Source organism: Eubacterium sp. AB3007, assembly GCF_000688015.1.
Lineage (GTDB): Bacteria > Bacillota > Clostridia > Peptostreptococcales > Anaerovoracaceae > Aminicella.
In genome coordinates this window covers 2072088-2129758 of sequence record NZ_JIAD01000001.1, presented here as the reverse complement: position 1 = coordinate 2129758, position 57671 = coordinate 2072088, and the positions used below count along the sequence as shown (strand labels likewise).

Here is a 57671-nt window from a genome sequence, read left to right as displayed (position 1 = left end):
CGCAAACACCCAGTTCCCAGATGGCAGCGCTTACCACCAGTATCAACCACTGACCAAGCGTGGCAACGAGGGCGTGGGCAGCGGTTTCAACGACGACCCTCTCTGGCTCATCGCCGGCACCGCCGCGTATCTGCGTGAGACAGGAGACTTCTCCATCCTGGAGGAACGCTGCACCTTTGACAATGACGAGAGCAACCAGGCCTCGTTGATGGAACATCTGCGTCGCAGTTTCCAATACACGCTGCACAATCGGGGGCCTCATGGTCTTCCATTGATCGGCCGGGCAGACTGGAACGATTGTCTGAATCTGAACTGTTTTTCCGAGGAACCAGGAGAGAGTTTTCAGATCACCGGCCCCAGTGAGGGTCCAGTGGCGGAGAGCGTTTTCATCGCAGGTATGTTCGTGAAATACGGACGGGAGTACGCGGAGATCTGTCAGTCTCAGGGACTGAAGGCAGAAGCAATTCAGGTATTGGAGTCAGTGGAGGCGATGGAGCGGGCAGTTTTGGAAGCCGGCTGGGATGGAGAATGGTTCCTGCGGGCCTATGACGCTTTCTCTTCACCGGTGGGAAGCCACTGCTGTGAAGAGGGGCAGATCTTCATCGAACCACAAGGGATGTGCGTTATGGCCGGCATAGGACTGGAATCCGGCGAAGCCGCCAAGGCCCTTGCCAGTGTGGAGAAACGGCTGGAGACGGAATACGGCATCGTGCTTCTTCAACCTGCCTACACCTCCTACCATCCGGAGTTGGGAGAGATCACCTCCTACCCGCCAGGCTACAAAGAAAACGCCGGGATCTTCTGCCACAATAACCCATGGATCGTATGTGCGGAGACAGCGCTGGGACACGGCAGCCGGGCCTTCTCTCTGTTTCGGAAGACCTGCCCGATCTATCTGGAGGATATCAGCGAGATCCATCGCACCGAGCCCTACGTGTACTGCCAGATGATCGCAGGCCGGGACGCCGTCCGCACCGGAGAGGGAAAGAACAGCTGGCTGACCGGCACGGCTGCCTGGACCTTCACCGCCATGAGTCAGCACATCCTGGGAATCCGGCCCACGCTAAACGGACTTCAGATAGATCCATGCATCCCGGCCGACTGGAAAGGGTTCTCCTGTGTCAGGAAGTACCGCGGCGCGGAATACCACATCACGGTCAGGAATCCTGAAGGCGTAGAGAAGGGGATCGCCACCCTGCTTGTAAACGGCAAAGAGGTTACAGAATCCTGCATCCCGGTCCCTCCAGAGGGAAGCGTACTGCAGGTCGAAGTCATAATGGGGTAAACACATGAAATTTCCAAAGGAATTTAAATGGGGCGCCGCCAGTGCGTCATACCAAACCGAAGGCGGGGCCTTCGAAGACGGCAAGGGGCTGTCCATCTGGGATACCTTCAGTCATGTGAAGGGACACATCGCCGGTGATTTCACCGGCGACACGGCCTGCGACACCTACCACCGACTGGAGGAAGATCTGGATCTTCTTCAGCAACTTGGGATCCCTTGCTACCGATTCAGTATCAGTTGGCCCCGGATCCTGCCCACTGGCCAGGGTTCGGTCAATCAGGCGGGTCTGGCATTCTATGACCGTATGGTGGACGGATGCCTCGCTCGGGGGATCGAACCATGGGTCACTCTGTTTCACTGGGATCTTCCGCAGGCTCTGCAGGAGGAAGGAGGCTGGGAGAACAGGGCCACTGCAGAAGCTTTCCGGGAGTACGCGACAGTCATCGCTACTCACTTCCAGGGCCGGATCTCACACTACATCACCATTAATGAACCGCAGATCGCCATCGGTCTGGGATACGATGCCGGTATCCATGCGCCTGGATTGACACTTCCACCGGAGCGGGTGTTCGCTTGCTGGCACAACATGCTTCTGGCCCACGGACTGGCCACAGACACCATCCGCCGGATCGATCCGGATTGTAGCATCGGCATCTCCTCCACCGGTGCCATCGGCTACATCCCGGAGCATCCTGTGGAAACTCCCCAGGCGTTGGCAGACTGGACCTTCCACTTGCCTGCAGATCCAGATGTCGATGCAACCCATTGGTTCAGTCATCAGTGGGTCCTGGATCCGGTCTGCATGGGCCGCTATCCCGACGATCCCGGGTCTCCCTGGACCGAGGCAGCAGCGACGGTGGATCCTGAGGATCTGCGCCTCATCTGCCAACCTCTGGATTTCATCGGATTGAATATTTACAACGGAACGGAACTGGATCCGGCAAGCGGCTATACACCTGTCCCCCGCTATCCCGGATTCCCTCGCACCTCGCTGAAGTGGCCGATCACACCGCCGGTTCTTTACTGGGGCTGTCGACTGATCAGCGAGCGCTACCACCTTCCTGTGGTGATCACCGAAAACGGCCAAAGCTGCCATGATCGGATCTTCCGAGACGGCCAGGTCCACGATCCCGACAGGATCGATTTCCTGGAAAACTATCTGGAGGAGCTGTCCCTGGCCTGCAAAGATGGAGTCCCTGTCCGGGGGTACTTCCACTGGTCACTGACAGACAATCTGGAGTGGCACTCCGGGTACGACGACCGGTTTGGGTTGATTTACGTGGACTACCGTGATCAGCGGCGCATCCCCAAGGATAGCGCCGCCTGGTACGCCAGACTGATCGCGGAGCAGAGGCAGACAAAATAACGAGCGAGCGTTGCAGGCGGTCCACTCCGGGAAATCGGCGGAGAGATTACAAACCTATGCCTTCCCACACTCCAGCATTTTCCTTAGGAGAATTCAATTCGAGATTCTGAAGGAAAGCAAAAAAAAATTCCTTCAGAACTGCGCAATGAGGAGTTCTGAAGGAATTTTTTTCTGCATTCCTTCAAAATGGGCCATCCCAACAAAACGAAGGAAATTCCGGGCATGGTAAAACTTCTGGCGCGCTTTCACGTCGCGGGCGAAACGAACGCCTGTACCGTCCGCTCGTTATATGGGTTTCTTTGTCTACGATCTGAGGCTATCTCATTTTGAGACAGCCTCTACAGGTACTTCTCAGCAAAGGCTTCCGCCTGCTTCAGCTGCTCTTCGCTTGGTTTGCTCTTCACATAGAACGTCTCTGCCTCCACAGGGATCCCTGCTTCCTCCAGCCCCTTCCGAAGCAGATCCAAGGAATGCTTGGAGATCCAGGATGTGGAGAAGATCACTGCCTTTCCGGCATCCTCTCTCTTCAGTGTTTTCAGGTATTCCTTCAGGTGACTGTCCAGCCCATAGGCATAGAGGGCACCGCCGATAAAGAGCACGTCCACAGGCTCGTCCAGTTTCGCCTCCGGCGCGTCCACAGAAATGGCCGGAACACCAGCCGCCCTGGCCATAGCATCTGCCAGGGCTTTGGTATTCCCTGACCTGGAATAATATCTGACTGCAACGTTCATATTCAATCCCCCCTTGTCTCTTAGATGGTTTTTGAATATTATACACTTTTATCAGAAATATTCAATAGGTTACCGTCAATCGCTCTCCAGGCGGAACACATTCACCACATCTGCGTCCGGACAGCAGAACCGGCAATCCCCAGCCTTGGACACAGGAAGCGTGCCCCCATACCGCAGAATATCGATCATAGGGAACAGCGTATGCATCGCCATGGGACAAAGCTCGCCACGCTGTGTATCATAGTCCCAGGAATCTCCGACTCTATGTCCCCGGTGACAGCCACATGGACCCAGCCGATCCACCAGAGTGATCGTCACTTTCTTTGCCATCTGTTTCCTCCTTTTATTTCAGGTAACCTCTCGCCTCCAGTACCTTCACCGTCTCCGGCCAGTGCTTGTCGATGCAGAAGATCCGTTCTGATGTGTTGAGTTCCTTCCTGTTCCGGAAAAGGCTCACGTTGAGCATGCAACGCTCCTCTTCCGACTCCAGCCGTAACAGATATTTCAGATCCATCCCGTTCATATCCTGGTTCATGGCCTGAAAAACTGCCGGAATATCGGTCTGCCGGACCGATATATACTCATCCGGATCTCCGTTCACTTCATCCAGAGTCATCTCTGCCCTTTTCCCATTCACCTTCAGGTCTTTGCCACTTCCTGTTATATGGAATTGCTGCGCTGTAAGGAAAGGCTTTGTACGCTGCAAAGGCGCCAGCATCGCCAGTTTTCCGGCATCGATCTGGTACGCTCTGGCGATCTTCTTGCCGGACTGCAGCCTATAGATAATGGTCATCGTGCCCATTACCACATCCTCGTCTTTGGTCCTCTTTTCGATCACAGACTGATGCAACTTCCGGATAGTTTCGATCTGCGATGGCTCCGTGAATACGGCCGGTTTCCCAAACAGTTCCCCCTGTGTCAGAGACACCTGGGTGATCTCCTCCGATGCAGGCACATACTTGCCGTAGCCCTGTACATCGAATACCGTGAAGGCAAAGACCACTGCAGTGAGCACAACGAACACACCGAACTTGCCGAGATTCTTCAGATGGAAGATCCTGGGAGTGTTGTCCGCCACCATACGGAACACGAGGAAGGCTACGATACCGCCGCAGAGGGCGTACAGCAGGAAGTCTCTCTGAAACTCATCGCTGTCCGAGAACACTCCCGCCAGAAAGGCGAATCCACTCATGCACACAAAACTTACAACTATGCACAGAAAGTCACTCATCAGCGGGAACACCGTGGCATCGCCTTCGCGTTCCAGCCTCACCCGCTTGTAGATCCACAGGGCGAGTGCCGCGATCACAATCCCCGCCAGCAGGAAGCACACATATCCCAGCACACTGCTCCCCCGCAGGGTGCCAGAGGTACCGCAGTAGAGGATCGGGTTCGTCCATCTGGCCAGGTCGAAAAGGATTGACTCGTTGTCCGGATACCCTTCCAGGAAGGCGTTCATATAGGCACTGCTCAGCAGGAGCACGATCCCGGTAAGCGCGTTGAAAAACAGCGCTGTCAGCACGTGGATCACCTTGGTTCCCGCCAGCACACCGGCCAGGCAGGCCACCACAAATGTGTAGCAGCTGACCACCAGATTCTTCACCAGCCACTTGCCGCAGGCTGCCAACGTGATGATATCGGCGGCCTTCTTGCCGGTTCCCACGCCATCCGCTAAGGCGGAAGCATCCACCACAGTGGTCGCCCCCCGGGAGGCCAGCAGCAGGATCGAAGTCATCAGCAGAGGCAGGAGAATCAACACCACACCGCTTCCCAATACACTCCCGAACAGGTGCTCCCGCTTGGCCGGCAGACTGTGAAACGCGATGTTGGCGTCCCCACGGTGCAAATAAGCCAGCAGACTGGCCGAAAGCACAACTGCGAGCACCATGTCGATGGTGAGCACCAGAGGATTCGCGCCTATCATGGTCTCCCCTACGTATCCTGCCACCAGGTCGAAATCTCTGTAGTTCAGCAGAATCGGAAGAACCGTCACCAGGAAATAGGAAAGCGCAGCCACAAAGGCGATGGTCCAGTACCTGCGTAGATTCTCCCAAATCAGGGCCATGCCGGTGCGCGTACCGATGCTTTGTTCAGAATATGAGCGCGTCGATGTCATGGTCCTCACCTCCTATCTCGTATATAAAAATCTCTTCCAACGTCAACGGTAGCACGTCCAGCAGAACAGGGTCCTGTTCCGTCAGCAGTGCCCGGATCTCATCCATATCCCCTCGCAGGATCAGCAGATCCACCGATCCCCGTCGTTCCCTGTGAAGGACCTCCGGCAAAGCCGGATCTCTGGTTGCCAACCCCGCTTTCGGGTGCTCCGATGTACGCAGTGCCACCACCGGTTCCTCGCCTCTGTCCTTCTGGGGCAACCCCAGCTTCTCCGAAAGTTCCTGTGGCCACTGCCCGTTCGGAAAGGCAACCTGAACCTTGTGCATGCGTCCCCGCAGATCGTCCAGATCCTTTTCCAGTACGCAGCGTCCATGACTCAAAATACCGATGGAATCGCAGATGCCTTCCATTTCCTTCAGGTTGTGGGAAGAGACCAGAACGGTGGTCTCCCTCTCCGCCACATCCTCCACGATCACTTTCCAGACCTGTTTCCTGACGATGGGATCCAACCCATCGATAGGCTCATCCAGAAGCAGGAAATCCGGCATACACGCCATGACCAGAGAGAACGCCGCCTGTTTTTTCATTCCCTTTGAAAACGTACGCACACGTCTTGTCGGGTCCAGTCCAAACGTTTCTGTCATGGCCTGGAACCGTCCCTCATCCCAGCATTGGAACGTCCTGCTGTACCAGCGGGCCATGTCCTTCATGCTGTATCCGTGGGGGAAATACAGTTCATCTGGAATCAGGCCGATCCTTTCCTTCAACGCCGGGTTCTCCCACACCGGCATCTGGTCCAACAGGATTTCCCCCTGATCCGGACGAAGCATTCCGATGAGATGCCGGATCGCGGTGGTTTTGCCGGCTCCGTTGCTGCCCACCAGACCATAGATAGAACCCTTTTTCACATGTATGCTCAGCCCATCCAGCGCCCGGACCTTGCCGAACTGCTTGCAGACATCGTTCATTATGATCATTTCCTGCCTCCCTTCTGATCTTGAGTGTGCTCTTCCCGAACGCGATCCTCCAGGATCCCTTGAACAAAGCTTTGTACCTCCTCTGGACTCATCCCGGCTAGCCGAAGCTCCCGGTACGCATTCTCCACATCCCCGCGGATCTGCGCCAGTCGCCTGGGATCCGGTACCGCATGCGGCCGCTCGCTGACAAAGCTTCCCCGACCGGCTACCGTATAAATATAGCCTTCCCGTTCCAGTTCTTTGAATGCTTTCTGGACGGTATTGGGGTTGATGGTCAGCTGGCGAGAGAGATCCCGCACCGAGGGCAGCTTGCTGTCTGCAGGAAGCAGGTCACACATGATCAGTTCCTTCACATTGTCCACCACCTGCTGGTAGATGGACTTGTGACTTTTCATGTCGATCTGTATCATACCACCTCCTCCTTTCCGACTTAAGTGTACTATATATCATAGTACACTGTCAACAGATTTTTTGATTGCGGGAGGCTTTTGAGGGGTTTGGACTACAAAAATCGATGATTGCCTGTTCTTTGTAGCAGGTCCGGAAGGGAACCTACTACAAAAAACATGATATGAGGTGTACCCCAAAAAGTAGAGTCTGCAAAGCATGGTATAATGCATGTAGATTGGAGGTACACCATGTCAAGAACAAATTACAGCAAACAGTTCAAATTGATGGTGGCAAAAGAAGCATTGCTGCCTGAAAACAAGAATCTGGAACATGTCATAGCCGACAAGTACGGAATCATGCCGTGGACTGTCATACGATGGCGTAATCATCTTGCTGAAGTTGTTGAAGATAAAGCCTTTCGAAAAGGGTTTACCAAATCAGATAAGAGGACCGATCGGGAAAAAGAGCTTGAAAAAGAGAACGCAGAGCTTCGTGAGGAGGTCGAAATACTAAAAAAAGCAGCGGCCTTCCTTGCAAATGTAAAGCGCGATTGAAATATCTTTTCATGCGTGAGCATAAACACGAGCACAGCATTGCGAGGATGGCCAGAGTACTAAAGGTGTCAGAGAGCGGATACTACAAATGGCGCAGACGAGTCGATGGGCCACTTACGGAGAAAGAGAAAGAAGACCTTAAGATCACAAAAGAGATATACGACATATACAGAGCTTCCAGAGGATCATACGGATCAAGAAAAGTAACCGTTATCCTGAATAAAGGTCGCAAAAAACGTGTCAACCATAAACGTGTCGAGAGGATCATGCAGGAGTGCGCTCTCTTTTCCAGGACATGCAGAAGGTTTGTCTGCACGACGGATTCAGACCATGACGAGCCAATCGCCGACAATCTTATCGACAGAGACTTCAGCGTTGATGCCCCGGATAAAAAGATGGTAAGTGATACAACAGTCATTGCTACGGAGCAGGGAGATCTGTATGTGGCCGGAATACTGGATCTGTATGGAAGGCTTCCCGTAGGGTTGGCAATGAGCGTGCATAACGATAGATTTCTGGTAATGGATGCATTAAAAGATATGCTTCTCAGAGGCTGTGGAAGTCCGGGATGCATCATACATTCGGACAGGGGTTCGACCTACTGTTCGAAGGAATACAGGAGAATGCTGAGCAGGCAGGGATTCATATGCAGCATGAGCCGTAAGGGAGATTGCTGGGACAATGCACCAATGGAAAGTTTCTGGGGTAAAATGAAGTCAGAATGGCTAAAGAAAAAATACAGAACAATCAACGAGGCAAAAGGTGATATATATGAATACGTGTGGCACTTTTATCCTCGTAAAAGGCCACACGAATCCATCAATTACTCAACCCCGTATGATTATTATCATAGGGGAGAAATCATATAGGAGTGACTCTACTTTTATGGGTACACTTCAATATCGGAAAATCTGTAGTCGTTCCATAGACAAAACGACTACAAAACAACTCGTTTCACATTTTTTTGTAGCACTCGGCGACAAATATTTATATTTTTGGAATATCATCCTCCTGCACAAAGAGGCATACGACTACAAAAACTACATGTTTCTCTGTTTTTGTAGCAGGTACGGCCTGGAACCTACTACAAAAAAAAGCATAATAGTCATCATTGTAGCAGGTCACCACTCGCACCTACTACAAAGTTCGATCAATCCCTATTTTTTGTAGTCCTGCGCTCCCACTCCAACCCACCATGTGAAAAATATCAGACTATTAGCATACATTTAATCCCATCACTGGAAATTATATCTTGACGGTCTAAGGTAAAAAATGTATGATGATTAGACAACAAAAAAAGAAGGAGGAGTGAGACAATGAATATGCTGGAAACCAGAGAACTACTGCTCGAATTGCAGGAGAAGCGGCTCCGATGCCAGGAGGCGCTGAACAAGTTGCCGCGAGGGACGTTGTCCATATACCGAAAACACAACACCATTTACTATCTATATTACTGCGATGGCGTACGCAAGTACCTGCACAGAGATGACCCTTTGATCCAGAAGCTGATCGACCGCCACATGTTGGAAGAAGAAGTCAAGCACCTGGACACAAACATTGCCCTCCTCAGCCCTCTTGTGGAGGGGTATCAGGTCATCGATCCAAACGTGCTCCTCCAGGGTTTTTCCCCGGCCTACGCAAACCCCAGCCCTGTTGTTTTTCAGACCATAGGCGCCATCGATAGCCGTGATTGGGAAACATCCTCCTACCGGAGAAGCCAGCGACATCCGGAAAACCTGACGATCACCACCAAAAAAGGCGACCGTGTCCGGTCGCGCATTGAGTCTTGGTTTATGGATCTGTACGAAGAATTGGGGGTACAGGTGCACTACGAAGAAGAGTTTCGGACTCCGTCCGGCCTCATCATCAACACAGACATGACACTCCTGATTCCCTTTGCCATCGACCTAAAGTATCATGAACACCTGGGCCGGATGGATGACCCCAACTACACACGAAAATTCCTTTGGAAACACGAACAATACCTGCGCGCCGGCCTGATCCCCTTCCGCGATATCCTATATACCTTCGAAGGGCCGGATGGGGAAGTGGATTTCCAGTTCCTGCGTCAACAGGTGATCTGGTTCGTCAGACAGTCTCAGGTATTCAAGCAATAGCTCTACTCGTGCACCACCAGTTCCAGCACGTCCGGGCGGGCATAGTGGCCGATGGGGTCGTGCTCCATCCGGCAAGCTGCCGCCAGATTCATATCCAGATCCGCGTAGATGATCCCCTCCTCGTCCCACAGAGGCTCCGTTACGTAGTGACCGAAAGGATCGACGATGCAGCTTCCACCGCAGCAGACCATCTCCGGCAGCCGCTCGATCTCCCCCTGACAGTGCAGGTCGTCCGGGTAGGAGGTTTTGCTCACGATCATGTCGCTGTTGATGAAAAAGCACTTCCCCTCGATGGCGATATGCTGGATCGTGGCCTGCCACTCCGGATTGTCGTTGGTGTTCGGCGAGATATAGATGGTGATCCCCTTCTGGTACAAAGCCACCCTGGCCAGAGGCATGTAACTCTCCCAACAGATCAGGCTGCCAATGGGCCCCCATGGTGTCTGTGTGATCGGAAAGTAGTCCCGGTCAGCATCCCCCCAGACCAGTCGCTCCGATCCGGTAGGCTTCAACTTCCGGTGTACCAACCACTCCCCCTCCGGGCTAAAGATCACATTGCTGTTATACAGAGTGCCACTCACCGCATCGCGTTCCGAGAACCCGATGCTCACATAGGCTTCCGCCTCCCGGGCCGCCCGAGCCAGCTCCGCAAACGCCGGGCCGCCCGCCACCAGCGATGCGTCATAATACCGTTTCCAGTCTGCCCTTCCGGCCTCCGTCCGTTTCCCCATGCTGAACCCAAAGTTCAGCCCGATGGGATAGCCCGGGATGAATAACTCCGGGAACACGATCAGCTCCGCATGCTCCCGGGCCGCCTCATGGATATAGTCCAGCGCCTTAGACAGACACGCTTCCTTATCAAACATCACAGGCTCCGCCTGCACCAATGCGATGCGGCAGGTGGATTTCAGATCCTTCATGGTTTCCCTCCTTTAATCAAAATTCATGTGGACACGCCCCGTGCCCTTACAGAGATCTATGTGCAAGATGGAATCCCCGGCTCCGGGACCATCGTATTTCACCGACGGATCCATCAGGTTGATCTCCGAAACTGTGGCTGTAGTCCCTCCAAAGTATGGCGATGCACCTTCCATCTTACATTTCAGGTAGATGGTCTGCCCGGCCTTCAGGGGCACTCCCTTGGCGGGCATCCCCTGCCAGACTTTGTTGTCCCAGCTGTAACCGACGATACGAGTCGGGTACAACTGCGACTCTTCCCCTCGGGTCACACAGTATCCATTGTCCGTTGACCCCTCCACATCCTTGTATTCCGCCAGGGTCATCACCCCGTTGTTCGCTTTGCTGGTGAGCTGCAGAAGGAACGTATCCGTTTTTCCGGCAGGTGTCAGGCACTTCACCTTGAACTCTCCGGCAAAGTTCACCGCAGGAATGATCACCTCATTGGTAAAGGCGGAATAGTAGCGTTTCTTGCCTTCCTTGACGGTACTCTTCAACTTGTAGGTATAGGTGTGGCCAGGTCGTACGGTTTTGTCGCTGAAGATGCTCCCGGGATCACCATGCTTTTCCTCCCACTTCACTGAGATCTTCCGATATGCTCCCCCATCTTCCTTGCGGTAAACCACCACGTCCTTTGGCTGAACGCCGGTATATACATCGTAGTAGAGATACAGACAATGCGGAGAATTAGTGTAGAACTCCCCATCCCCCGTATTCAGCAGCCATGGTCTCGACAGGCCGATATTGTCCTCCTGATAGTAGTCCTTCAGGTAGGTGGTGCAGACAAGTTTTGCCTTGCCACCGCTCTTCCGATACCCCTCGATCTGATACGCGTAACTGTGCCCCGGCTTGACCTTCCGATCCTTGTAGGACTTCCGTTTTCCGGAGAGTTTGGCGATGCGCTTGTATTGGTCCATCGTTGGACTGCCGTTCTTCCCCTCATTCCAGCCCGTCACATCCAGACGGTAGAGGCGATAGAAAGAGATTTTCTTTTGCTTTTTCCACTTGATTATAATTACCTTCATGGTGGGTGTCGTCTCGTATCCGATATGCTTTACATCAGGAGACTTGGCGTGGCACCCGCTGCTAAGCATCCCCATCATCACCGCGGCAAGCAGGGCTATCAGCACTCTTTGCCTGCGTTTCATAGACTCTCCCCTCCTTGCACAAAGCCCCCTGACCGATGGCCAGAGGGCATTCTTCTCCTTAATAGTATACGGCCACCGGCATTCCGACCTTCACATGGCTGAACAGCTTGGGCGCAAAGGATACCGGCAGGTTGATGCATCCATGGGATCCGTTGTACTGCCAGATCCCTCCGCCGAAAGCGCCGCGCCAGCTAGCGTCGTGCATGCCCACGCCCTCATAGGTCAGGGGCATCCAGTAGCTGACCGGTGATTCCCACTCGTATTCCTTCTTGGCCGGTGTGATCACCTTGCCGTCCTTGTCTTTCTTGGGCTTTGTCTTCACCTGGGGGCCGCGGAGGGTGACATTCCGTGCTTTGTCCAGGACAAAGTAAGCGCCGTCGGGAGTCGCATGAGCGCCAGCCGTTCCAGACACCACGTCGCTCTCCAGGACCACCTTCCCCTTCTTGTACATCCAGAGATGCTGTTTGCTGAGATTGATCTCCACATAGGAGTCTCCGTAGCCGTAGTTGTCACTATAGTTGGCTGCTTCTCGCTGAATATAGGCAGGCTTACGGCTCACCGGACTTGCAGCCGCCAGATCCTTCGCCAGCTGCTTCGCCTCTGCCTCCTGGTCGATCCGCCATCCGTAATACCCCTGCGACTTCAGCTTGATGATCTTGCCGGAGTGGGTCTTGAAGGTGTGTTTCTTGTCGACGGTGTCTACCTTCCCGGCCAGAGCGACTACATACTCCCGGATCTTCTTGTTCCAATGGTTTTTCTTCTTCTCCAGCTTGCCGTCCTTCCCTCTCTTAAGCCAATCCATGGTGGTGTTGGGATCCAGCACCTGCTGACCGGTGGGCAGCTTATAGGTGACGGTGTTCCAGGCCATATTTTTCATGGTCTCCAGGTCAGCGTTCAGCGTAGGATCGTCTTTCTTTACCTGAGCGTTCCGGTATACCCCGGCGATTCGCTCAGGCTCCCAGGTCTTGGCCCCGGTGGACACAGCCCGGTTGAGTTCCTGCAGCGCCTTCTGGATGCGGATGGTGTTCCCTGGTGTCTCGGGAATGATGGAAAAATCCCCATCCTTGTAGACGATGTGGGCGTCCACAGGCTTCACCATGGCACTCTCATCCATCTCCGGCCAGGCGAGGGCGATGCCTGCAAGTTTCTCCCGGTCATAGGCGGCACTCGTCGGTACGTTGTATCGAAACGATGTCACAAAACTCTTCAGATAGGCCAGAAATCCCTGCCGCTCCAGCAGTTCCTGCAGGGTGTCCTTCATGTTCAGCCGGAAATCGATATCTCCTCCCCGCACCTTCTCGGTCTTTCCCTCACGGAAATGAACGGTCAGCGAATATTCCCCCTCCAGATCCGCTATGGCAGAGTCCAGATCCATTCCGCTCACCGTATTGTTGTTGATCCTCGTACCCGGCAGAAACCGGTCATGAAAATGAAAGTAATAGTCCAAATACAGGATGCAACCTGTCAGACAGATCGCCGCAATCAGCGCGATCGCCACGTTACGTTTGTTCATCAATAATACAATTCCGTCCTTTTCTTTGTGCCATTATACACCCTAAACGGACGTTTTTCAACCCTGGGGAGGAAAACCCGCAGGCTTTCCTCCCTCAGATGCTCCATTCATCAATGATTCCCCCCAAACTTCATCCCGGTGATCTGGTCGCCTTCGTCCAGGCCGTAGATGTATCCATTGATGTAGACGGCACGCTGCATCCCCTGGTCGGACAAGGAGTGTTTCTTGCTTTTGGAGAGTTTGGATCCGGCAGAGAAGGTAAGCACGCCACCTTCGCAGCCGGTGGTATAATCGCTGTCAGTGTCAATGGCCACATCCGGGGCCGCTTCCTCCGGTTCGCCATCGACCACGTCCTCCTCGATCACATCCGGCAGTTCCTCCGCATCCTCGATGCCCGTCCAATCATCCTGCCAGATAGTGTAAGGGATCGCGTACCAGCTGCTCCCCGGTCCCACTAGCAGGGCTTTGTGCTCGAACTGGGCCGGGCTGTCCATGCCCGGGAACTCCTTGCTGTCCTTCACCTTTGGTTTGGAAGGATTGCTGACATCAAAGAGTGCCAGCTTGGTACCGTTCAAGGCTTCGCCGCCTTCGGTGGATCTGGTGCAATAACCGATCCCCAGCAACGTCTTCTCATCCACCGGTACCAGCAGGGTGGAGAATCCACTGATCTTCACGCTGCCGTCGATCTTCGGTTTCCTGGGATTGCTGAGATCCAGTACGAACAACGGGTCTGTCTGCCTGTAGGTGATCACGTAGCCCCGGTCCCCCAGGAAACGAACGGACTCGATGTGCTCGTCCCTGGCAAATCCCTTTACGCTACCCGCCTTCTTCAGTTTCGCGTCCAGCACGTACAGGTTGTTCTCGTCCTTCCCGTCCTTGTTGGAGGTGGTGGCCACCCGCAGGTAGCCGTCTTTCTCGTCCATGGAGAACTGGTCGTTGATGCTCCCACGCACCCGGACAGAGTGCAGGAACTTCACCTTGCCATCCTTCAGATCCGCTTTCAGGATCCTGGTGTATGCCGGACGGTATCCCGGGTACCAGTAAGCGCCCACCATACCGTCCGCTTCGGCTCCGGCGATGTACATGTGCTCCCCGTTGCAGTAGATCTCCTCCGATGCTCCCAGCACCGCCTTGGTCTTGGCCTCCTCCTTGGTGCCGCCATCGATGTCGATGGCACTAAGCACCGCGTAAGATCGGCCGCTGGGACTCGGCATGCAGTAGATATCCTGCGCCGCCAGTTTCTTCTCTTTCCCGTCCGAAGTGGTCCGGGGCACAAAGTCTTCCTTCTCTCCCGCATAACAATCGGTCACCAGGTAGACATACCCATCTGCCATCCGGCTAGACACCACGTTTCCACTCTGCTGGAACTTCTTCCGTTTCTCGGGATGGGCAGGATCGGTCATTTCGTATACTGTGACGGAGGCTCTGTCGTTCTCCGGAACGATCCCGCCCTTCGTCATGCTCCCATCATACATGCTCCCAATGGCGATCAACCTGTCCTCTCTCAGGTAAAGATCCGTGAAACCGGCATGCTTTCCGGGCTTGATGGTGGTGATGGCCTCTGCCTTTTTGCCATCCGGCTTGCTGACCTGGATCTCTCCATCCATGGTGATGTGGTAGATATACTTCCCATCGGTCTTGATGATGTCCGCCTCGTCCACCCCTTCCACCTGCTTGTAGGTTTCGGAGTAACTGTTCGCTTCGGTATTCCCGCTGCTACCCGCGGCGCCCTTGGCGGCCAGACCCGGCGCCGCGCCATTCCCTGCGGAAACCGCGTCATCTGAAGGCGCCTCTTCTGTCGCCGCCATGTCACCCTCCAGAACGTTCGCATAGAGCGTCTCCTTGCGAAAGGCTATCTGGTTCTGGTCGATCTTCTTCAGTTCCGCCCGGATGTCCTCGTAGTTTTGGAAAGCGACCAGACTATCCTGGCCCTCTCCTGTCATCACATCTGCGCCATACCAGAAGTTTTCTCCTGCCTCCTTCCAGAGGGGTACAGTGGCCATCGCCAACACCAGACAGGCGGCGATCGCTGCCAGCCCTCGGTGGCGGCGGAAGAAGGTCGGTCTGCGGACCGCACGATCCTCTCTCACGGCGGGCGCAGGTGTCTGTGTCGCGCCCGCCTCACTGGCCCGGCCCGAAGTTTCTGTGGCCGGGCCCTCCTCTGCTGCCTGCAGCCTGGCCAGCATTGCTTCCTCCGACAAACTCTCCGGCGTCTCCAGTCCATCCAGCCGGAACTTCTCTTCTATGTATTTCTTATCCATGATCCGGTTCCTTTCTACTCATGTGACCCGTATTCACTCACTCTCCAGATACCTCCGCATCCTGGCCAGACTCCTGGACAGCTTGGAACGGACGCTGCCGGGTCTCAGTCCGGTGATCTCCGCGATCTCGGTACTTTTCAGTCCTCCAACGACCGCCATCAGGACGATCTCCCTTTCCTGTGCAGTTAACTGTTCCAATGCCTCCGCCAGCACCAGGCGAAGGGCGGAGGGCTGGTCCGCCGCCGGCGCCATCAGACTGCCGGCGGCCGCTCCGGCTTTCGCCGGTCCGTGCGGCGCGCATGTTTGGATGTTGCGCGCCGCTTCACAGGCCGCTTCGCGGGCGGTGATGCTCCTGCGTATGGATGCGTTACAACAGCCGGACAGGATCCGAAAGAGCCAGGCCGAGAAGGCTTTGTGCTCCCGCAGTGAGCCGATCTGCCGCCAGGCGGAGAGTACGCACTCAGATACCGCGTCTTCGGCGTCTTCCCGGTTTCCCAGTTTGTAATAGGCGTAGCGGTAGAGACGATCCTTGTAGAGACCGTAGAGATGGCAGAATGCTGCCTGATCCCCCTGCTTTGCCGCCTGTATCCATTTCTGTTCGCTCATAGGTCTCTCCTTGGGTCCCTCTCGTTGAAAGCTTTCTATATGTTAAGTATACGAGATCCCCCAAAGTGTTGCAACCGATGTGAAAAAAAGTATAATGAAAGCAGGGAGGTAATGATATGGGATTATTTCGCAGAAAACCAAAAACGCCGGACCTGCCGGCGTTCTCAACAGAGGATTATGAACCGGTGCTGCGCTGCAGCATCTGCACCGGGGAGCAGACCGCCTGCCTTCGGGATCGCAAGACAGGCGAGTTGCACGAGGTCATGCCCATCCGCAGCGAGGAGGAACTGGAGGCCTTCTGCCAGCGGTACGGCGAGGTAAGGAAGATCTACTGAGCTTCCTCCCACCAGTGACTGTCATACCGGTCTATGTCGTCATAAGGCACCAGCTCGCCGATTCTGGGGGTAGCGATCTCGACTTCCTGCGCCTCGCCGGCTTTCACCGCCCGCAAGGCAGGATCGTACCAGGCGTGGGTAGAGAGGACAAAAGCTCCCCAGTGCACCGGAATATACCACTGGGCGTGGGCATCCTTTGCCGCCTGTACAGACTCCTCCGGCGTCATGTGTACCATAGGCCACCCCTTGCTGTACTGTCCATTTTCGGCCAGGATCAGGTCCACCTCTCCGTACTTCTGGTATTCCTTTCGGAAAGCGTCGCAGTACCCGCCGTCTCCTGTATAGTAAAGACTGTGGATACCATCATCGATCCGCAGCCCACCCCAGAGTGTTAAGCCGGATTTCAGAGGATTTCGCCCGGAGAAGTGCTGGGACTCCGTCAGCGAGTACCGGATACCGTCGATCTCGGTGGTCTCCCACCAGGCCAGTGCGCGGATCCGTCCGGACTCGATTCCCCATCCTTTCAGGATGGCGTCCACCCCTAGCGGCACCACATAGCAGGCAACACGGTCGTCGATCTGACGGATGGTCTGGTAATCCAGGTGATCGTAGTGATCATGGGAAATGAACAGAACATCGATCTCCGGCACTTCCTGCGGGGTGAGCCCCGGAGCAGAGAACCGTTTCACCCCCACAAAACCCACCGGTGAGGAATAGTCTGTCAATACGGGATCGATGAGGATGTTTTTCGCTCCCATCTGCACCAGAGCAGAAGAGTGCCCCAGCCAGCTGATCGTCATCTGCCCCGGTTCTCCCCTCTCCGGTGTACCCTGATCCACAACCGGGATATCCGATGGATCCGCTGGTCTTACCTCGCCGCTGCGCGGCTCTGATTCCCCAGCCATCAGTGTATAGTTCTTATCTGTGTTGTGGAACTCCCCATCGTAGAACACCCTCATCTTCTCTGCGTACGCAGCCTGTGCGGCTTTGTCCGGGGTCTTGCCCACGCCGGGATAAAACCACAGGAACAGCAGCGCTGCCACCGCCACTGCTACCACGAGCACCACGAGCACCAGCACGATCTTAAGCAAGAGTTTCAGCATTCCGATACCTCCGATCGTTATGTATGTTTTACCCATCATACTCCAGAATACATATTGATGCAAGAGGTGTACTGTATGACGCACTACCCTTTTCTATCAAAAGAGACTGCCCGGCATGAGCAGTCTCTTTTCTTTTCAGGATGCAGGATGCACCCGGAATCCCGTTTTCAGCAGGTGTGGCAGTTATGCCTCCACCTGTCCCTTCCCTTCGGCAGCTTTCTTGGCAGCCTTCAGGTCAGCGTATCTCTCATCTACGATCTCATCCCAGAGCTCGCAGTTGTCGAATCCGACATCTTCCGGAATAAACACCGGATCCAGCCCCATCTTCTTCTGGGTCTCGTAGTCCTTCAGGATCTTGATGGACTTGGGAGCCATGAGGGCCAGGATTGGCAGGTTCAGCCAGCACATGATGCCGACGCCAACGTCTGCGTAATCCCATGCGGTGGTCATATCCTTCATGGAGGCCAGGAACGCCAGCACAGCGATGATCAGGCAGCCGACCGTATAGGCACGTCTCTTCATTGTGTCAGACGTGTGAGACAGCAGGTACTGGATATTGGAGTCCGCGTAAACTGCGAAAGAAAGCAGTGTGGTGAACGCGAAGAAGAACATGGCGATGGTGATGAACGGTGCGCCGAATCCCGGGATGAAGCTGTTGATCGCTCCCTGCACAAAGCCCGGACCGGCCTCAACCCCTGCGATTCCCTCGTAGATGACGTTACCGTCCGCATCCAGCACGTTGAACATGTCTGTGGACAGGATCATCAGCGCGGTAGCGGTGCAGACCAACAGTGTATCGATGTACACGGAGAAAGCCTGTACCAGACCCTGCTTGGCGGGGTGAGAAACCTCAGCGGTAGCCGCTGCATGGGCACCGGATCCCCAACCAGCTTCGTTGGAGTAGATACCTCTCTTGACACCCATCATGACGCAGGAGCCGAACACGCCGCCGAATACAGCGTTCATGTTGAAGGCACAGCTGAAGATCAGCGCGAACATGCCTGGAATATGCTTGATGTTGATGATCAGAATGATCAGCGCCAGCAGCAGGTAGATACCTGCCATGATTGGAACGACGTAACTTGCAAAGGTACCGATCCTCTTCAGTCCGCCCAGTGTGACGGCGATGAACAGACCTGCCACGATGACGCCCACGATAACTGGGCTGATACTCAGGTTGATCCCGCGGAAGGCGGCGGCGATGGCACCGGCCTGTACGGTCGGGCCTGTGACGGTCATAGCCAGGATGGTGGCACAGGCGAAGATGATCGCCAGCGGCTTACACTTCAGTCCTTTCTCGATATAGTAGGCCGGGCCACCTCTGTACTCACCAATGGTCTTGGTCTTGTAAACCTGAGCCAGCGCGGACTCAGAGAAAGCGGAACCTGCACCGATAAGGGCGATGACCCACATCCAGAAGACGGCTCCCGGACCGCCTGCTCCGATGGCACTGGCGACACCGGCAATGTTACCGGTTCCCACACGGCCACCAAGAGCCATACAGAATCCCTGGAAGGAGGAAACTCCACTGTCCGAGCTGGAGCCCTTCCTCATCTGTCCCACCATGTCCTTGATCAGGCGGAACTGAGGGAATTTCAGACCGATGGACAGAATCAGGCCCACCGCAATGGCGAGGTACACCAGGGCTGGCGCCCATAGATACCCGTTGATCCAGTTAGCAAAATTATCTAACATAACAACACTCCTCTCACATTATAAAACTACTTGATGATTTCTGAATCAATTGTACCTGTCTTTTTCAAAAAAACTCACGAAACTTCAAAAATTCTGAAATTTTATTCAGGTAAAACACAACCCGCCTCGACAGAGACGGGTCCATTAGCCATGTATTACAACGACTTCCTATACAGTTCCAGACCCTCCATAAACCTGGAGATGCTCACTCGACCGCCGGAATGGGTTTTCCCTCTGGCATAGTTCATCTCGTCCTTCAGGGTCTTAAAATCAAAAACGTAGCCGGCGTACACAGTAAAGAGCTCACTCCCATAATCATCCAGCCCGGCTTCCGCCGCATTGGCCAGCCCCTTTCTTATGGCCCGACGGATCCGCTGCTCCACGTTTTTCACGGTATCCTCTTCCTCCTCAGCTACCCGGGTCAGAAGTTCCTTGTGGAAACTTCCTCCCTCCTGCTGCATCAGGCGGTACAGACAGCGAATGTCCTGCACTCCTTTCTCTCCAAGCATGCCCAGCATACCCAGGAGTGTTTCCACAGAGGTAGTGTCGGCCGGCTTTGTGCGTGGGGCAGGTGAGGGTTGCTCCTGAAAGATATCCTGCAAACTCCCCATGACCTCCCGCATCTTGATCCGGTCTGCAACATTCCGTAGTACGGTCTCCACCTCCACCAGATTCACTGGCTTGTGGATGAAGAACTCCACTCCGGCGGTATAGGCCTGCTGAACCATCTCCTTGTCGGTGACCTTGGAGACCATGACGAACGAGATTTCAGGGATCCTTTCTTTCACTCGATCCATCAGAGTGATGCCGTCCATACCTCCCATCAGAAGATCCACCAGCACGATGTCCGGCCGTTCCTCCAGGATCTCCTCCAGTGCCTCCTCCGGGTCTGTGCAACAGCCGCAAACATTTCCAAGTTCCCGCAGCTTGATGATCTTCTCCAGGGATTTCACTATCGCTATATTGTCGTCGATGATGTAATAGGTTATCTTTTTCATGTCTGACCTTCCTTACATTCCAACTTCTCGAGTCATCTCCTCAGGGATCCAGATCCGAAAGTCCGTATACTTGCCCACCTGCGTATCGATCTCGATCCGTCCATGGAAGTCGTTCTCCACAAAATCCTTCACCAGGCAGAGCCCCAGCCCCCGCAGGATATTCCCGGTCCTAAGGTCGAACTTGGTGGAATACCCTTCCAGGAACAGGTTGTCCAGATCCTCCTCCTCGATGCCCGGCCCGTTATCCCGCACGCTTATCCAGTAGCCTTCTGTGCGACCATCCCGCTGCTCCGCCCGGGTGCTCACCAGTATGCGACCACGCTGGGTGCCGATGGCTTCCGCCGCATTGGTCAGCAGGTTGCGCAGGATGGACATGAGCTTGAACGCTTGCGGCACCAAGAAATCCGTCCTCACCTTGCTGATGATCTCGATGTTCTGGTTGTCCCGGCGGATCATGGCCATCACGTTGGCGCGTTCCAGCGCGATGATCTCTCCCGCGGACAAAGCCTCGTCGACCACGCCGTTCTTGTAGGTCTCCTCCAGGACCTCGATAACGTTGTTGTAGTCCCCTTTCACCTCGTGGGTGTTCTTGGCGATGTCCAGGGCCTGGTCCACCACTTCTCGGGGCATTTCCATCCCTCTGATCCGATAGTAGTGTTCGTAGGCCTTTTTGGTGACGGTCTCTACCTCGGCTGCGTTTTTCTTCATCAGGCGCATCTCTGCCTCGATGGTGGCTGCCTGAGTCAGCAACCGCTTGTACTCATCGTCCCGCTCCTTGTCCACCAGAAATCTGGTATAGGACTCGATGGCGATGATCACCATCATGATCAGAGCGCTGCGGACCAGGGCGATGATGGCCAGATAAGACACCATCTGCGCGTCCAGAAGGTTGGTACCCGCCAGCATGCTCCGCACACTCATCTCCGCTACGTTGGACAACATGTCCGAGAAGAAGATGACATAGGGGAAGTTCTTCATACTCTTCGGTTCCCTTATGATGGTACGATAGATCCCTGTGTAAAGTGCCGCGTAGGTAAAGAAGAACACTGTATCCGGCAGTGCCATCTCCAGAGTATGCGGCAGGGAACCTTCCGACAGGTAGGTGGTGACCACTCTAAACAGAGGGGAGAAAACACCGGACAAGCAGGCGATGTAAGCTGCCGATAGATCCTCATAGCAATAGATAAAGATAGCCATCACCATCACAGACAGGGCCACGATGAATCCCTCCGTCAGGATGTTCAGATTGATCTGCGCCGCGATAGAGACGAAGAACGCCACATATATGGTTTTTCGAAATTTTGTTTTGTCCATGATCCACCTTTGAACACAAAATAGTCCGGCTAGCCGGACTATTTGCAGCACATTACGATTGGTCGTCGGTTCCTTATTGAGCCCGGTATACCTGTTCTCCATTCATCCAGGTCTCCTCCACCGTGACCTGGTCGATTCGGGAGGCGGGGATGCTGAAGATATCCTCGCTCAGTACGGCGAAGTCCGCCTCATACCCCGGCGCCAGCATGCCCAGGCCGCCAAACCCGCTGACTTCGGCAGCTTCCCTGGTGTAGAGGAGTATGGCGGTCTCGATGTCTACCCTCTCGCTCTGTCCGATGTCGGTACCGTCGTAAGCCACTCTCGTCACCGCTGACTTCAGGTTGGAGAAGGGCTCCGAGGGAATCGCCCAGGAAGTCGCTGGCGCATCGGTAGAAAACGCCAGTTTCACCCCCTTGTCCAGCATGGTGCGGCTGGGATAGATATGCTCCAGTCTGTCTTGTTCCATATTTGCCCTGTAGGTCTCGATCTCGCAATACTCAAAGATCGGCTGTGTGACGAAAGCAAAACCCTTCTCGGCGGCGCGTTCCATGGCGCGTTCGGTCGGTTCTGTCAGATGTTCTACCCGCAGATACGGAACACCTCCATCAGTCCAGTCCTCTTCCTCGTAGAGTCGATCCACTACCCGGTCGATGGCCCGACCGCCCATGGCGTGGACTGAGATCTGGCAGCCGTGTGCCTTGGCGTAGTCGATGGCCTTCTCCAGACTCTCGTCGGAATACACCGGAAGGCCCACGTTCTCGCTGTTCATATACGGCTCGTACAGCCATGCCGTCTGGCCGCTGATGCTGCCGTCGCCGATGAGCTTCAGCCCGGCGATGCGCAGAGGCCTGTGGTAGTCCATGAGCTCCGGGGTGATGTCAAAATCGGGATCATCCATGAAGTAATCCCACATATAGTAGAGGCTCGCCCGTTGGCGAAAACCCTTTGCCGCAGCTTTCTCAAAGATCTCGTAGTTGCCGCCCTCGTGAAGGTTTCCCATGTCCGCTACCGCCACGATCCCCTGGGAGGTAAGCAGATCTCCCAGATCAACCAGGGCATCCACCATCTCTTCTTCGGTCTCCTCTGGCATGAACGGCAGGACCAGATCCCTGGCGTTTTCCTTCAGGACGCCGGTCGGCTCACCGTTTGCGTCCCTCTCGATCTCGCCGCCCTGAGGATCCGGCGTATCTTTGGTGATGCCGGCGATTTCCAGCGCCTTACTGTTAACACAACGGATATGCTCACAGCTTCGCACCAGGAACACCGGCCTGTCTGGCGAGGCCTCGTCCAGATCCCAACGGTTGGGGGAACGCTTCTCGGCGTATTTCCCCTCGTCGTAGCCCCAGCCGCGGATCCATTGCTGCGCCTTGTCTTCCGGGCGGAGTGGATCGGTCTTGCTCTCCATCTCCTCGTAGACGCGGCGGATCTCGCCTTTCAGGTCCTCTATGGAGTTGACGGTGGGAGGCAGACAGGCGATCTGCCTGCTGTACTCCGCCAGCATCATCGGGTGCATATGGGCATCTACGAACCCCGGAATCACGGTCCGTCCTGCGAGGTCGATGCGTTCGTCCGCCTTCAACTCCGGCATTTCTTCTCCGGTGCCGGTCCACGTGATGCGGCCATCTTCCACAACCATCGACTCCACATACAGCTGCTCGCTATTGGAAGTAAAAATCTTCCCATTTTCAAAGATCCTGATCATGTCACACCTCTTGTTATGATTATCAGTATATCGTAACCGCACCCTTGTTCTCCAGCGACCGGAACAGGGGCTTGTAAGCCTCTCTGTGCACCGGGCAGCCAGTGGGAAGCCCGGCAAAGAACAGCTTGTAGCAGCTGTCGCACCCTACGCACAGGCTGTCTCTGTCCACAAAGCCCCGCTCAAGCAGGTTCGGGATGAAACGGTTATCCGCCATGATGTTGCGGCCAAACCCTGCGATGTCGAACCAACCTTCCTCGATGCAGCCTGCGGCCACGTTGGCCCCAAAGGGTCCGAACCAACCCAGTCCGGTCCCCACAAACAGCAGATCCCGCGGAAGAACCTGCCGCATCTGACCGGTAGCCTTCAGCAGATGATAAACCCCTTCCATGGGATCGATGACCGCCTCCGGATCAAAATTGGCCAAATAGCCCTGCCCCACTGGCGCATACCGCGGCACGGTGGTGCTGATGTTGAAAATGCGGATCCCCTGTCGGTAAAGCTTACGGATCAGCTCCAGTACTTCTGAGGTGTCGATCTCCATAGCGCCTTCCTGCTGTTTCATGCCCCAGCCATAGGGCCAGGGAACACTGTCATAGGCATTCAGCCGCACGGTGATATCGATGCGCGTCCCCACCAGCCGGCGGATCCGGTCGATGGCCTCCAGCGGAAACCGAAATCGGTTCTCCTGACAACCGCCGTATTTCCCAGGTCTGGTGTAAGCGCAGAGAAATTCTTTCATGAGGTACTGGTGGCAGAGCTTGAGGTCGATAGCATCGAACCCCGCATCGCATGCCAGCGCAGTAGCCTGCGCCAGCTCTTCTTTCATCTGGTCGATGTAGGCATCGCTCACCACCTCGGCCTTTCCCATAGCCGCATCCAGATACGGGTTCGCAAAAGCCGTCAACGGCCTTGGCTTCCCCGCCTTATCCACACTGCAACGCCCCGAATGGGTCAGCTGGATGATCTTATAAGGCGGCTTATATCCTGCCCCCACAGCCGCCGCATCGATGGTCTGCACCAGTTTTCGGAATCCCGGCAGGCTCCCCCTATGGATCCAGGGCTGCCGCAGGCTGTCTCTGCCGTCCTCACAAAAAGCCGTCGCCTCCACCCAGAGGATAGCGGCCCCCTCCTGTGCCATCTTCTCATATCTGGCCAACGTCAACTCGCTGGGCGACCCGTCCGCCTGCGCGTCGATCCCCTCCAACGGCTGGATGGCGGTGGAGTTCTCGAACTTTCGTCCGTTCACCGCAAAAGCCCGGCCCAACAGGCTCAGGTCCTCACTCACCGGCAATTCCATGCCCTGTTCGCACAAAGCCTTTCGGAACGCCTCTGCCGTATCGATCTGGAATGCGTTTATCCTGCAATTTGTCTTCGCCATTCTTGTCACCTATTCTATTTCGGCCCCTTTTGGATAATTATACTATATCTTTTCCACCAACTCAACCGCGACTTATCCGTCTCCGAACCCCTTCCGCATTAATCGCTAATATTTGCGATTAATACCATAAGGCTCTGGATACTATGTCCGTGCGGCAGATCATCGGGCTCTCGCTTTTTCGAGATCACGCTCTTATGGGATTGCGCTCTTACAGAAACGCACCGCAGATCAGCTTTGTGCCCAGCGCAAACACCCAGGCCACCGTGCACTGCCACAGGACCACACTTATGGCCCAGCGGGTGCCCATCTCCCGGCGGACAGAGGCTACTGCCGCCACACAGGGAGTATACAGCAGAGAGAACACCAGCATGGAAGCCGCCGCCAGCGCCGAGATGGACGTGGCGATGGACTTGCCGAAGAGCATCTGCATAGTCGCCACCACGCTCTCCTTGGCCATAAACCCACTGATCAGCGAAGTCACGATGCGCCAATCGCCCAGACCGATAGGATCGAATAGCGGCACCAGCCATCCTGCCAGAATGGCCATGATGCTGTCCGAAGAATCTTCCACAAGATTCAGGTGGGTGTCGAAACTCTGCAGGAACCAGACGATCACGGTTGCCACCAGTATCACACTGAAAGCCCTGGTGATGAAATCCCAAGCCTTCTCCCACATGAGACGGAGCACATTTCCCGCGCTAGGCAGCCGGTAGTTCGGCAGTTCCATCACAAAGGGCACCGCCTCCCCCCGAAACAGTGTGCGCTTGAAAAGTAGCGCCATCAATATGGCCACCAGAACCCCCAGCACATAGAGACCTGTCATGATCAGGCCCCCTTTCCCTGGAAAGAAGGCTGCCACGAAGAACCCGTAGATAGGGATCTTGGCAGAACAGCTCATGAAGGGGGTCAGCAGGATGGTCATCTCCCTGTCGCGCCGGCTGGGCAGTGTCCGAGTAGACATCACCGCCGGTACCGTGCATCCGAACCCGATGAGCATGGGCACAATGCTTCTGCCGGAGAGTCCGATTTTTCGCAGCAGTTTGTCCATGAAAAATGCCACCCTGGCAATGTAGCCGCTATCCTCCATGATGGAAAGAAAGAAGAACATCACCACCACGATGGGCAAGAAGCTCAGAACGCTCCCCACTCCCTCAAAGATTCCTTTGATGATGAGACTGTGCACTGCCTCGTTGATGTGTAGGGCGGTGAGCCAACCGTCCATGAGGCCTGTCAGGCCCTCTACCCCAGCGGCCAACAGATCCTGCAGCCACGCACCTACCACGTTGAAGGTAAGCCAGAACACCAGTCCCATGATCCCGATGAAACACGGGATGGCGGTCCATTTCCCGGTGAGCACCCGATCCAGTTTCTCTGACCGGATCCGTTCCCGGCTCTCTCTGGGCTTCTGCACGGTCGCCTCGCACACCCGCTCGATAAAATCAAAACGCATATCCGCAATGGCAGCGCTTCGGTCCATGCCTCCCTCCGCCTCCATCTGCAGAACGACGTGTTCGATCATCTCCCGTTCGTTCTCGTCCAGGTGAAGTTGTTCCAGGATCAGCGGGTCTCCCTCGATGACCTTGGTGGTGCTGAACCGCAGGGGCAGTCCCTGTCGCTCCGTATGGTCTTCGATGATATGTTCCACCGCGTGGATGGCCCTGTGGATCGCGCCACCGTGGTCGTCCTTGCTGCAGAAATCCTGCGGGATGGGCTTCTCCTGATAGCGGGCGATGTGGATCGCATGCTGCACCAACTCGTCCACACCCTGGTTCTTCGCCGCAGAGATTGGGACTACCGGCACGCCTAGCATAGCCTCCATGCCGTTCACATCGATCGCACCGCCGTTGCCTGCCACCTCGTCCATCATGTTCAGTGCCACCACCATGGGGATATCCATCTCTAGAAGTTGCATGGTGAGGTAGAGGTTCCGCTCGATGTTGGTCGCGTCCACGATGTTGATCAGCGCCACCGGGCTGTCCTCCAGCACAAAACTTCGGGACACGATCTCCTCACTGCTGTAGGGAGACATGGAGTAGATGCCCGGAAGGTCCGTCACCAGTGTCTTTGGATATCCCTTGATGGCACCATCCTTACGGTCGACAGTTACTCCGGGGAAATTGCCCACGTGCTGGTTGGATCCAGTCAACTGGTTGAATAAGGTCGTCTTGCCGCAGTTCTGGTTCCCCACCAGCGCATAAGTAAGGAGGGCCTCTTCAGGAAGAGGGTCCTCCGATGCTTTGTCATGGTAGAGGTGGCCGGTCTCCCCCAGTCCTGGGTGGGCCGCGGATTCAATGTGATTGATGCGCTCATGCTTGTTGGCGCGCTGTTCGATCTTCTGAATACCGATCTTCTCCGCATCCGCCAGTCGAAGCGTCAACTCGTAACCGTGGACCTGAAGTTCCATGGGATCTCCCAGCGGGGCAAACTTTACCACGGTTACCTCAGCGCCGGGGATCACTCCCATATCAAGAAAGTGCTGGCGAAGCGCTCCCTCACCACCTACCTGCGTGATGACTGCGCTCTCGCCGATCTTCAATTCTCGTAATGTCATGTCTGTTAGATTCCTTTTCCTGATTTCACGTCTTCATTATACCACAATTTCGTGTATAATAGTCGCATAGGAGGGAATGACAGATGAGAGTTTTTGATTTACATGCAGATACGATGATGGACATCGCCAACCGGTATGCGCTGGGAGAGCGGGAGGTACTCAGCCGGCGCCACCTGCCTCACTACCGGCAGGGCGAAGTAGGGGCGCTGATCTACGCCCTGTGGACCACCAACACTTTTGGGGAATTCGAGGAATATCTGGAGGATGCGGAAGGCTCAGCCCAGCAGGTCATGATCCGCTTGCTGGCCCGTTCCTTCCAGGAATTGAAAGCCACGGAGGGCATCGAGGTGGCCACCACCGCGGCGGATATCGAGCGGATCCAGGCCGCCGGCAAGGTTGCGGTACTGCTTGGCCTGGAGGGGGTCTACGGCTTCGAAGGCGAACTGGGTATGTTCGACGTCCTCTACGATCTTGGCTTCCGCCACGCCATGTTCACCTGGAACGACGACAACGAGTTCGCCGCGGGCAATGAGTTTTCCTCTGAAGATTATGGACTCACCGATCTGGGCGTGCAGGCGGTAAAACGCATGGAGGAGCTGGGAATGCTCATCGACGTCTCCCATGTCAGCGAGAAGACCTTCTGGGACATCATGGAGAACACCTCCTGTCCCATCATGGCCTCCCATTCCAACGCTTGGACCCTCTGTCCGTGCTCCCGGAACCTGAAGGATGACCAGCTCCGAGCCATCGCCGAGCGGGGTGGTGTCATCGGCATGAACACCTGGCGAGGGTTCATCAAACCGAAGGATGCTCCCGCCACCGTAGACGATCTGGCCGCCCATGCCCGCTACATCGCAGACCTCATCGGCCCGGAGCACGTAGGCTGCGGGTTCGATTTCGCCAACTACTTCGACGATGAGGATGCCATGCTCCCGGGCCTGGCCCATGCAGGCGAGGCCCAGGGCTTTGTGCATGCACTGGAACGAGCGGGATTCTCCGACACTGAGATCCAGGCCATCTGCTGGGACAACGCCATGCGCCTGATCAGCAAAGTGTGTCGATAGGTGTGTCAAAAGGGACGGTTCTTTTTGACACACTTTCGGAGAGGGACTCCACAACGAAAAACCGACTATCCGCGGACTTAGGACGTAATTCGCCCCGGGTCTGCAGCATAGTCGGTTATTCTCTTATCTGATTATCTACTGTCTCCGATCCTATCCATTAACAATAGATATGTTCACCGGAAATCAATGCTAATATTATATTCTGTTCTGCCAGATGTCAAGAAAAAGAATTGTTTATTTCCTGGCAGCGGCCTTCTTCTCGGCAGCCTCGTGCTTGGCAGCGGTGGCGACCAGAGGCTTCTTTACCTGCTCTCCGGCAGCCAGAACAGCAGCATCGGTGTGCGCCACGTGGCTCACCAGGTCGATGACCTTGTTGGCATAGCCCCACTCGTTGTCGTACCATGCGATGAGTTTCACAAAGCTGTCATCCAGCATGATGCCTGCCTTCTCGTCGAAGATGCAGGTGTTGAAGTTTCCGCGAAGATCGGCGGATACCAGCTCGTCGTTGTTGTACTCGATAATGCCTTTCATGGGGCCCTCAGCCGCTTCCTTGATGGCCTTGCAGATTTCCTCATAGCTTGTCTTGGTCTTCAGTTCAGCGGTCAGGTCGACGACAGAAACGTCGTTGCTGGGTACGCGGAAGCTCATGCCGGTCATCTTCCCGTTCAGTTCGGGGATAACTCTTCCAACCGCCTTGGCCGCACCTGTGGTGGAAGGAATGATATTGTTGAATACGGAGCGACCTGTTCTCCAGTCACGTCCTCCATTGGAGTCTACCGGCTTCTGCTTGGCGGTGGAGGCGTGGATGGTGGACATCAGAGCCTTCTCGATCCCAAAGGCGTCGTTGATGACCTTGGTCAGCGGTGCCAGGCAGTTGGTGGTGCAGCTGGCGTTGGAGACCACGGTCATGGTAGCAGGATCATACTCCTCATGGTTGACGCCCATGACAAAGGTCGGGATATCAGCAGACTTTCCGGGAGCGGTCAGGATGACCTTCTTGACACCACCCAGGAAATGTCTGGAGCAAGCCATCTTGGTCAGGAACTTGCCGGTGGACTCGATCACATACTCTGCACCGCAGGATGCCCAGTCGATGTCTGCCGGATCATCCTCAGAGAACACGTGAATGTCCTTGCCATTGATACGGATGCCATCATCGGTCGCTTCCACATCGCCCATGAAACGTCCAAATACTGAGTCGTACTCCACCTGATAGGCCATTCTCTTGAAGTCCGCATTGTGAAGGTTGACACCGCAGATCTCGATATCTGTGTCTCTCATCTCCAGACTGCGCAGAATGACACGTGCGATACGACCGAATCCGTTGATTCCTACCTTGATCTTGTTGCTCATTGTAATATACTCCTCTCCATAACTCTGTTGTATAATAGTAATAAGCGTGTTCATCACACGATTATCATTATATACCTTCAGAATATCTAATGGCAACACCTTGCAAGAGGATTCTTTTCTTATATCCGATGCAGATCAAAGGTGAACCGAAATCATTTCACCTTGCCGGTTTTCGCCTTGGACCATGGTCCCCAGCTGATCAGTTTCCCTGACTGGTTGCAGGCTCTGACCATGACGGTGTATTTTGTCTTATGCTTGAGCCCCTTGACGACCTTCTTGATCTTCTTACCCTTCGCCTGCTTTACCGAGACGAGTTTCACCTGCCCGGACTTCTTGTCTTTCAACTGGATCTGATAGCCGGTGGTGTTGGCAGCCACACGTTTCCACTGGACCGTCAGTTTACCCTTGCCCTTCTTGACCTTCGTCAGGGTCACCTTAGCCGGTTTTTTGGGCGCAGCAGCCTTCTTCGGCTGTAGTTTCTGTTGCTTCGCCTTCTCCAGGTTCGTGTCCGCGTTCGTCTTCGCCGTCTTCAGCCCCGACAAAGCTCCTTCGAACTCATCGATGGAGATCTCGCAGGCCGGCTTCGCCAGCATCTCCTTGGCAGCGCTGATCGCCTGCCGGATCTTCTTCTGGTCCTCGGCACTGTAGTCCTTCAGGTTGAGGGATTCCAGCTCAGTGATCTTCTCCTCAAGCTGCTTCTTGACTTCCAACTTGGCCGGATCGACGATCTGGAACTTCACTTCCCGGGTGCCGCCGTAGTTGCCCTGTCCAACGATCGTGACGGTGGCGGTTCCCTCTTCATTACTGTTCACGTAATCCAACTTATAGTCCTGATCACACTCCAATGTGACGCCGCCGTCTTTCACGGTTACCGTCGGCTCATAACTGCTTTTGCCCTCCTCCAGCTGCTGATCCGGAATGGGATCCACGGTGATGGACTTGACGTTGATGGCCTTGGGCGCAATGGTAAAGGTCTTTGTAGCGGTGCCAGTGTAGTTTCCTGTTCCGCTAATGGTGACGGTGGCCTCGCCGGCGTTGATGTTACTCTCGAACAAAGCATTATAATCCTTGCCAACCGTCAGTGCATCGTTATTAAAGGCGACAGTGACCTGCGGCTTGCTCGCCTTTCCGCTATAGGTCTGGATCGGAATATCGCTGACCATGTCCTCGGTGATCTCTTTCGGCTGAATCTGGAATTTCACCTGCTGATTGCCGGAGTAGTTGCCTTTTCCTTCGATGGTGATGGTGGCTTCACCGGCGTTGGTGTTGTTCTTGAAGGAAACGGTGTAGTCTGTACCGGCCTTCAGCGTAACTGTCTTTCCCTTGTCCTTTATGGTCAGCGCAGGCTCGATCGCCTCACCGGTGTAGGTCTGATTCGGGATGGCCATGACCACCGCATTCTCCAGTTTGAAGAACTCGTTATAGGCGTTCTGTGCAACCTGAAGAGCAGTGCCTGCCTCCAACAGCGCTTTCTCCTTATCATTCTTGTCATTTTCAGCTCTCGTCAGCGCCGATTGCTTATCTGTCAGTTCAGCGTTCTTCTTCGCGGCAGTTCCCTTCGCTGTCTCCCATTCGCTGACGAGTTCCTTTATGTGATCATAATCACTATAGGTAGACGCATTCGCCAGATCGATACCATTTGCTTTCTCGGACTCCGCCTTTGCCAGATCTCTTTCCCTGGTGGCAGCATCCTTTTCATCAAGCCTATCCTTCTCGCCTTGTTCTGCGTCGGCCAGGGGCTGCATCAGATCGGCAATGGTCTTATTGACTTCCTCCAGCTCAGCCTCTTCCTTTTTCAGTGTTTTCTGTTTGCTCTCGATGGCACTGTTATTCTCAGTGATGGTGTTCTCCAACTCCGAGATCCTCGCCTTCACATCCACCAACGCCTGTGGCTCATCATTCAGTGCCTGCTGCTCTGCTTTCGCATTCTCCAGCGCATCCTGATAAGACTTGAAATACGCTTTCACCTCATTCTCATACTGATCTACGGTGATTGCATTCTTCGTGTCATCATTGAAAGACTGCGTGGCGCGCATCGGCCAACCGTTCGGCGCATTCTCATTCTCAGCAAACGCGGCCCCCGTTGTGGTGTATTCTTCATTTCGGAGTGTCAGGTAATGCCCCACCTGGCCGTAACCAGCGGCATTGGTCTGACTCGAGAGATTTGGATAATTATTCCAAATTTCTCTGGTGCTAAGATCCATACTGAGGCCTGACCATTTCCCTGATTCCACTGCCTTTTGCAGGGCCTCTTTTTCTTCGTCGTACCAGCCTACGTACGGATCATACTGATCCATCGAGTAACCATACGCATACGCCAGGTTTTCGTTCCCCGTGGTTGCAGGCCCGATCGCCCAGAAACTATCCGTATTCGCATAGCCTTGGGGTGTTTTCCCATTTTTGTTATACAACGTGTGCCCTGTGGAATACGCGGTGAAGGTGTTGCTCATCATGGCAACACCCATCAGCTGATAGCTCACCTTGAAGATCGATTTACCTTCCTTTCCTCGTAGCTCATTGGATTTCCTGATCAGCTTTGCTGCATGCATCAGATTGTCATAGGTACAATGGCTTTTCAGGATATCCTTGAACGATGCATCGTTTACTGCATCTGCGATGGTGGCGACGGTTTTTCCGTTGGAAGTGCATGATTCTTTGAATTTTGCGTCCGTATAGCCCTTGCAGACGTCCATCATTTCTTCCAAAGTAAAGAACTCACTCCCTAGGCTGTCGATCTTGTTATTGATGAACTGATAGCCGGCATTATCGTAATCCGACTGCGCCTTCTTCACCTTCTCTGCAGCATTGGCTTTGTCCTTCATCCACTTGGCATTCAGACTTTCCATCTCGGCTTCTGCACTCTGCTTTTCCTCAGTCTTCCGGACATTGTCATCCTTCAGGGACTGAATATCCGTAGAAAGCGTCGCAATAGATGTCTCATGCTCCTCTTTGGAGGTACTCGCATTATCCATGTCCGCACGGAGTTTGTCCGCCTTTTCCTTTGCTTCATTATATGCTGCCTCGGCTGTCTTCAGGGTCTTCTCTGCAGTGTCATACGCCTGCTTCTTCTCTGTCACCAGCGCACTCACTGCATTGTTTGCGGCCTGTTCCTTCTCGCCTGCCACCTTCTCCGCTGCATCGGCCTCTGCCTTAGCTTGGTCATAGGCGTCCTTGGCATCGTTATAGGCGTTCTCGGCGGTAACCTTCTCCCGTTCCGCCTTTTCCTTCGCACCCTCTGCCGCATCCAGCGCCGCCTTCGCTTCCTCCACAGTCTCCGGAGTATCGCCGGCAAACGCGTAGCCGTTCATTCCGCTGCTCCACGGCAGAAAGCTGATGATCACGGCAACACAAAGCATGACCACCGAAAGAGCCCTACCTCGTCTGGCAATCTTACCTGACATAACTCCTCCTTTTTATAATCGCTTAATAACTTTCTATGTCTTCTTATTTTACCCTAAAGGCGCATCCATTTCAATACAATTTAATCACAACCACCGGCTCAGCCTATGGTTTGTTCTGCCCCAATAAGGGTCTGTTAGCTGCCGGCATCTAAAGATACATCGAATAGTTTGACAACCGCACCAACTTTTCTATAAGGAGTTGTCTCTTGAACGCTCGATTATTAAGGAATTCAAACGGTGGAATCCGACTCCAATCGGGTTATCACTAGTCGGGATATCATTTCCGGGTGAACACGGCTTTGTCCACAGACTAAAGTATCTACGAAAAAACCCGCGCCACCTGAAACAGTGGGCGCGGGCATACCATTCCTCTATTTTGCTTTGTGTACGATTACCGGATCGCGTTCTGAGAGCTGTCGCGCAGGATGACGTCGTGGGCACCGCCCTCTACGATCGAGGTGGCGGATACCAGGGTCAGTCTGGCGTTCTCCCGAAGATCTTCGAGGGAGAGGGCCCCTACATTGCACATGGTGGACTTGACCTTGGTGAGGGACAGGTTCACGTTATCGTGGAGGGAGCCTGCGTAAGGAACGTAGGAGTCGACGCCTTCTTCGAACTTCATGCGGGGGTCACCGCCCAGATCGTACCGCTGCCAGTTGCGGGCACGACTGGATCCTTCACCCCAGTATTCCTTGACGTAGTTGCCGTTGATGTTCAGCTTGTTGGTGGGGGACTCGTCGAAGCGGGCGAAGTATCTGCCCAGCATCAGGAAGTCCGCACCCATGGCCAGTGCCAGAGTCATGTGATAGTCATAGACGATGCCGCCATCAGAACAGATGGGAATGTAGATTCCGGTCTCTTTGAAATACTCGTCTCTGGCTTCAGCCACCTCGATGACTGCGGTGGCCTGTCCACGGCCGATGCCCTTCTGCTCACGGGTGATGCAGATGGAACCGCCGCCGATACCGATCTTGATAAAGTCCGCTCCTGCCTCTGCCAGATAGCGGAAGCCTTCCTTATCGACGACGTTGCCTGCGCCTATCTTGACGGAGTCGCCGTACTTCTCGTGAACCCATGCCAGGGTCTCCCCCTGCCACTCGGAGTAGCCTTCCGAAGAATCGATGCAGAGAACATCTGCCCCTGCCTCTACCACCGCCGGGATCCTTTCCTCGTAGTCGCGGGTGTTGACACCGGCTCCTACCACGTAACGCTTGTGGGGATCCAGTAACTCGTTGGCGTTTTTCTTATGGGCGTCGTAGTCCTTCCGGAAGACGAAATACGCCAGTCTCTGCTCCTCGTCCACCACCGGCAGAGCGTTCAACTTGTGCTCCCACAGGATGTCGTTGGCTTCGCTGAGGGTGCACCCGTCCTTGGCGGTGATCAGTTTCTCGAACGGTGTCATGAACTCGCTGATGGGCGTGGACGGATCCATGCGGCTGACGCGGTAGTCACGGCTGGTCACCAGGCCCACCATCTTCCCCTCGGAGGTGCCATCCTCGGTGATGGCGATGGTGGAGTGGCCGCTTCTGGCCTTCAGGTCCAGCACGTCCTGCATGGTCTGGTCAGGTCGGAGGTTGGAGTCGCTCACCACAAAGCCTGCCTTGTAGGCCTTGGCGCGGCGGATCATGGCCGCCTGATCCTCGATGCTCTGGGAACTGAAGATGAAAGAGATCCCACCCTCTTTCGCCAGGGCTACCGCCATCTTATCATCCGAAACAGCTTGCATGATCGCGGAAACAAGCGGGATGTTCGCAGACAAAGCTGGCTCTTCCTCACCTTTTCTGTACTTGACGATCGGTGTTCTGAGCGAGACATTGTCTACAGTCATTTCCTTGGATGTGTAGCCAGGTACCAACAGGTACTCGTTGAATGTCCTTGACGGTTCTTTGTAAAAGTGAGCCATGTTCCCCTCCTATTGATGAGCTTACTATGTGCATATTTAGGGCGACGCAAAGTTCCTGACATACTCGCGCGTCGAGGACGAAGCGACCGCCTGCAACAAGCGCCAGGAGCTTCACCTCCTCCGCTCGTTATTAGCAATTATTCTACATGAAACCATGTTCTAAATCAAGATAAAATCACAGGCACGGCCAAAGATTTTCGCCGCGGTACGCCCGTACGAAGTATTTGTATACGTGGTTCTTCTCCACGGTCTCATCCCGGAATCTGATCACATCCCCGGACTCCGTGTTATTGACCTTCACGTACTCTCCTCCATCCACAGACCGGAAGACCACATACCCGTCTGCTCCAGGGCGCTTCTCCCATTTGAGCGCCACCTCACCGCTCCTGGTCTTGTAGGCATCCTTCAATTCCACACAGGATTCCCGGAAGATTCCGTTCACAAAGCCGAAGAACTGCCTGGCGACAGGCGACTTGTCAATCTCCCTCACGTACTGGTTCTTCGATGGCGTATTCAGTTTCTCCTCTGCCTTCTGGACCCTGACCGCTGCGGCTCTCTCCATCGCGTCCCTTTCGCGGAACACTGTGTTCGCGTAATTCAACAGCCGCCGCGTGTTCACGTAGCGCTTGTTCAGCGGTGCCTTCATCACCACCGTGATGATCTCATGGCCGTTCAGATTGGCCACCTCCAGCAGGGACGCGTTGGAATAATCCCATGTACCGGTCTTGCCTCCCTGGATATTATAAGTCTTGAATGGGGTCTTATCCTTCTTGTGGGCCGTGAAGAACGGATTGGTCAGCTCTGCGGTCCACCCACCCGGCCTTAGCTTTGTGCTCGGCATCTTGTATTTCCGGGTCTGGCAAATCTTCCGGATCTCGTCGTACTTGAACGCCTCCCGGGCGATCAGCGCCATGTCGTAAGGCGTGGAGTGCAGATTCCCTTCGATGAGCCCGTTGGCATTGGTGAAATAGGTGTTCTTGCAGCCCAGCCACTTCGCCTGCTCGTTCATCAACGCGGCGAACCCCGCCTTACTTCCGCCCAGATGGCTCCCCAGGATCGCCGCCGCATCGTTGTCGGACTCCAGCAGCGCCGCGTAGAGCAGATCCCGGATCTTCATCCGCTCCCCCGCCTTCAGGTACATCTTCACTTCCATGACCTTGGTATCCTCTGGGGTGCACACGGCGTAATCGTCCATCGACAATGCCCCCGTCTCTATCCTCTTCATCACCAGAAGTGCGGTCATGATCTTCGTCATACTGAGGGGATCGAAGGCCTTGTCCTGGTTCTTTCCATAGAGCACCTCACCGGTGTCGCCGCAGTAGATGATGGCCCCTTTCGCCTCGATATCCACATCAGATCCAGAGGTCTCAAAAGTCGACACCGTGACGTTCTTCTTGTCGTCCTGCTCCTTCTGCTTGCTCTGCTCCGCAGTGACCTTGTCCTGTCCGTCGGCAGCCTTCCCGACCCCGGTGTTCTCGGCTCGCTGCAGCGCCGCCTCTTCCTCCGACTTCGGTTTCTTCGCTGCTTTCTTCTGGCTCGTCTTGGTCATGCCGGCTCCAGACCCTGCCGCAAACGCTGTCATCGGCAAGCTGAAAGTTGTCAACAGGACCATGCACAAAGCCAATATCGCGAATCTCTCTGATAGTCTTCTCATATAAATAAATCTCCCATCCCGTGGTTATTGACTCATACAGAGTTATTATACCATGGAATGAGAGTTTCTTCTACTCTTTCTTTAGGGGGAAACAGCTCCTCGGCTTCCACCCGTCTGCTGCACCAACCAGACTACGGAATCCTCACACTCTCTGCTTTCGATGGTCAGCGTCGCCTCCGGCGGACAATAGTTGTCGATAGCCTGCAACACCTGTCCCATATCGATCACCCCCTCCGTAAGTGGTGCGTGCAGATCTGTCTTCCCGTCGTTGTTGTGCATATGAAAATGCCCGATCCGTGGGCCCAGGGCCCGGATCCATTCCAGGGGATCGGTCCTCACCGCACTGGCGTGCCCCACATCCAGACAGGCCTTCACCCTGGGATCCCCAAGCGTATCCAGAATCTCGATAAGAGTGTCCGGCTCGGGATCAAACACATTCTCAATATACAGGCTGAAATCCTCCGGCTTGTCTGCCATAAATCTCTCCCAGAATTTCACCGACTGCTGTACGTGCCATTGGGGGTAATAGATCGTCGGATAGTAACCTGTATGGAGCACCATACGTCTCAACCCTAGCCGCAATGTGCCGGCTGCCGCCTGCTCCACACGCCCCATCATATAATCCACTGCTGCAGTGTCGATAGCACTCGGAATGATTTCCGTAAAAGGTCCGTGAACGATGGATTTCTCCGGGTCGATCACACCTCCTGCAGGTACGCCACGATCCACAGACAGAAAAGCAAGAAACTCATCCACTTCTCTATTCCCATATTGCTCAGGAGTATAGTCCTGCATGCTCTCCCATTGGGCCCGGGCAGCCTCCATGCGTCCCCTCGCCCCGGGCAGCGTCAGGCCACAGTCCAGCGCATCCTTCTCCATAGCCGCCAGCGTCCGATCGACCACGGCCTCATCCAAGGATCGCGAGATACAGAACTGATTGAACTCGATGCCAATGCCGTTCTCTCGAATGACGCGGATGGCATCTGTAGAAAAGGTCGATAGGTATATATCTCTCATAATCCTTCCATTCTGAAAAATCAATACTTTACAACCATTATAATGCTGAAACTACCACAATTCAATAGTTCCCTTCGAAACGATACCCTTAAAACCGTTCCTGCACCAGTTCAGCCAGCTGCCAAATCGCATCTGAACTCGTGCCCCCAGAGGCATCATCGCTGGTCACAAAGAAACTGACTCCCAGTACGTACCCCTCCCGCAGGTACATCTGGATCTTCTCCGCCTGCCTTCTCAGATACTCATCCTCTCACAACATGCCAAGGTGCTCGACGATCAGAAACGATCCGTCGCACCATGTCAGCCACGATACTGCGAACAGCGGTGGAATCAGCTTTCCCGACATACTTCCGTCGTTTCTTTCCGTTCTCCCGAATCACCTGACAATAATATACCTGCTTCCCCCGCACGTGTTTCTCGAGCCTCGCGGGGTCTATCGGGCACAAAGCCTTGAGCATTTTTCAATGAGCCACAGATTTCGCAGCAGAACCGACTTTGGCATCCTATCCATCATCTCGTTCATCCATCTCCCCCCCTCATCCTGTTAATAGTGGATGAAATAGTCACACCATTCCCTTACAACGGCACGATTTCTATGGAAAAAAAAACCACAAAGGCGACAATTTGGGTCGACCATGGAAATGAGACAGAGGGAATCGATACTGGGGCAGGAGAGCAGGTGAACGTGAAGATTGAATGCGCAGGACCAGATTACGGCAAGGTCGGGGCGACACTGCACGAGCCGAACAACAGTCCCTGTGTCGCCCCATAGAATCGCCCCCGGCCTGCGGCCGGGGGCTACCACCCAAGGAAATGAAAACGGAGCGCCGCAGCGCTCCGTTCCTATTTCTATTTCATTGGTACGATCTTTGCGGCGAAGCCGCCAGGATCGAGGCGGGACTTTAGAGAGCGGAGCTCTCGCAAGGTTTCCTACCTTGCAACAACGCTGCCAAGGTCGAGGGAAACCTTACATCATCCCTCCCATGCCTCCCATGCCGCCTGCAGGCATTGCCGGTGCCGGATTGTCTTCCTTGATGTCCACGATGCCAGCCTCTGTGGTCAGCAGCATAGCGGATACGGAAGCTGCGTTCTGGATGGCGGATCTGGTCACCTTAGCCGGGTCAACGATACCGGAAGCGATCATGTCCACATACTCCTCGGTAGCTGCGTTGAATCCATAGCCTTCCTTCTGGTTCTTCACCTCAGCGACCACCACGCTGCCCTCATAACCTGCGTTCTCAGCGATCTGTCTCACCGGCTCCTCCAGAGCGCGGATGATGATCTGTCCACCGGTCTTCTCATCACCAGACAGGCTGTTCACGTACTCGGTCACTGCCGGAATAGTTGCACAAAGCGCTACGCCGCCGCCGCTGACGATACCTTCCTCAACAGCTGCCTTGGTAGCATTCAGAGCGTCCTCGATGCGGAGCTTTCTTTCCTTCATCTCAGTCTCTGTAGCCGCACCTACCTTGATGACAGCTACGCCGCCGGACAGTTTGGCCAGTCTTTCCTGGAGCTTTTCCTTATCAAAGTCAGAGGTGCTTTCCTCGACCTGATTCTTGATGGAGTTGATACGAGCCTGGATCTCGGCTTTGTCGCCGGCGCCATTGACGATGACAGTGTTGTCCTTGTCCACCTTGACAGTGCCAGCCTGCCCCAGAAGATCCACAGTAGCCTCAGCCAGAGTGAAACCGACTTCCTCACTGATGACTCTGCCGCCTGTCAGGATAGCGATATCTTCCATCATAGCCTTCCGTCTGTCGCCGAATCCCGGAGCCTTCACAGCTACCACGTCGATGGTGCCGCGCAGCTTGTTGACAACCAGAGTTGCCAGAGCTTCGCCCTCAACATCCTCCGCAATGATAACCAACTTGCGGCCCTGCTTCACGATCTGCTCCAGCAGAGGCAGTAGTTCCTGAATGTTGCTGATCTTCTTGTCGGTGAGCAGGATGTACGGGTTGTCGATGACTGCTTCCATCTTGTCTGTATCGGTAACCATGTACGGAGACAGGTATCCTCTGTCAAACTGCATGCCCTCGACCACGTCCAGAGTGGTGCCCAGAGTCTTGGCTTCCTCAACGGTGATGACACCGTCCTTGCCAACCTTCTCCATCGCCTCTGCGATCAGTCCGCCGATTTCCTCGTCTCCTGCGGAAACGGAAGCGACCTGTGCGATGCTCTCCTTGGTTTCTACGGACTTGGATGCCTTCTGGATCTCCTCGACTGCCTTGTCCACAGCCCCCTGAATGCCTCTCTTCAGAACCATCGGGTTCGCTCCTGCAGCCAGGTTCTTGAATCCTTCACGGATGATGGCCTGTGCCAGCAGTGTAGCGGTGGTAGTTCCGTCACCAGCCACATCGTTGGTCTTGGTGGCGACTTCCTTCACCAACTGTGCTCCCATGTTCTCGGTAGCATCCTCAAGCTCGATCTCTCTGGCGATGGTCACGCCATCGTTGGTGATCAGCGGAGAACCGAAGGACTTATTGATCAGAACGTTTCTGCCCTTAGGTCCCAGAGTGATCTTCACTGTATCTGCCAGCTTGTCTACACCTGCCTGCAGTTTCCTTCTGGCGTCCTCGCCGTAAAAAATATCCTTTGCCATGATAATCTCTCCCTTCTATATGACTATTTCTCGACCACAGCCAGAATACCTGACTGGTCCATGATGGAATACTCTTCGCCTTCGAACTTGATCTCGGTGCCTGCGTACTTGGAGAATACGACCTTGTCACCAACCTTGACTTCCATATCCTCGTCCTTGGTGCCGGGGCCTACTGCCACGACCTCTGCGTACTGCGGTGCTTCCTTGGCGGAGCTGGTGAGGATGATACCACCTGCGGTCTTCTCCTCAGCCTCGATCTTCTTGATGACGACTCTCGCGCCCAGCGGTTTGATTCCAAAACTCATTTCTATTACCTCCTGCGTACCAAAACTCTATTCCACGGCGCCTTTCGGCCACCGGGTCTTCCTTATGTTAGCACTCAGTCCGTTCGAGTGCTAATCAACAGTTATATTGTATGTCTTAGTCAGCAATATGTCAACTGTTTTTGGGAAGTTTTTTTGTGTTGATTGAGTGAAAAAAGGCAAGGGGTGCCAAAAGTGTGTCAAAAAGAACCGTCCCCTTTGACACACTCCTTCCACCGCCTGTACACACTCGCAAGCACCGCGCCGGAAATGTTATGCCACACTGAGAAAACCGCTCCCGGAACTGTGGCCATGGCGAGATCTGGGAATGCCGTTGCCGCCAGTGAGGTGGCCAGCCCGGAATTCTGCATACCGATCTCAATGGAGAGCGTCTTCACTTTCGGAACTTCCAGCCTAAGCAGCTTGCCCAGGCCAAAGCCGCAGGCATAGCCCAGCAGGTTGTGCAGGATGACCACCGTCAGGATCACCGCGCCCGAGGTCAGGATCTTCTCAGCGTTGTGAGAAACCACAGCCATGATGATCAGACAGATGGCGGTGACCGATACCAACGGCAGGATGTTTCCAAACAGTTCTGCGGCCCTTCCCCAAAAATGGTTGATCAGAAGCCCTAGTGCAACAGGAATAATAACCACCTCGATGATAGACAGGAACATGCTCCACACATCCACCTCAATGCTCGTATGGAGGAGCAGATAGGTGATGGCCGGTGTCAGGAGGGGCGCCACCAGAGTGTTCACTCCGGTCATGCCCACCGAGAGAGCCACGTCCCCTTCCGAAAGATAAGTAATCACATTGCTGGATGTGCCTCCGGGGCATGTTCCCACCAGCACTACACCAGCAAGCATCGCGGTATCCAGCTGAAAGATCGTTCCCAGACCAAAGGCCAGCAGAGGCATGATGGCAAACTGGCTGACACATCCGATAAGAATGTTACGGGGATGACGGAAGACGTACTTGAAATCCTCCCCTTTCAGTGTCAGCCCCATGCCGAACATGACCACCATCAGCAGGTAATTGACCCATGAGGTCTGCACCCAAAGCGCCGCATCTGGAACAAACAAAGACACCGCCGCCACTACCAACACGATAATAGCCATGTAGTTCCCAACGAACGAGCAAATCGTCTCAAGCTTTTTCATCGCGATCAACCTTAATATCCCTGGCAATGACTTTGTACAGTTCATCGGCGGCAGGCGGAGCGATGCGTCTCTCACGACCATCTCTGCACAAAGCCTTTACCCCCGCGCTTCCCTCGTACACGCGGCCGATGACAGAGGCCTCCACCGGAGGGTCCATCCGCTGGCAAGCCACCACGATGTCATACGCCTTTGCAGGAGAAGCGGCGATCAGCATGCACCCGCTGGAAATCAGGCGGTGATAGTCCAATCCATAATGTTCGCAGATCTTGATTGTCACAGGATCTACAGGAATGGAGGTTTCATCGATGCGTGCTCCCAGTCCGGCTACCCGGCACATCTCCCATATCGCACCGTAGATGCCGCCTTCTGTGACATCGTGCATGCCGGTAGTTCCGATCTCACCGGCCACCAGACCTTCGCGCACCACACTGACCTGACGGATCATCTCCTCTGCATGTTCCAGTTCTTCTGGCGACAGGATCCCTGCCAGTTCATCTTGACGCTCGACTGCGATGATGCCGGTACCTTCTAAGCCGGCAGTCTTAGTCATCAAGAGCATGTCCCCTGGCCGCATACGACGTGCACTTTGGGATGCACCTGCCAGGCCCCGGCCGAACGCAGTGGACACAATCACCGGCTGGGTCACCACCGGAGTGATCTCCGTATGGCCACCGATGATTTCGACCCCTGCCTCCTCCGCCGCCTGGGCAGCCTGCTCCATGATATGGGCAATATCCTGCTCTGTCGTCCCCGGTGGGAGCATGCAGGCCAGGGTGATCCCCAGCGGTTCGATTCCGTTGCTGGCAATGTCGTTACAGGAGATATGGATCGCAAGTCGACCGATATCTTGCACATCCGCAGTGATGGGATCTGTGGAGATCACACACTCGTACTCCCCAAAATCGATCACCGCGCAGTCTTCACCTACACCGGCCCGAGTCCGCACCTCTGGACGTTTCAGACGGATCTTGTCGATGACGATCCTCTTCAGTACATCGTTATCCAGTTTTCCAATTTTCAGTTCACTCATCGATCGCCCCTTTCTCCAGCCAACGCAGGATAGTCTCTTCATCAATGATAGGTACCCCCAGTTCCTGAGCTTTCTTGTTTTTTCCGGACATGGAGGTCACGTCGTTGTTTATCAGGTAATCGGTCTTGCGGCTGACCGACCCGGCCACCTTGCCGCCGACCTTTTCGATCTCGTCGCGCAGGGCGTTTCGATTGCTGAAATGCTCCAGTGACCCGGTGATCACAAAGGTCACTCCCTCCAGGAAGGCGTCTCCTTCTGTATGTTCTTCTTCCTGGAAGTGCACAAGACTCCGCAGATCTTCCACCAATGCCAGATGCTCCGGATCCTGAAACCACCGCACGTAAGCTGCCGCCATCACTTCGCCGATGCCCTTGATCTGCATCAGGCCGTCCACATCCAGCGCCTGCATCGTCTCCCAATCGCCTCCGCAGGCAGAGGCAATCAGCTTGGCCGTTGCCACCCCCACCTCCGGGATCCCCAAGGCATAGAGCAGCCTGGCCGGGGTAGTTTCCCGGGCGGCCTCACAGGCCGCCATAAGATTCTGGTAAGATTTCTCTCCGAACCCCTCCATACTGACGATCTCTTCTCTGGCGCCTTCCAGGCGGAACAGATCCGCCGGCGTCTTCACCAGGCCAAGATCTACCAGTTTCTCCAGCGTGGATTCACTGAGGCCTTCTATATTCATGGCATCCCGGGATACGAACAGGCTGAACCCCTTGATCTGCTTGGCGGGACATGCGGGGTTTCCACACCGCAGTGTTGCTACCCCGTTTTCATCCCGGATCTCGGTGGGCGCACCACATACCGGACAGGTTTCTGGAATCGGAAGCCTCCCGCTCCTGGTAAGGTTCTCCGCGATCTGCGGAATGATCATGTTGGCTTTGTAGACCAGGATCCTGTCCCCGATGCCAAGTTCCAGGTCTCTCAGGATACTGATATTGTGGACGGAAGCCCGGGATACTGTGGTTCCCTCCAGTTCTACCGGATCAAAGATTGCCACCGGATTGATGAGCCCCGTCCGGGAAGCGCTCCACTCGATCTCACGGAGCACCGTCTCCTCCTGTTGATCGGCCCACTTGAAAGCGATGGAATCCCTTGGGAACTTGGCCGTGCTCCCCAAAGACCGTCCGAATTCAATGTCATCAAACAGGAGCACCAAGCCATCGGAAGGGAAATCATTCTCAGAGATCGCGGCCTCGAAACGTCCCACTTCCTCTATTACCGTTGCCGCCGTCACTGCCTTGAATTTCACAACATCAAACCCCTGCTCCCGCAGCCAGGCAAGCTGCCCGCTGCGGCGTCCCCCAAAATCCGGGGCGCCAGCGCCTTCCGCCTCCACCAGAGAGAAGGCCAGAAAACGCACATGACGCGACCTGGTGACCGCAGGGTCCAGCTGTCTCACCGACCCGCTGCATAGATTCCGCGGGTTCTTGTATTTCGCCTCCACGTCACCGATCTTTTCGTTGATCTTCTGAAACTGGCTGTAGGTGATGATGGCCTCCCCACGGAGCACAAGGCGCCCGGTAAAGGGGATCCTCAACGGCACGTTGGCAAACACCTTCGCGTTCTGGGTGATGACTTCCCCGATCTCTCCATTGCCTCGGGTCAGTGCCTTCACCAGTTCGCCACCCTCGTAGGTCAACACGATGGTCAGTCCATCCAGCTTCCAGGAGAGCAGTCCTTCCTGGTCTCCCAACCATGTGGCCAGTTCTTCCCGACTCTTGGTCTTGTCCAGGGAGAGCATCCGGCTGGGATGACGCTCCTTGGGCAGTTCCGACAGGACCTCGTACCCCACGTTCTGGGTAGGACTGTTGGCAAACACCAATCCCGTCTCTTTCTCCCACTCCACCAGCTCGTCGTACAGCCTGTCGTATTCCACGTTGGGCATGATCTCCGCGGCCTCCTGGTAGTAGGCCCGGGCTGCCCGGTTCAGCAGATCGATTCTATCTAATATTGCTTGTTTCTTGTCCATATTCCTCTACAGTTTCTTCAGCGGGGCAACGCCCACGGCCATTTTCTTCAGGCCTACCTCGTCGAACATGATCTGGATGATCTTACCGTTGTTTTCCACCACCATGCCGGTACCAAACTTGTTGTGCCTCACCCGGTCTCCCGGAGCCAGATCCGTGTCCCCTCCGGCGGCAGTCTGTTTGGTGGACATGCGGGCGTACTTCAGGGAATCGAAGGGTTTGTAAGGCTTCTCCTTGAACCCGTCGTAGCTGCCGGTACTCACCCCCGGCCCGCCGTGGCTTGCCCGCTGCTGATAAACGTCAGAACCCTTCACCAGGTTCTTGTCCAGCTCCCGCAGGAACTGAGATTCCCTGGTGTACTCTGTACGACCATAGCGAGTCCGCTGCTCGGCGCTGGTGAGATAGAGCAGTTCCTTGGCTCTGGTCATCCCTACGTAGCAAAGGCGGCGCTCCTCCTCCATGGCATCGCTGCTGTCAAAGGCTTTGTTCCCCGGGAAGAGGCCGTCCTCCATGCCGGGCATGAACACCACCGGGAACTCCATTCCCTTGGCGCTGTGCATGGTCATCAGGGTCACCGTATCCTGGTTCTCGTCGTAGTTGTCCACCTCCGCGGCTAACGTCAGATTCTCCATGAACTCCTCGATGGTGGGATTCTCCGCACTCTTCTCGTAGTCGGTGATAACGGTCCTGAATTCCATCAGGTTCTCGATGCGGCCTTCCGCCTCGATGGTGCGCGCCTGCTCCAGAGCTTCCAGGTAACCGGACTTGTCCAGCAGTGTCTCGTAGATCTCCAGCACCGTCAGGTTCTCACGCTCCCGGCGGCAGGTGGCCAGCGTCATCACCAGGTCGCACACCTTGTCGTAGGCTTTGCCAGGCAGGGTCTCCTGCACCTCCTCCGCGCACAAAGCCTCAAGCAGGCTTTCGCCCCGTACCTGGGCAAAGGCAGCGATCTTGTCCACGGTCTTGGGCCCCATACCCCGCTTGGGTTCGTTGATGATCCGGCGCAGAGACAAATCGTCCTTCGGGTTCACCACCAGGCGAAGATAGGCCATGGCATCCTTGACTTCCTTCCGGTCGTAGTAGCGCATACCGGAAAGGACACGGTAGGGGACAGCATACCGGGACAGCACTGTCTCGAAAATGCGGGACTGCGCATTGGTCCGGTACAGGATGGCGAAATCGGTCAGGGGTCGCCCCTTTCGGTGCAGTGATTCGATCTCCCGGGCGATGTACCCGGCTTCTGCCCCGTCGTGTTCTAGCCGCTGATAGATGATCTTGCTGCCGGCGTCCCGGGTGGTCCAGAGTTTCTTGTTCTTCCGGCCCCGGTTGTTGCAAATGACGGAGTGGGCCGCCGCAAGGATGTTTCCCACAGAGCGGTAGTTCTGTTCCAGCTTGATGACTTTGGTCTCCGGAAAATCCTCCTCAAAATCCAGAATGTTCCGGATATCAGCGCCTCGCCACTGGTAGATGCACTGGTCGTCATCCCCCACCACGCAGAGATTGTGATGGCCCGCTGCCAGCATGGCCACCAGTTCGTACTGAATGTGGTTGGTGTCCTGATACTCGTCCACCATGATGTAACGGAACCGCTCCTGATACTGGAGCAGAACCCCCTCATCCTTCTGGAAAAGCCGCAGGCAGTTCAGCAGGATGTCATCGAAATCCATGGCGTTGTTCTGGCGCAGGGCCTTCTGGTATGCCTCGTAGACGCCGCAGATCACATTGGTCCTGTAACCCTCTGAAGACTGGGCCTTCACCTCTGCAGGCCCAAGCCCCTTCTCCTTGCTGTGGCTGATGGCCGCCAGCAGGTACTGGGGGGAGTACTCCTTCTCGCTGATGCCCTTCTCCTTCAGTATGTTCTTCACCAGGGTCTTCTGGTCGGTGGTATCGTAGATCACAAAGTTCTTCTCATAGCCCACGATCTCCGGGTTCTGCCGGAGGATCCGGAGGCACATGGCGTGGAAGGTCATGATCCACATACCCCGGGTGTCACCCACCAGGTCCTCCACCCGGCTCTTCATTTCCCCCGCCGCCTTGTTGGTGAAGGTCACCGCCAGGATGTTCCAGGGGGCCACCCCCTGCTCTACCAGATAGGCGATCCGGTGGGTCATGGTGCTGGTCTTGCCGGAGCCTGCTCCGGCCAGGATCAACAGCGGCCCGTCTATGTGCATGGCAGCTTCCCGCTGCTTATCGTTCAGATGGTCTAGGTTCATGTATATCTCTTTCTCCTTTGTCCCTGCTATTCAGCCAACTTTAGACATTATATCATCCGCTCTGTGAAAACACAACCGCACCAACAGAAAAGGCCGCAGGCTCCGGGCCACCACCGAAACCTGCGGCAAGTGTTATACTATCAAAAAATGAAAAGATACCGATTCTCCTCAACGGTAGATCCCGTACTTGATCTTGATGCGTTCCAGTTTCCGGATGAACAGATCTCCGAACAGGAAAATGAAGACGGCGGCGGTGAGGGCATGAGAAGCATCATAGGGTACGCCACTGATGTATAGAAGGCGCAGAGTGTTCAGACTGATGGGTCTACCACCAGGCATGACGGAGGAGGTCACCATGGCGCACACGTTCATGATTCCGCCGTAAAGAATGAACACCGTAAAGAAAGTGAAGAGTGCCATGGTCACGCCGTCTACAGGGAGGCGTCTGCGCTGCAGAAGGACCCCTGCCAGAAGTCCAAGAGCGCCGAACACATACAGACGCCAACCAAAGAAGGTCTGGTCTTCGCCAGGTACGATGAGATAACTGATGTAGGCCAGAGCCGCTGCGAACAGCACGCAGAGCACCGGTCCCATGACCACCTGAAAACTCCGAGAGGCGATGCTTTCCCGAAAGGTCCGATTCCGTACCTGGGCATAGTCGATCTTGTTGAAGGCCAGTCCCGCCAGAAATCCCAGCATCCCCCAACAGAACATTTGCCAGGGCGTCCACGGGCCCTGACCCATATAGAAATTACAAACAAAACGAGCCAGCGCCCCCACCAGAAAACCTGCTTCCGGCCCCAGGGAAATGCCGGAGATGATCACCATGGCCGTCCCCGCCTGCAACGGAATGGTCAGGTGGAAGAACAGGTGGATCACCACCGTCAGGGCAGACATCATGGCGATCAGCACGATCTCTCTGGCCTTTGGCCGCCGTCGCTCGAACACCATGAAAAACGGCACCATGGTGTACACGATGATCAGCAGGCTTCCCACCATGTACAGGTTGCTGCCCAGCAGGAACGTCACCGCCAGAATGGTCAGCGGCATCAGTCCCAGGATCAGCAGCGCGGCTACATGGGTACGCTTTTGGGCGGCGGCTGCGTATTGGGTCATGTCGCTCAAATCTGTGCGTGCACGCATGCTGCCACCTCCTCCCAGGTGATGGCCTGTGGAAAGTACTCCCGGGCCATTCTATTGGCGGTGGTGGTATAGAAGCTGTTCCCACGGAAGAACGCCCGGGCTTCGCCCGCTGATACCACCTCGCCATCGAAGAACAGGGCGCAGTCGTCCCCATACTCCGCGCAGAATTCTATGTCATGGGAGACCATGAACAGAGTCTTCCCTTCCTCCGTCAGTTTTCGGAATACCTTCGCCAACGTACGTTTGAAGAAGGGATCCAGCCCCTTGGTGGGCTCGTCAAGCAGGATCACCTCTGGATCCAGCAGAAGCACCTTTCCCAGCGCCAGCCTTTGCTGCTCGCCTCCGGACAGGTCGTAGGGGTGCGCCTTTCGAAGGTGCTCGATCTCCATCGCCCGGAGCATCTCCATCACCGCGTCCACCTTCGCCTCATCGCTTCTCGGATCCCGGTACAAAGCCTCCATCAGCTCATCTTCCACACACACCTCAGTGAATAGGGCCTGCGGATTCTGGGGGAGCATGGCCAGCTTGCCCTCTACCCGGATCTTGCCCCGCTGGGGTTTGATCATCCTGCAGATGGCTTTCAGTGTGGTAGACTTGCCTACCCCGTTGCCTCCTAGAAGACAGAATAGCCTACTCTTTGGTACCTCCAGTGTCAGGCCGCGGAGCACATCCGGAGCGTGACGGTCGTACCGGAACCAGACCTCCTTCAGAGAAATAGCGGAATCGGGGCATACCGTGCGATGCCTATTCTGGTCGGCTTTGCCTGCGGCAAGCGGTTTCTTTTCGGGCATGGCTGCCTTTGCTTTGTGCGCCATGAGATCCTGTAGCCAGAGCCGTCCCTCCCGGATCGTCAGAGGACTCTCCCCCTGGCCTCCCGCGCCGTGAAAAATCTTTGTGATCGCTGGCAGCCCGTAGAACATGGGATGCCGCTCCTCCTCGGTATCACCGGCCATGAAACGGCCGATCCTCCTGGGCGCATCGCAGGCGATGATCTGCCCGTGATCCATCACCACCACCTGATCCGCCATGGGGAAGGCTTCCTCCAACCGGTGCTCGGACATCACCACTGTGGTTCCGATATCCCGGTTGATCTTGTAGATGGTCCGCAGAAACTCAGATGCCGCGATGGGATCCAGCTGGGAGGTCGGTTCATCCAGCACCAGCAGGCGTGGCTGCATGGCCATGATGGAGGCCAGGTTCAGCAACTGCTTCTGGCCGCCGGAGAGCTGGCTCACGTCCCTCCGAAACCAGGTCTGGATATCGAAATAACTGGCCATCTCCGCCACTCGGCGGCGGATGGTCTGGTTATCCAGCCCCATGCTTTCCAAGCCGAAGGCGAGCTCATGCCAGACTTTGTCTGTCACCAGCTGGTTGTCCGGGTTCTGCTGCACAAAACCGATCTCCGCCGCACTGCGACGATCGTCCAGTTCCATCACCGGATCACCCTCATAGGTGACCTCTCCGGTCCGGCGGCCGTATGGCGTCAGGTTTTTCTTCATGTGACGCAGCAGGGTGGACTTTCCACAGCCAGATCTTCCGCACACAACAACAAACGCCGCCTCCGGGATCTCCAGAGAGATCCCGTCCAGCGCCGGTTTTTCCGCAAGCGGGTAGGTGAATGTCACATCGCTAAATCGGATCGTTTCCATCGCAGCATACCTCCGAAGTCTATGAGAATGGGCAGTGCCAGCAGGAGGGTATAGGCCCCCAGCGTGACCGCCCCCATGCCATCCATGGCAGGCATGTGAACAGCCGGATAGTAGGTGATGGTGGTCTTGCCTGCTACGGCTCCCGCCAGAACAATGCCACCCAGCGCCAGCATCAACAGGAGAAGGATCCAGTCTCGTCCAGTCATTCGGTACAAATGAAAACTCGTTCTGCCCCTCAGCCCGTACCCGCGGGCTTCCATGGAATCCGCGCTTTCGATCGAGGACTCCAGCGACCAGGACACCAGGATAGATGCCTCCTTGGCAAAGACACGCATCTTATTCAGGAAACCTTTCTGATCGCTCTCTCCCAGGCAAGCCTGCCCCATGCGGATCTCTGCGAAACGTGCCTTCAAAAGAGGTACATAGCGAAAGATCATAGAGAGGGTGAGCCCCAGCACTGGCGCCGCTTTCCCAAAAATGTAGATCAGTTTGTCTGCGCTCATGATCACGTTGAAGCTGGTAAACCAGATAATCACAGAAACAAGCATGACCGCGGCTGCCAGTCCGTACAGAAGCGCCTCCAGGGTGATGGCATTGTCATTGATATAGAAAAACACCGTAACGCCATCGTGGGTAAAGAATACATTGATCACCGCCATCAGCACCAGGCTCCAAAAGGTGAACACCAGGTTCATGCGAATGATCCCCGTGCCTCGCAGCAGCACCGAATATATCCAGGCGAGACAAAAAGTCGCCGCCAGGAACCAGGGTGACATGGAAAACATGGTGATCCCGATGGCCAGGATGTAATATACCAGATTGACCCATGGGTGAAACGATGCGAAGGAGGAACTCTCCCCGATCCCGTCTCTGAACATCGGTTTCTCCTTTTCTGCGGACAAAGCCGCTAATTCTTCTTTGTGTAATCGACCACGTAGTACCAGCGCACATGGTCCCCCTGATGTAGTTCGACCTTACCGGCGCCGTACTCGGGCACCTCGCCGTTTACCTGGAACATCCAGCCACTGCGTTTCCCCGCATCGAACTCGTACAGATGGCCGATGCCCTTCACGTAGTAGCTCTGGTAGGTCGAGTCAAACTTGCTCTCCATGTGAATGTGCTTCGCCTTGCAAAGATCGGCAAGCGCATCGTACACGGTGGCCCCTTTCTCGAACTTATACGGGGTCTTGGCCAAGATCACACCATCCTTGGGGATGTAAGAAAGAAGATCCTTCTTCTTCAGTACAGATGGATCCTTGGCCAGCTGGTCGCAGGAGATCTCCACCGTGGCGCTCTTCTCTCCTATGGGAAGTGCCATCTTTCCACCGGCCAGCTTCAGCCCCAGAAGGCTTGCGGCAACCAGGCAAATGATCACCGCCAGGATCCCCCAACGGCGCATCCGCCGGCGCCTGGCTTTCTTCAATAATTCCTGATCCACGTCATATCTCCTTACTTCTCGAACAGGCTCTTACCTTCGCGGGCGGCCAGAATTCCATCCATTGCCAGGATCGCCTGTTGGGTAGCCATAAGATCTTCTTCATCTCCCTGCTTGTGGCAGAAAGCTTTCCCGGTCCAATACAGCATCAATCCATCGGTCAGGCTCTTCCCGTCCTTGATAAAATCCTCTGCCTCGGCCGGATCCTCCTTCAGACAAGCAAGGGCCATGATCACCTGCGCAGTGGTCTCACAATTGCCGTAGTCACCGTCTTTTCCCTGTTTGCTGCTGAGATAGTCTCTGGCCTTGGCGATGACCGCCTGCACTTCCTTGTCCTCCTGATAGAAGGACAAAGCCTGCACGGCCATGGCGGTGATATCCAGATCTCCGTTCTTCCCATCGAAGGAGATCCCCCCATCCTCTGCCTGAGCATCCAGGATATCATCCAGGTACTCCCGCTCATTTTTCAGATCATAACCAACATAGTTGGCAGAGATCAGCGCGTAGATCTCCGCATTAATCCCCTGAGCACAGACCTTGTCATAGTCATCTACCGGCGCCATCAGGTCGTACCCTTCCACATCTTCCGGATCCGCTCCCAGGGTCTCCACCGCTATGGATACCCGCTCATAGGCAGTGTACCGGTCCTCGCTGAGGACACCACCGGTGTTCTTCACCAGGAGCCGGACATTGTCATAGTAGTCATCATAATCCTCGTCGGTGAGAGCATCCGCGTTTGCTTTGTCGCAGCCGAAGATGAGCCAAGCCGAACTCTCCTCCGACGCATCAAGCGTTCCCACCTCATCTACGGTATAGCTGCAGGCCTTCTGCAACACATCGTTCAGATCGTCTCCATTCAGATCAGACGAGTTGCCGCACCCGGCCAGACAAAGCACAATCAGCACTGCCAATGCCCATGCGGCAGCCCGCAGGATTCTCTTACTGTGTCTCATTGTAATACCACCTTTTAATTAGATTTACCTTACCAGTATATAACATACCCACCGAAAACACAACGGAAGCAATATTATCGCTGTTTTCGGGAGAGTTTCGGAAGGTCCTCGAGAGGCGTACTACACTTTTCTAAGAAACAGGATTTTTTGTAGTAGGTTTTACTGCTCACCTGCTACAAAAACTCCGCTTCTTGCGTTTTTTGTAGCACTCACAATCTCATCTTCTGTAAATATAAGGAAAAAATGTATATTAATTGCTCGTTTATCAGGAACTTTTTCTACATTTTTCTGGGAATCACTGGATTCTGTAGAATAATGTACTACAGAATCGCCACCGCTCCATGTTTTTGTAGTAGGTCATGCTCCAAACCTACTACAAAAAACGAGCATTCGGCCATTTTGTAGCAGAACCACCGATCAGACGCGAAATCAACCGCCCCGGGACACTCGATCTCCGGGGCAGCATTCTCTTCAACAGATCAATTAACATAGATCACATGGTGACCTTGACTTTCTTACCAGCGTTCTTCTTGGTGAAGATCTTCTTGTATTTCTTCACGTACTTCTTGTTGGTCTTTTTCTTGCCCACCTGGACCTTGACGGTCTTGATAGCAGACCCTTTCAGGGCACCCTTGATCCTCTTCTTCTTCAGTTTCTTGGTTTTGACTGTAAGAGTCGTCAGATTCTTGTACTGGCTGAATGTGCCCTTCTTGATCTTCTTGACCTTCTTGTCGAGCACAAAACTGGTGACGCTGTCCGCAGATCCGCCTGCCTTCTTCACCGCTTCAGCAACTGTCTTGGCATCCACGGTCTTGGCCTTGACTGTGACGGTTGGAACTTTCTTTGGTGCCGGAGTGGATGGCTTGACCGGGGTCTTGTCTTTCTCTTCAACAGTGATCACGCATGCGGGCGCAATGGTCGGCGCATCCAAAAGCGCGGGATAGTAAGCCTCGTACTGGCTTACATAATTATTAATATACACCAAGTTATATGCGGCCTGTTCTTCTTCAGAAAGGTCACTCCAATACGAGAAATCTATTTCTTTGATTTCATCCTGCGGATACGGTCCATCTCCATAACTCTTTTCGGTATAAAGCACGAACGAATCATAAGTAGACCAATCCATTCTGCTTGCATACTTTTTGCCATCTATTTCACCAGCGGGAATCGTGTACACAGATACAGTGGCACTCTTAACTTTGCCTTTAGCGGATACGATATACGTTCCAGGCTTGTCGAAGGAAACGGTGCAGTTCCCTTCAGCGTCTGTCTTGGCACCGGTATCAACAAACTGTCCATCTTTGTAATATCCAACGGACATATCCTTGATCGGGGAGTCCTTCAAATCATCGGGCATATACGCCATCCCCAGATGTCCTTTGATCTTGAGATTGATTGCTTCACCTGTCTTCGCCTTGACTGTCCCTTCATTGTCAAACGTTGTAAACCAGTCCGAGTAAATGGAGGTATCAGAAAGAATTCCCGTTACTAGATAGTCACCGTCTGAAACTGTGTCATGCTTTACATCGTTTTTAATTCCCTGCCCATTAATATAGAACAGATAAGAACCTCCCTGTACGCCCCAGACTTTTTTTACCATGCCTGAGCCAGGATCGTATCCATCTTCGGAATTATACTCCTTGTGCATTGCAACTAGAGCCTCGTCATAAGAGAAGTCCCCGCTTGCATCCAGATCTTTGACCGTGACTTCCTTCCAAGCCATCATGCTTCCATCCTTGGCCTTTGCCAGTTCACCCGCATTACTCACAGTCATGAACACGGTGATATCAGAGGCTGCATCTGCGAATGCAAATGCTGGCATGAACACCACTGTAATCGCCAGTGAAAGCAACACAGTTGTCACTCTTTTCAGCAACATGTTCTGTTTCATCAACTTTCTCCTTTCTCTTCACACCGCTCTATCTGGCTCACCCGAGGAAAAAAAACGGTCGTAGCAAGACTGCTACGACCGTTAATTCTCGTATCCCCAACCACACTCCAAACAAGTGTGCATTATCTCTCATCATAGGTCTTCTGGCTTACACAGCTGTAGTATGACATCTAGCACCTGCCCTGGTTTTGTGCACGTGCTTACGCCATTACTTCCACACCGTCCCTCGCCTTCTCAGATTCCCCCAATGACCGGCTTTCGCCATGAAGGACGACTCCTGTGCTCACAGCACCGTTGTATGCCCGGGAATCCCACCCGGTTCCCTCACCCCTGCCGCCATACGCCGCAGAGTCATGATAGAGCATTATTAAACTATAGGTTCATTATAATCTCTGTCGCAGTCGATTGCAAGTACTCTCCCCAAAAACGTCCAGGAATACATCCATTATCGATTATGTTTCTCAGGGGGAAAAATGAGACTGCTGCTCTGAAGCAGCAGTCTCGCACATGGATAACTCATATGTGTCCGATCACATCGTGACCATCACTTTCTTTCCGGCTTTCTTCTTGGTGAAGATCTTCTTATATTTCTTTACATACTTCTTGTTGACCTTCTTCTTGCCGATCTGAACCTTGACGGTCTTGATAGCAGACCCTTTCAGGGCACCCTTGATCCTCTTCTTCTTCAGTTTCTTGGTTTTGACTGTAAGAGTCGTCAGATTCTTGTACTGGCTGAATGTGCCCTTCTTGATCTTCTTAACCTTCTTACCGAGGACGATTGTCTTAATAGAAGCACTATCTCCCTTCGCCTTCTTCACGGCGTTGGCAACGACCTTCTTGTTTACGGTCTTGACATTGACCGTGATGGTGCTGATCTTCTTGACAGCTGGAACAGACGATTTCGCTGGTTTCTTATCTGCCGGGAGCACGGTAACCTTGCAGTGTGGGAGCACGATCGGAACAGGAACATCCTCAACTTGCTTCGGATTCTGCCAGTCGGTGTAATCCGTGTACGCTCCATTCACCATGCCGGAGGCTGTCACATCATAGGTGCCCGCTTTCTTGAACACCAGTTTCACCTTGCCGTCCTTGCTCATATTGGAGCCTTTGATAGCAGTCAGATTCCCGTCCTTGTCATACTGAGAGGCCAGGACTTCTTCCCCATCGTACTTCTTGACAGCACCGAGCGGGTGCGACCAACCGATCCCTTCGATCTGAAGCCAGAACGCCTCTCCCTCTTTCACGGTCTTCTTTGTCTCAGTGAAGTGCGTGTAGAGATCCGAGTAGTTCGTCTCGTCGAGGTATTTGTACAGAGCCACCTGATCACCATCATCCAATGCAGTCGCAAAAGCACCGCCGGTCATGGTCAGATCCTCATTGATCAGGTAGGAGATGTTAAGTGTAGAAACCTTGAACAGCTTACCGAAGTATCCGGAATTGCTGATCTCGATATAGTCCTTGACATCTTCTTTCGTGAAGGCACCGCCGTATTTCATCTCGTGGATAGTGTAGACCACATCCGCAAAGGTGACCTTCCCTGCATTTCCGGCATCGATATCTCTGGTCTCGCCGTATTTCTCCGCGGCGTTACTCCAGACTACGATTTCCTGCGGCACAAAGTCGAACTTGTTCGCTTTCTCAAAATTACTTACACTGACCTGAATCTCCTCGCTGATGGGGTTCTGCGCCAGCTTTGCTTCATTGACAGCCTTCTCCAGTTCTGCGGCGGCCTGTTTCTTTGCCTTGTCAGTAGCCTCACTGTTATCAAGTACTGCCTTCGCATCCGTGATCGCCTGCTGCAGCTTTTCCTTTGTTCCGGCCGGATACTCTCCCTCGCCTTCTCCTTCAACCATGTCTTCGATCATTTTGCTTGCGTCATTGATCACCTCGCTAAGGATCTCAGCATTGGACTTGGAGCCCTTCACGGTCAGATCGACAGATGCCTTCTGGCGATAGAGTTTAGCGAACAAAGCACTCTTTTCCGGATCATCTTTATATTTCTTGTAATATTTTCCGAAGATCTTGTGGGTCAGATAACTCTCTATCGTGACATCCGTATCACGCTCTGGCGTCGTTAGCAATCTCGGGAATCCGCTCTGGATCACAGAGGTATTGCTGGAATGGAACCTGGTATACGCTTCGTCGTTGCTTCCATCCGGATCTTCCACATAGGTGTCGGCAGATACGCCGGTACCAGTCGTATTCTTGGATTCGTAGGCAAAGACCGCATTACCGTCTTCGTCCAGATTCACCTCCTGGAAGTCATGCAGATCCTTGGTGATCTCGTCTTTGTCCGTGTTCTCACCCTTGATACCATCCCAGTAGGCTTCCACGGCTTTGGTCATTAGCGCATTGGCCTGATCCAGTTCCTCCTGCTCCAGCGGAAGGACGTTCACCGTTGCGAGATCTTTCTCCACGAACAGGTTCGGATTGTCCTTGGAGACCATTCTGACCTTCAGGGTGGTGGACTTCGCCGCTTCACCAGGAAGCGGGCGGTAAACGTTACCCCGATATCCGTCCACCTTGATCAGGTCCTCATCCCCAGAAGAGTAGACAAATCTATACTTGTTATAGTCTTTCACGCCGGTATTCTTCGGCGTCGGCATCTGGATGTCGTTGACAACAGCATCGGTATCCAGCTTCTTGTTCGTAATGCTGTCCTTCAGCTTGGCTGCTGTCAACGGCTCCAAGCTCTCGTTCATTTCCGCCAGGGCTTCCTCAACGTTGATCGCAGGCACCTTGATTTGGAACGTCGTCTTCAGCGCATCGATTGCCTTTGTCTCTGCAGCAGTACCGCTGTTTGTCTTCTTGTAATCGACGGTCGCCGTAAGCGTAACCTGATGATCGATGATATCCGGTGCGACGGATGCCACGTAGTCTCCGTAGATAACATCGGAACCGTTCTTGATCGCGATTACGGCAGGATCGCTGGAATTCCATTTGATTTCTGCCAGCAGGTTACCACCGCTCTGACCGCCCAGATATCTGGTCAGCGTCAGTTCCTTGGTGACGTCGTTCTGCTCGCCGTTCTCCCCCTTGATCATGTCCCAGGTGATTTTGTCCAGAATCTCCTTCTGCAGGGTTTCGGCCAGCTTGTCCGCATCCCAATAGATATTGACCACCTTGGAGAGTTCCCTGGTGCTGGACCCTTTCGAGAGGATGAACGAAACGTCATACTGCGCGTAACTTCCCTTTCCCATAGCGGACAAAGTCATGGGATCATCGTAGAAGTAAGTGATATCCCCATTCTCTGCGATCGCCGCATCTCCGTTTGCCGGATAACTGTGTCTTTCGGCAGATTTCATGGATACATCGATTCCCTCATAGCCCTTTGACGCAATGTCCTTTTTCAGGTACTCTGCGATATTGGTGTCTCTTCCGTAAACAGGAGCGAGCACGCCCAGATCGTACCTCTTTGCGGCGTCCTCGAGCATTTTCTCATCGCTCTGAGCTTCCTGCGAGTAGATCGTGCATGTGAAATCCTTTGTCTCGGAAACTTCCCCTGCTGCGATCGTCGCGGTCAGCTTCACTTCTTTCTTGCCGCTTTCGGGAAGCTGTTTGACCGTTCCATCATTTCCGATGAAGGTCTCGTCCCCTGATTTCCAAGAGATCTCAGCGCCGTTTTCACCCTTTGTGGCCAGTGTGATCGCGCCTGTCTCTGTGATCATTTGGATATTCTCGACGGTCAGGGCATCTTTGTCCAGACTCACCTTCAGCGCATCGGAAAGTTCAGCGATCTCAATCTCGTCGGAGGTCGCATAGGAATCATCTGCGCCGTATACTGTCACGGAGTACTTCTTTCCAAGGCTGGCCTTCTCATCCGGCACCACGAACT

Annotated in this window: 44 protein-coding genes and 1 riboswitch (2 of these 45 cut by a window edge); of the genes, 8 read left to right on the top strand and 36 right to left on the bottom strand. The window is 54.5% G+C overall.

Annotation, left to right across the window (positions count from 1 at the left end; genetic code table 11):
* Both P156_RS0110070 and P156_RS0110065 read left to right on the top strand, forming a co-directional pair.
* Nucleotides 1–1285 carry the 3' portion of a GH36-type glycosyl hydrolase domain-containing protein gene (locus P156_RS0110070; RefSeq protein WP_027869997.1) on the top strand. 1151 nt of this gene lie to the left of the window's left edge, so 1285 of the gene's 2436 nt are visible here — the last part of the coding sequence; its start codon lies off the left edge, out of view; its stop codon occupies nucleotides 1283–1285.
* A gap of 4 nt (nucleotides 1286–1289) precedes the next feature.
* Complete coding sequence (locus P156_RS0110065; protein ID WP_027869996.1) at nucleotides 1290–2651, top strand: GH1 family beta-glucosidase; 1362 nt, start codon at nucleotides 1290–1292, stop codon at nucleotides 2649–2651.
* Between the two features lie 338 nt (nucleotides 2652–2989).
* Here the strand turns inward: P156_RS0110065 and P156_RS12985 are convergent, their stop codons facing one another.
* From P156_RS12985 to P156_RS0110040, 5 genes are all read right to left on the bottom strand, one after another.
* A complete protein-coding gene (locus tag P156_RS12985; RefSeq protein ID WP_051600899.1) occupies nucleotides 2990–3382 on the bottom strand; it encodes a hypothetical protein in 393 nt (130 codons plus the stop codon).
* A gap of 75 nt (nucleotides 3383–3457) precedes the next feature.
* Complete coding sequence (locus P156_RS0110055) at nucleotides 3458–3712, bottom strand: TIGR04076 family protein (protein ID WP_027869995.1); 255 nt, start codon at nucleotides 3710–3712, stop codon at nucleotides 3458–3460.
* Between the two features lie 13 nt (nucleotides 3713–3725).
* Nucleotides 3726–5498, bottom strand: coding sequence for a hypothetical protein (locus P156_RS0110050; RefSeq protein ID WP_027869994.1), 1773 nt, complete (start codon nucleotides 5496–5498; stop codon nucleotides 3726–3728).
* The gene (locus P156_RS0110045; RefSeq protein WP_027869993.1) at nucleotides 5473–6474 is read right to left on the bottom strand and encodes an ABC transporter ATP-binding protein; all 1002 of its coding nucleotides are present in this window, start codon (nucleotides 6472–6474) and stop codon (nucleotides 5473–5475) included. Before P156_RS0110045 ends, P156_RS0110050 begins: the two co-directional genes overlap by 26 nt.
* Nucleotides 6471–6884 (bottom strand): GntR family transcriptional regulator, encoded by a 414-nt coding sequence (locus P156_RS0110040; protein WP_027869992.1) that lies wholly within the window; start codon nucleotides 6882–6884, stop codon nucleotides 6471–6473. The genes P156_RS0110045 and P156_RS0110040 overlap by 4 nt, the downstream gene beginning before the upstream one ends.
* Before the next feature lie 228 nt (nucleotides 6885–7112).
* Between P156_RS0110040 and P156_RS12430 the strand changes: the two genes are divergently transcribed.
* The 3 genes from P156_RS12430 (at nucleotide 7113) to P156_RS0110020 (ending at nucleotide 9535) form a co-directional block, all read left to right on the top strand.
* Complete coding sequence (locus tag P156_RS12430; RefSeq protein ID WP_034802528.1) at nucleotides 7113–7418, top strand: transposase; 306 nt, start codon at nucleotides 7113–7115, stop codon at nucleotides 7416–7418.
* 11 nt (nucleotides 7419–7429) lie between these two features.
* On the top strand, nucleotides 7430–8287 hold the full coding sequence (locus P156_RS0110030; RefSeq protein WP_051600425.1) for an IS3 family transposase: 858 nt from the start codon (nucleotides 7430–7432) through the stop codon (nucleotides 8285–8287).
* Between the two features lie 447 nt (nucleotides 8288–8734).
* A complete protein-coding gene (locus P156_RS0110020; RefSeq protein ID WP_027869990.1) occupies nucleotides 8735–9535 on the top strand; it encodes a hypothetical protein in 801 nt (266 codons plus the stop codon).
* A gap of 2 nt (nucleotides 9536–9537) precedes the next feature.
* On the opposite strand, the gene P156_RS0110015 is transcribed toward P156_RS0110020, so the two are convergent.
* The 5 genes from P156_RS0110015 to P156_RS0109995 form a co-directional block, all read right to left on the bottom strand.
* Nucleotides 9538–10455: a carbon-nitrogen hydrolase family protein gene (locus P156_RS0110015; protein WP_027869989.1), complete on the bottom strand. Its 918-nt coding sequence runs from the start codon at nucleotides 10453–10455 to the stop codon at nucleotides 9538–9540.
* A 12-nt stretch (nucleotides 10456–10467) separates the two neighbouring features.
* Complete coding sequence (locus P156_RS0110010; protein ID WP_027869988.1) at nucleotides 10468–11640, bottom strand: hypothetical protein; 1173 nt, start codon at nucleotides 11638–11640, stop codon at nucleotides 10468–10470.
* A gap of 58 nt (nucleotides 11641–11698) precedes the next feature.
* Entirely contained in the window at nucleotides 11699–13153 is a 1455-nt protein-coding gene (locus P156_RS0110005; RefSeq protein WP_027869987.1) for a L,D-transpeptidase family protein, read from the bottom strand.
* 110 nt (nucleotides 13154–13263) lie between these two features.
* Entirely contained in the window at nucleotides 13264–15414 is a 2151-nt protein-coding gene (locus tag P156_RS12980) for a beta-propeller domain-containing protein (RefSeq protein ID WP_027869986.1), read from the bottom strand.
* Nucleotides 15415–15447: 33 nt separating this feature from the next.
* Nucleotides 15448–16020, bottom strand: coding sequence for an RNA polymerase sigma factor (locus P156_RS0109995; RefSeq protein ID WP_027869985.1), 573 nt, complete (start codon nucleotides 16018–16020; stop codon nucleotides 15448–15450).
* A 116-nt stretch (nucleotides 16021–16136) separates the two neighbouring features.
* Here P156_RS0109995 and P156_RS0109990 point away from each other — a divergent pair, with 116 nt between their 5' ends.
* Entirely contained in the window at nucleotides 16137–16355 is a 219-nt protein-coding gene (locus P156_RS0109990) for a hypothetical protein (RefSeq protein WP_027869984.1), read from the top strand.
* Here P156_RS0109990 and P156_RS12420 read toward each other — a convergent pair.
* The 7 genes from P156_RS12420 to feoB all read right to left on the bottom strand — a co-directional run bounded on the left by P156_RS12420 (nucleotide 16349) and on the right by feoB (nucleotide 27096).
* Nucleotides 16349–17458 (bottom strand): MBL fold metallo-hydrolase, encoded by a 1110-nt coding sequence (locus P156_RS12420; protein WP_051600898.1) that lies wholly within the window; start codon nucleotides 17456–17458, stop codon nucleotides 16349–16351. The two genes, P156_RS0109990 and P156_RS12420, sit on opposite strands and share 7 nt — an antisense overlap.
* Before the next feature lie 183 nt (nucleotides 17459–17641).
* Entirely contained in the window at nucleotides 17642–19153 is a 1512-nt protein-coding gene (locus P156_RS0109980) for a sodium:alanine symporter family protein (RefSeq protein WP_027869983.1), read from the bottom strand.
* A 155-nt stretch (nucleotides 19154–19308) separates the two neighbouring features.
* Entirely contained in the window at nucleotides 19309–20151 is an 843-nt protein-coding gene (locus P156_RS0109975) for a DNA-binding domain-containing protein (RefSeq protein WP_051600897.1), read from the bottom strand.
* Nucleotides 20152–20163: 12 nt separating this feature from the next.
* A complete protein-coding gene (locus P156_RS0109970; protein WP_034802527.1) occupies nucleotides 20164–21465 on the bottom strand; it encodes a sensor histidine kinase in 1302 nt (433 codons plus the stop codon).
* Between the two features lie 73 nt (nucleotides 21466–21538).
* Nucleotides 21539–23167 carry an amidohydrolase gene (locus P156_RS0109965; protein WP_027869980.1) on the bottom strand — a complete coding sequence of 543 codons (1629 nt, stop codon included), beginning with the start codon at nucleotides 23165–23167 and terminating at the stop codon, nucleotides 21539–21541.
* A gap of 22 nt (nucleotides 23168–23189) precedes the next feature.
* Entirely contained in the window at nucleotides 23190–24545 is a 1356-nt protein-coding gene (locus tag P156_RS12415) for a hypothetical protein (protein ID WP_051600896.1), read from the bottom strand.
* Nucleotides 24546–24753: 208 nt separating this feature from the next.
* Nucleotides 24754–27096, bottom strand: coding sequence for a ferrous iron transport protein B (gene feoB, locus P156_RS0109955; protein ID WP_027869979.1), 2343 nt, complete (start codon nucleotides 27094–27096; stop codon nucleotides 24754–24756).
* 83 nt (nucleotides 27097–27179) lie between these two features.
* Here feoB and P156_RS0109950 point away from each other — a divergent pair, with 83 nt between their 5' ends.
* A complete protein-coding gene (locus P156_RS0109950; RefSeq protein WP_027869978.1) occupies nucleotides 27180–28160 on the top strand; it encodes a dipeptidase in 981 nt (326 codons plus the stop codon).
* 234 nt (nucleotides 28161–28394) lie between these two features.
* Here the strand turns inward: P156_RS0109950 and gap are convergent, their stop codons facing one another.
* The 6 genes from gap to P156_RS13660 all read right to left on the bottom strand — a co-directional run bounded on the left by gap (nucleotide 28395) and on the right by P156_RS13660 (nucleotide 37699).
* Nucleotides 28395–29513 (bottom strand): type I glyceraldehyde-3-phosphate dehydrogenase, encoded by a 1119-nt coding sequence (gap, locus tag P156_RS12410; protein WP_081818544.1) that lies wholly within the window; start codon nucleotides 29511–29513, stop codon nucleotides 28395–28397.
* Nucleotides 29514–29665: 152 nt separating this feature from the next.
* Nucleotides 29666–32914, bottom strand: coding sequence for a fibronectin type III domain-containing protein (locus tag P156_RS0109940; protein WP_027869977.1), 3249 nt, complete (start codon nucleotides 32912–32914; stop codon nucleotides 29666–29668).
* 391 nt (nucleotides 32915–33305) lie between these two features.
* Entirely contained in the window at nucleotides 33306–34817 is a 1512-nt protein-coding gene (locus P156_RS0109935) for an IMP dehydrogenase (protein WP_027869976.1), read from the bottom strand.
* 175 nt (nucleotides 34818–34992) lie between these two features.
* The gene (locus P156_RS12975; RefSeq protein WP_051600895.1) at nucleotides 34993–36471 is read right to left on the bottom strand and encodes a D-alanyl-D-alanine carboxypeptidase family protein; all 1479 of its coding nucleotides are present in this window, start codon (nucleotides 36469–36471) and stop codon (nucleotides 34993–34995) included.
* 81 nt (nucleotides 36472–36552) lie between these two features.
* On the bottom strand, nucleotides 36553–37488 hold the full coding sequence (locus P156_RS12970; RefSeq protein WP_051600894.1) for a sugar phosphate isomerase/epimerase: 936 nt from the start codon (nucleotides 37486–37488) through the stop codon (nucleotides 36553–36555).
* Nucleotides 37489–37576: 88 nt separating this feature from the next.
* Nucleotides 37577–37699, bottom strand: a complete 123-nt coding sequence (locus tag P156_RS13660; protein WP_255344216.1) for a hypothetical protein — start codon at nucleotides 37697–37699, stop codon at nucleotides 37577–37579.
* A 384-nt stretch (nucleotides 37700–38083) separates the two neighbouring features.
* On the opposite strand from P156_RS13660, the gene P156_RS13420 reads away from it, so the two are divergent.
* Nucleotides 38084–38260 (top strand): hypothetical protein, encoded by a 177-nt coding sequence (locus tag P156_RS13420; protein WP_185752204.1) that lies wholly within the window; start codon nucleotides 38084–38086, stop codon nucleotides 38258–38260.
* A gap of 195 nt (nucleotides 38261–38455) precedes the next feature.
* Here P156_RS13420 and groL read toward each other — a convergent pair whose 3' ends face one another.
* The 13 genes from groL to P156_RS12385 form a co-directional block, all read right to left on the bottom strand.
* Nucleotides 38456–40090 carry a chaperonin GroEL gene (gene groL, locus P156_RS0109910; protein WP_027869975.1) on the bottom strand — a complete coding sequence of 545 codons (1635 nt, stop codon included), beginning with the start codon at nucleotides 40088–40090 and terminating at the stop codon, nucleotides 38456–38458.
* A gap of 23 nt (nucleotides 40091–40113) precedes the next feature.
* Nucleotides 40114–40395 carry a co-chaperone GroES gene (gene groES / locus P156_RS0109905; RefSeq protein ID WP_027869974.1) on the bottom strand — a complete coding sequence of 94 codons (282 nt, stop codon included), beginning with the start codon at nucleotides 40393–40395 and terminating at the stop codon, nucleotides 40114–40116.
* Between the two features lie 197 nt (nucleotides 40396–40592).
* A complete protein-coding gene (locus P156_RS0109900; protein ID WP_027869973.1) occupies nucleotides 40593–41552 on the bottom strand; it encodes a bile acid:sodium symporter family protein in 960 nt (319 codons plus the stop codon).
* Nucleotides 41539–42582: an AIR synthase family protein gene (locus P156_RS12395; RefSeq protein WP_051600893.1), complete on the bottom strand. Its 1044-nt coding sequence runs from the start codon at nucleotides 42580–42582 to the stop codon at nucleotides 41539–41541. Before P156_RS12395 ends, P156_RS0109900 begins: the two co-directional genes overlap by 14 nt.
* Nucleotides 42575–44554: an NAD-dependent DNA ligase LigA gene (ligA, locus tag P156_RS0109890; protein WP_027869972.1), complete on the bottom strand. Its 1980-nt coding sequence runs from the start codon at nucleotides 44552–44554 to the stop codon at nucleotides 42575–42577. The genes P156_RS12395 and ligA overlap by 8 nt, the downstream gene beginning before the upstream one ends.
* Before the next feature lie 6 nt (nucleotides 44555–44560).
* Nucleotides 44561–46765, bottom strand: coding sequence for an ATP-dependent helicase (locus P156_RS0109885; RefSeq protein ID WP_027869971.1), 2205 nt, complete (start codon nucleotides 46763–46765; stop codon nucleotides 44561–44563).
* Nucleotides 46766–46933: 168 nt separating this feature from the next.
* Nucleotides 46934–47908 carry an ECF transporter S component gene (locus P156_RS0109880; protein ID WP_051600892.1) on the bottom strand — a complete coding sequence of 325 codons (975 nt, stop codon included), beginning with the start codon at nucleotides 47906–47908 and terminating at the stop codon, nucleotides 46934–46936.
* Nucleotides 47887–49557: an ABC transporter ATP-binding protein gene (locus tag P156_RS0109875; protein WP_027869969.1), complete on the bottom strand. Its 1671-nt coding sequence runs from the start codon at nucleotides 49555–49557 to the stop codon at nucleotides 47887–47889. The genes P156_RS0109880 and P156_RS0109875 overlap by 22 nt, the downstream gene beginning before the upstream one ends.
* Nucleotides 49530–50435, bottom strand: coding sequence for an energy-coupling factor transporter transmembrane component T (locus P156_RS0109870; RefSeq protein WP_027869968.1), 906 nt, complete (start codon nucleotides 50433–50435; stop codon nucleotides 49530–49532). Before P156_RS0109870 ends, P156_RS0109875 begins: the two co-directional genes overlap by 28 nt.
* A 29-nt stretch (nucleotides 50436–50464) precedes the next feature.
* Nucleotides 50465–50995 (bottom strand): DUF4430 domain-containing protein, encoded by a 531-nt coding sequence (locus P156_RS12390; RefSeq protein ID WP_051600891.1) that lies wholly within the window; start codon nucleotides 50993–50995, stop codon nucleotides 50465–50467.
* 11 nt (nucleotides 50996–51006) lie between these two features.
* The gene (locus P156_RS0109860; protein ID WP_027869967.1) at nucleotides 51007–51945 is read right to left on the bottom strand and encodes a hypothetical protein; all 939 of its coding nucleotides are present in this window, start codon (nucleotides 51943–51945) and stop codon (nucleotides 51007–51009) included.
* 493 nt (nucleotides 51946–52438) lie between these two features.
* Nucleotides 52439–53836, bottom strand: coding sequence for a hypothetical protein (locus P156_RS0109855; protein WP_027869966.1), 1398 nt, complete (start codon nucleotides 53834–53836; stop codon nucleotides 52439–52441).
* Between the two features lie 115 nt (nucleotides 53837–53951).
* A riboswitch (cobalamin riboswitch) is annotated at nucleotides 53952–54210 on the bottom strand.
* Nucleotides 54211–54366: 156 nt separating this feature from the next.
* A protein-coding gene (locus P156_RS12385; RefSeq protein ID WP_034802524.1) for an immunoglobulin-like domain-containing protein crosses the window boundary here: on the bottom strand, nucleotides 54367–57671 show its 3' portion. The gene runs 1237 nt beyond the window's last position; only the last 3305 of its 4542 coding nucleotides appear in the window; its start codon lies beyond the right edge, outside the window; its stop codon occupies nucleotides 54367–54369.

Coding starts and splice junctions, on each gene's coding strand:
- P156_RS12985 (WP_051600899.1), bottom strand. CDS start 3,382: ATGAACGTTGCAGTCAGATATTATTCCAGGTCAGGGAATACCAAAGCC.
- P156_RS0109995 (WP_027869985.1), bottom strand. CDS start 16,020: ATGAGCGAACAGAAATGGATACAGGCGGCAAAGCAGGGGGATCAGGCA.
- P156_RS12420 (WP_051600898.1), bottom strand. CDS start 17,458: ATGCTGAAACTCTTGCTTAAGATCGTGCTGGTGCTCGTGGTGCTCGTG.
- P156_RS0110040 (WP_027869992.1), bottom strand. CDS start 6,884: ATGATACAGATCGACATGAAAAGTCACAAGTCCATCTACCAGCAGGTG.
- P156_RS0110055 (WP_027869995.1), bottom strand. CDS start 3,712: ATGGCAAAGAAAGTGACGATCACTCTGGTGGATCGGCTGGGTCCATGT.
- P156_RS0109990 (WP_027869984.1), top strand. CDS start 16,137: ATGGGATTATTTCGCAGAAAACCAAAAACGCCGGACCTGCCGGCGTTC.
- P156_RS0110010 (WP_027869988.1), bottom strand. CDS start 11,640: ATGAAACGCAGGCAAAGAGTGCTGATAGCCCTGCTTGCCGCGGTGATG.
- P156_RS0109975 (WP_051600897.1), bottom strand. CDS start 20,151: ATGAAAAAGATAACCTATTACATCATCGACGACAATATAGCGATAGTG.
- groES (WP_027869974.1), bottom strand. CDS start 40,395: ATGAGTTTTGGAATCAAACCGCTGGGCGCGAGAGTCGTCATCAAGAAG.
- P156_RS0110065 (WP_027869996.1), top strand. CDS start 1,290: ATGAAATTTCCAAAGGAATTTAAATGGGGCGCCGCCAGTGCGTCATAC.
- groL (WP_027869975.1), bottom strand. CDS start 40,090: ATGGCAAAGGATATTTTTTACGGCGAGGACGCCAGAAGGAAACTGCAG.
- P156_RS0109900 (WP_027869973.1), bottom strand. CDS start 41,552: ATGAAAAAGCTTGAGACGATTTGCTCGTTCGTTGGGAACTACATGGCT.
- P156_RS0109885 (WP_027869971.1), bottom strand. CDS start 46,765: ATGAACCTAGACCATCTGAACGATAAGCAGCGGGAAGCTGCCATGCAC.
- P156_RS13420 (WP_185752204.1), top strand. CDS start 38,084: ATGGAAAAAAAAACCACAAAGGCGACAATTTGGGTCGACCATGGAAAT.
- P156_RS0110045 (WP_027869993.1), bottom strand. CDS start 6,474: ATGATCATAATGAACGATGTCTGCAAGCAGTTCGGCAAGGTCCGGGCG.
- P156_RS0109970 (WP_034802527.1), bottom strand. CDS start 21,465: ATGGACAAAACAAAATTTCGAAAAACCATATATGTGGCGTTCTTCGTC.
- P156_RS0110020 (WP_027869990.1), top strand. CDS start 8,735: ATGAATATGCTGGAAACCAGAGAACTACTGCTCGAATTGCAGGAGAAG.
- P156_RS12395 (WP_051600893.1), bottom strand. CDS start 42,582: ATGAGTGAACTGAAAATTGGAAAACTGGATAACGATGTACTGAAGAGG.
- P156_RS0109875 (WP_027869969.1), bottom strand. CDS start 49,557: ATGGAAACGATCCGATTTAGCGATGTGACATTCACCTACCCGCTTGCG.
- P156_RS12980 (WP_027869986.1), bottom strand. CDS start 15,414: ATGGATAAGAAATACATAGAAGAGAAGTTCCGGCTGGATGGACTGGAG.
- gap (WP_081818544.1), bottom strand. CDS start 29,513: ATGAGCAACAAGATCAAGGTAGGAATCAACGGATTCGGTCGTATCGCA.
- P156_RS12430 (WP_034802528.1), top strand. CDS start 7,113: ATGTCAAGAACAAATTACAGCAAACAGTTCAAATTGATGGTGGCAAAA.
- P156_RS12970 (WP_051600894.1), bottom strand. CDS start 37,488: ATGAGAGATATATACCTATCGACCTTTTCTACAGATGCCATCCGCGTC.
- P156_RS0109860 (WP_027869967.1), bottom strand. CDS start 51,945: ATGAGACACAGTAAGAGAATCCTGCGGGCTGCCGCATGGGCATTGGCA.
- P156_RS0109980 (WP_027869983.1), bottom strand. CDS start 19,153: ATGTTAGATAATTTTGCTAACTGGATCAACGGGTATCTATGGGCGCCA.
- P156_RS0109855 (WP_027869966.1), bottom strand. CDS start 53,836: ATGAAACAGAACATGTTGCTGAAAAGAGTGACAACTGTGTTGCTTTCA.
- P156_RS13660 (WP_255344216.1), bottom strand. CDS start 37,699: ATGTACCTGCGGGAGGGGTACGTACTGGGAGTCAGTTTCTTTGTGACC.
- P156_RS0110015 (WP_027869989.1), bottom strand. CDS start 10,455: ATGAAGGATCTGAAATCCACCTGCCGCATCGCATTGGTGCAGGCGGAG.
- P156_RS12415 (WP_051600896.1), bottom strand. CDS start 24,545: ATGGCGAAGACAAATTGCAGGATAAACGCATTCCAGATCGATACGGCA.
- P156_RS0109870 (WP_027869968.1), bottom strand. CDS start 50,435: ATGTTCAGAGACGGGATCGGGGAGAGTTCCTCCTTCGCATCGTTTCAC.
- ligA (WP_027869972.1), bottom strand. CDS start 44,554: ATGGACAAGAAACAAGCAATATTAGATAGAATCGATCTGCTGAACCGG.
- P156_RS0110050 (WP_027869994.1), bottom strand. CDS start 5,498: ATGACATCGACGCGCTCATATTCTGAACAAAGCATCGGTACGCGCACC.
- feoB (WP_027869979.1), bottom strand. CDS start 27,096: ATGACATTACGAGAATTGAAGATCGGCGAGAGCGCAGTCATCACGCAG.
- P156_RS0110005 (WP_027869987.1), bottom strand. CDS start 13,153: ATGAACAAACGTAACGTGGCGATCGCGCTGATTGCGGCGATCTGTCTG.
- P156_RS0109940 (WP_027869977.1), bottom strand. CDS start 32,914: ATGTCAGGTAAGATTGCCAGACGAGGTAGGGCTCTTTCGGTGGTCATG.
- P156_RS12975 (WP_051600895.1), bottom strand. CDS start 36,471: ATGAGAAGACTATCAGAGAGATTCGCGATATTGGCTTTGTGCATGGTC.
- P156_RS0109950 (WP_027869978.1), top strand. CDS start 27,180: ATGAGAGTTTTTGATTTACATGCAGATACGATGATGGACATCGCCAAC.
- P156_RS0110030 (WP_051600425.1), top strand. CDS start 7,430: ATGCGTGAGCATAAACACGAGCACAGCATTGCGAGGATGGCCAGAGTA.
- P156_RS0109880 (WP_051600892.1), bottom strand. CDS start 47,908: ATGCGTGCACGCACAGATTTGAGCGACATGACCCAATACGCAGCCGCC.
- P156_RS0109965 (WP_027869980.1), bottom strand. CDS start 23,167: ATGATCAGGATCTTTGAAAATGGGAAGATTTTTACTTCCAATAGCGAG.
- P156_RS0109935 (WP_027869976.1), bottom strand. CDS start 34,817: ATGGCTCACTTTTACAAAGAACCGTCAAGGACATTCAACGAGTACCTG.